Source organism: Sinorhizobium sp. NG07B (genome assembly GCF_002532005.1).
GTDB classification, from domain to species: Bacteria; Pseudomonadota; Alphaproteobacteria; order Rhizobiales; family Rhizobiaceae; genus Sinorhizobium; species Sinorhizobium fredii_C.
The window spans coordinates 627,603-683,980 of the sequence record NZ_NWTD01000003.1 but is presented as its reverse complement, the minus strand read 5'-3'; the positions used below and the strand labels follow the sequence as shown (position 1 = coordinate 683,980).

51 protein-coding genes and 1 pseudogene (1 of these 52 only partly in view) are annotated in these 56,378 nt (G+C 63.0%); 25 read left to right on the top strand and 27 right to left on the bottom strand.

Features of this window, described 5'->3' with window-relative positions:
- Positions 1-338: the start of an SDR family oxidoreductase gene (locus tag CO664_RS13070; protein WP_037419443.1), read on the bottom strand. Its footprint begins 415 nt before the window's first position; only the first 338 of its 753 coding nucleotides appear in the window; the start codon lies at positions 336-338; the stop codon falls past the left edge of the window.
- Positions 339-402: 64 nt separating this feature from the next.
- Positions 403-882 (bottom strand): carboxymuconolactone decarboxylase family protein, encoded by a 480-nt coding sequence (locus CO664_RS13065; RefSeq protein WP_097538999.1) that lies wholly within the window; start codon positions 880-882, stop codon positions 403-405.
- A gap of 128 nt (positions 883-1,010) precedes the next feature.
- On the opposite strand from CO664_RS13065, the gene CO664_RS13060 reads away from it, so the two are divergent.
- On the top strand, positions 1,011-1,910 hold the full coding sequence (locus CO664_RS13060; RefSeq protein ID WP_097538998.1) for a LysR family transcriptional regulator: 900 nt from the start codon (positions 1,011-1,013) through the stop codon (positions 1,908-1,910).
- A 135-nt stretch (positions 1,911-2,045) separates the two neighbouring features.
- Here CO664_RS13060 and CO664_RS13055 read toward each other — a convergent pair whose 3' ends face one another.
- From CO664_RS13055 to CO664_RS13025, 7 genes are all read right to left on the bottom strand, one after another.
- Positions 2,046-3,818 carry an adenylate/guanylate cyclase domain-containing protein gene (locus CO664_RS13055; RefSeq protein ID WP_097538997.1) on the bottom strand — a complete coding sequence of 591 codons (1,773 nt, stop codon included), beginning with the start codon at positions 3,816-3,818 and terminating at the stop codon, positions 2,046-2,048.
- A gap of 125 nt (positions 3,819-3,943) precedes the next feature.
- Complete coding sequence (ugpC, locus tag CO664_RS13050; RefSeq protein ID WP_097538996.1) at positions 3,944-5,023, bottom strand: sn-glycerol-3-phosphate ABC transporter ATP-binding protein UgpC; 1,080 nt, start codon at positions 5,021-5,023, stop codon at positions 3,944-3,946.
- Positions 5,024-5,043: 20 nt separating this feature from the next.
- On the bottom strand, positions 5,044-6,117 hold the full coding sequence (locus CO664_RS13045) for a Gfo/Idh/MocA family oxidoreductase (protein ID WP_097538995.1): 1,074 nt from the start codon (positions 6,115-6,117) through the stop codon (positions 5,044-5,046).
- A gap of 1 nt (position 6,118) precedes the next feature.
- Complete coding sequence (locus CO664_RS13040; RefSeq protein WP_097538994.1) at positions 6,119-7,135, bottom strand: Gfo/Idh/MocA family oxidoreductase; 1,017 nt, start codon at positions 7,133-7,135, stop codon at positions 6,119-6,121.
- A gap of 22 nt (positions 7,136-7,157) precedes the next feature.
- Entirely contained in the window at positions 7,158-8,045 is an 888-nt protein-coding gene (locus CO664_RS13035) for a carbohydrate ABC transporter permease (RefSeq protein ID WP_037419463.1), read from the bottom strand.
- Positions 8,038-8,994, bottom strand: a complete 957-nt coding sequence (locus CO664_RS13030) for a sugar ABC transporter permease (protein ID WP_097538993.1) — start codon at positions 8,992-8,994, stop codon at positions 8,038-8,040. Before CO664_RS13030 ends, CO664_RS13035 begins: the two co-directional genes overlap by 8 nt.
- Positions 8,995-8,999: 5 nt before the next feature.
- Positions 9,000-10,286, bottom strand: a complete 1,287-nt coding sequence (locus CO664_RS13025) for an ABC transporter substrate-binding protein (protein WP_097538992.1) — start codon at positions 10,284-10,286, stop codon at positions 9,000-9,002.
- Between the two features lie 211 nt (positions 10,287-10,497).
- Here CO664_RS13025 and CO664_RS13020 point away from each other — a divergent pair, with 211 nt between their 5' ends.
- The 9 genes from CO664_RS13020 to CO664_RS12980 all read left to right on the top strand — a co-directional run bounded on the left by CO664_RS13020 (position 10,498) and on the right by CO664_RS12980 (position 19,245).
- Positions 10,498-11,178: a TetR/AcrR family transcriptional regulator gene (locus tag CO664_RS13020; protein WP_097538991.1), complete on the top strand. Its 681-nt coding sequence runs from the start codon at positions 10,498-10,500 to the stop codon at positions 11,176-11,178.
- A 122-nt stretch (positions 11,179-11,300) separates the two neighbouring features.
- Entirely contained in the window at positions 11,301-12,449 is a 1,149-nt protein-coding gene (locus tag CO664_RS13015) for a Gfo/Idh/MocA family oxidoreductase (protein ID WP_097538990.1), read from the top strand.
- Between the two features lie 3 nt (positions 12,450-12,452).
- Positions 12,453-13,616, top strand: a complete 1,164-nt coding sequence (locus CO664_RS13010) for a dihydrodipicolinate synthase family protein (RefSeq protein WP_097538989.1) — start codon at positions 12,453-12,455, stop codon at positions 13,614-13,616.
- 7 nt (positions 13,617-13,623) lie between these two features.
- Entirely contained in the window at positions 13,624-15,039 is a 1,416-nt protein-coding gene (locus CO664_RS13005; RefSeq protein WP_097538988.1) for an enolase C-terminal domain-like protein, read from the top strand.
- A 20-nt stretch (positions 15,040-15,059) separates the two neighbouring features.
- On the top strand, positions 15,060-15,884 hold the full coding sequence (locus CO664_RS13000; RefSeq protein WP_097538987.1) for a sugar phosphate isomerase/epimerase family protein: 825 nt from the start codon (positions 15,060-15,062) through the stop codon (positions 15,882-15,884).
- Between the two features lie 160 nt (positions 15,885-16,044).
- Positions 16,045-17,349, top strand: a complete 1,305-nt coding sequence (locus CO664_RS12995; RefSeq protein ID WP_097538986.1) for a Gfo/Idh/MocA family oxidoreductase — start codon at positions 16,045-16,047, stop codon at positions 17,347-17,349.
- Positions 17,350-17,443: 94 nt separating this feature from the next.
- Entirely contained in the window at positions 17,444-18,217 is a 774-nt protein-coding gene (locus CO664_RS12990; protein WP_176536588.1) for an intradiol ring-cleavage dioxygenase, read from the top strand.
- Positions 18,218-18,368: 151 nt separating this feature from the next.
- A complete protein-coding gene (gene arsC, locus CO664_RS12985; protein ID WP_037419541.1) occupies positions 18,369-18,806 on the top strand; it encodes an arsenate reductase (glutaredoxin) in 438 nt (145 codons plus the stop codon).
- A gap of 139 nt (positions 18,807-18,945) precedes the next feature.
- Positions 18,946-19,245, top strand: coding sequence for a hypothetical protein (locus CO664_RS12980; RefSeq protein ID WP_234819760.1), 300 nt, complete (start codon positions 18,946-18,948; stop codon positions 19,243-19,245).
- 117 nt (positions 19,246-19,362) lie between these two features.
- Here the strand turns inward: CO664_RS12980 and CO664_RS12975 are convergent, their stop codons facing one another.
- From CO664_RS12975 to CO664_RS12960, 4 genes are all read right to left on the bottom strand, one after another.
- Positions 19,363-20,304, bottom strand: coding sequence for a glycoside hydrolase family 26 protein (locus CO664_RS12975; protein ID WP_097538984.1), 942 nt, complete (start codon positions 20,302-20,304; stop codon positions 19,363-19,365).
- A 92-nt stretch (positions 20,305-20,396) separates the two neighbouring features.
- On the bottom strand, positions 20,397-22,253 hold the full coding sequence (locus CO664_RS12970; protein ID WP_097538983.1) for a glycosyltransferase family 2 protein: 1,857 nt from the start codon (positions 22,251-22,253) through the stop codon (positions 20,397-20,399).
- The gene (gene galE, locus CO664_RS12965) at positions 22,250-23,236 is read right to left on the bottom strand and encodes a UDP-glucose 4-epimerase GalE (protein ID WP_037419550.1); all 987 of its coding nucleotides are present in this window, start codon (positions 23,234-23,236) and stop codon (positions 22,250-22,252) included. Before galE ends, CO664_RS12970 begins: the two co-directional genes overlap by 4 nt.
- Positions 23,236-24,279 (bottom strand): UDP-glucuronic acid decarboxylase family protein, encoded by a 1,044-nt coding sequence (locus tag CO664_RS12960; protein WP_097525915.1) that lies wholly within the window; start codon positions 24,277-24,279, stop codon positions 23,236-23,238. The genes galE and CO664_RS12960 overlap by 1 nt, the downstream gene beginning before the upstream one ends.
- A gap of 335 nt (positions 24,280-24,614) precedes the next feature.
- Between CO664_RS12960 and CO664_RS12955 the strand changes: the two genes are divergently transcribed.
- Positions 24,615-25,772: an AraC family transcriptional regulator gene (locus CO664_RS12955; protein ID WP_097538982.1), complete on the top strand. Its 1,158-nt coding sequence runs from the start codon at positions 24,615-24,617 to the stop codon at positions 25,770-25,772.
- Positions 25,773-25,831: 59 nt separating this feature from the next.
- On the opposite strand, the gene CO664_RS12950 is transcribed toward CO664_RS12955, so the two are convergent.
- The 6 genes from CO664_RS12950 to CO664_RS12925 all read right to left on the bottom strand — a co-directional run bounded on the left by CO664_RS12950 (position 25,832) and on the right by CO664_RS12925 (position 32,595).
- Positions 25,832-26,170, bottom strand: a complete 339-nt coding sequence (locus CO664_RS12950; RefSeq protein ID WP_097538981.1) for a hypothetical protein — start codon at positions 26,168-26,170, stop codon at positions 25,832-25,834.
- A 15-nt stretch (positions 26,171-26,185) separates the two neighbouring features.
- A complete protein-coding gene (locus CO664_RS12945; RefSeq protein WP_097538980.1) occupies positions 26,186-26,746 on the bottom strand; it encodes an ATP-binding protein in 561 nt (186 codons plus the stop codon).
- A 4-nt stretch (positions 26,747-26,750) separates the two neighbouring features.
- Positions 26,751-29,105, bottom strand: coding sequence for a SpoIIE family protein phosphatase (locus CO664_RS12940; RefSeq protein ID WP_097538979.1), 2,355 nt, complete (start codon positions 29,103-29,105; stop codon positions 26,751-26,753).
- A complete protein-coding gene (locus CO664_RS12935; protein ID WP_097525917.1) occupies positions 29,102-30,280 on the bottom strand; it encodes a class I SAM-dependent methyltransferase in 1,179 nt (392 codons plus the stop codon). Before CO664_RS12935 ends, CO664_RS12940 begins: the two co-directional genes overlap by 4 nt.
- The gene (locus CO664_RS12930) at positions 30,277-30,795 is read right to left on the bottom strand and encodes a ubiquinone biosynthesis methyltransferase UbiE (protein ID WP_097538978.1); all 519 of its coding nucleotides are present in this window, start codon (positions 30,793-30,795) and stop codon (positions 30,277-30,279) included. The genes CO664_RS12935 and CO664_RS12930 overlap by 4 nt, the downstream gene beginning before the upstream one ends.
- A 105-nt stretch (positions 30,796-30,900) precedes the next feature.
- On the bottom strand, positions 30,901-32,595 hold the full coding sequence (locus CO664_RS12925; protein WP_097538977.1) for an EAL domain-containing protein: 1,695 nt from the start codon (positions 32,593-32,595) through the stop codon (positions 30,901-30,903).
- Between the two features lie 418 nt (positions 32,596-33,013).
- Here CO664_RS12925 and CO664_RS12920 point away from each other — a divergent pair, with 418 nt between their 5' ends.
- The gene (locus tag CO664_RS12920) at positions 33,014-34,246 is read left to right on the top strand and encodes an efflux RND transporter periplasmic adaptor subunit (RefSeq protein WP_064254838.1); all 1,233 of its coding nucleotides are present in this window, start codon (positions 33,014-33,016) and stop codon (positions 34,244-34,246) included.
- Positions 34,228-36,222 carry a glycosyltransferase gene (locus CO664_RS12915; protein ID WP_097538976.1) on the top strand — a complete coding sequence of 665 codons (1,995 nt, stop codon included), beginning with the start codon at positions 34,228-34,230 and terminating at the stop codon, positions 36,220-36,222. Before CO664_RS12920 ends, CO664_RS12915 begins: the two co-directional genes overlap by 19 nt.
- Before the next feature lie 9 nt (positions 36,223-36,231).
- On the opposite strand, the gene CO664_RS12910 is transcribed toward CO664_RS12915, so the two are convergent.
- A complete protein-coding gene (locus CO664_RS12910; protein ID WP_097539196.1) occupies positions 36,232-36,435 on the bottom strand; it encodes a hypothetical protein in 204 nt (67 codons plus the stop codon).
- Positions 36,436-36,695: 260 nt separating this feature from the next.
- On the opposite strand from CO664_RS12910, the gene CO664_RS12905 reads away from it, so the two are divergent.
- Complete coding sequence (locus CO664_RS12905; RefSeq protein ID WP_097538975.1) at positions 36,696-37,745, top strand: LacI family DNA-binding transcriptional regulator; 1,050 nt, start codon at positions 36,696-36,698, stop codon at positions 37,743-37,745.
- Positions 37,746-37,748: 3 nt separating this feature from the next.
- Here the strand turns inward: CO664_RS12905 and CO664_RS12900 are convergent, their stop codons facing one another.
- The 6 genes from CO664_RS12900 to CO664_RS12875 form a co-directional block, all read right to left on the bottom strand.
- Positions 37,749-38,807, bottom strand: coding sequence for a carbohydrate ABC transporter permease (locus CO664_RS12900; RefSeq protein ID WP_037419584.1), 1,059 nt, complete (start codon positions 38,805-38,807; stop codon positions 37,749-37,751).
- A gap of 2 nt (positions 38,808-38,809) precedes the next feature.
- Positions 38,810-39,799 carry a sugar ABC transporter permease gene (locus CO664_RS12895; RefSeq protein ID WP_097538974.1) on the bottom strand — a complete coding sequence of 330 codons (990 nt, stop codon included), beginning with the start codon at positions 39,797-39,799 and terminating at the stop codon, positions 38,810-38,812.
- A gap of 2 nt (positions 39,800-39,801) precedes the next feature.
- Complete coding sequence (ugpC, locus tag CO664_RS12890) at positions 39,802-40,902, bottom strand: sn-glycerol-3-phosphate ABC transporter ATP-binding protein UgpC (RefSeq protein ID WP_176536586.1); 1,101 nt, start codon at positions 40,900-40,902, stop codon at positions 39,802-39,804.
- A 103-nt stretch (positions 40,903-41,005) separates the two neighbouring features.
- Positions 41,006-42,340, bottom strand: a complete 1,335-nt coding sequence (locus CO664_RS12885) for a glycoside hydrolase family 28 protein (RefSeq protein WP_097538972.1) — start codon at positions 42,338-42,340, stop codon at positions 41,006-41,008.
- Positions 42,334-43,428: a glycoside hydrolase family 88 protein gene (locus CO664_RS12880; protein WP_176536585.1), complete on the bottom strand. Its 1,095-nt coding sequence runs from the start codon at positions 43,426-43,428 to the stop codon at positions 42,334-42,336. Before CO664_RS12880 ends, CO664_RS12885 begins: the two co-directional genes overlap by 7 nt.
- Before the next feature lie 13 nt (positions 43,429-43,441).
- Positions 43,442-45,964 carry a hypothetical protein gene (locus CO664_RS12875; protein WP_097538970.1) on the bottom strand — a complete coding sequence of 841 codons (2,523 nt, stop codon included), beginning with the start codon at positions 45,962-45,964 and terminating at the stop codon, positions 43,442-43,444.
- Between the two features lie 194 nt (positions 45,965-46,158).
- Between CO664_RS12875 and CO664_RS12870 the strand changes: the two genes are divergently transcribed.
- From CO664_RS12870 to rpsU, 8 genes and pseudogenes are all read left to right on the top strand, one after another.
- Positions 46,159-47,436 carry an ABC transporter substrate-binding protein gene (locus CO664_RS12870; protein ID WP_097539195.1) on the top strand — a complete coding sequence of 426 codons (1,278 nt, stop codon included), beginning with the start codon at positions 46,159-46,161 and terminating at the stop codon, positions 47,434-47,436.
- A gap of 92 nt (positions 47,437-47,528) precedes the next feature.
- On the top strand, positions 47,529-48,377 hold the full coding sequence (gene kduI / locus CO664_RS12865) for a 5-dehydro-4-deoxy-D-glucuronate isomerase (RefSeq protein ID WP_097538969.1): 849 nt from the start codon (positions 47,529-47,531) through the stop codon (positions 48,375-48,377).
- An 81-nt stretch (positions 48,378-48,458) separates the two neighbouring features.
- Entirely contained in the window at positions 48,459-48,716 is a 258-nt protein-coding gene (locus tag CO664_RS12860; protein WP_337441820.1) for an SDR family NAD(P)-dependent oxidoreductase, read from the top strand.
- A pseudogene (locus CO664_RS31690) lies at positions 48,713-48,784 on the top strand (hypothetical protein); the annotation flags it as partial. The gene CO664_RS12860 and the pseudogene CO664_RS31690, both read left to right, overlap by 4 nt.
- Positions 48,785-49,040: 256 nt before the next feature.
- The gene (locus CO664_RS12855) at positions 49,041-50,474 is read left to right on the top strand and encodes an FAD/NAD(P)-binding protein (RefSeq protein WP_097538968.1); all 1,434 of its coding nucleotides are present in this window, start codon (positions 49,041-49,043) and stop codon (positions 50,472-50,474) included.
- Between the two features lie 261 nt (positions 50,475-50,735).
- A complete protein-coding gene (locus tag CO664_RS12845; RefSeq protein ID WP_037419601.1) occupies positions 50,736-50,945 on the top strand; it encodes a cold-shock protein in 210 nt (69 codons plus the stop codon).
- A 165-nt stretch (positions 50,946-51,110) separates the two neighbouring features.
- Positions 51,111-51,398, top strand: a complete 288-nt coding sequence (locus CO664_RS12840) for a hypothetical protein (RefSeq protein ID WP_037419605.1) — start codon at positions 51,111-51,113, stop codon at positions 51,396-51,398.
- Positions 51,399-51,518: 120 nt separating this feature from the next.
- Positions 51,519-51,755, top strand: coding sequence for a 30S ribosomal protein S21 (gene rpsU, locus CO664_RS12835; RefSeq protein ID WP_014331582.1), 237 nt, complete (start codon positions 51,519-51,521; stop codon positions 51,753-51,755).
- A 64-nt stretch (positions 51,756-51,819) separates the two neighbouring features.
- On the opposite strand, the gene CO664_RS12830 is transcribed toward rpsU, so the two are convergent.
- On the bottom strand, positions 51,820-54,006 hold the full coding sequence (locus CO664_RS12830; protein WP_037419611.1) for an amylo-alpha-1,6-glucosidase: 2,187 nt from the start codon (positions 54,004-54,006) through the stop codon (positions 51,820-51,822).
- 238 nt (positions 54,007-54,244) lie between these two features.
- Between CO664_RS12830 and CO664_RS12825 the strand changes: the two genes are divergently transcribed.
- Genes CO664_RS12825 through CO664_RS12815 form a run of 3 tightly spaced genes read left to right on the top strand, consistent with a single transcriptional unit; the run spans position 54,245 to position 56,230 of the window.
- On the top strand, positions 54,245-54,853 hold the full coding sequence (locus tag CO664_RS12825; RefSeq protein WP_097538967.1) for a nutrient deprivation-induced protein: 609 nt from the start codon (positions 54,245-54,247) through the stop codon (positions 54,851-54,853).
- Positions 54,846-55,265 (top strand): phage holin family protein, encoded by a 420-nt coding sequence (locus CO664_RS12820; RefSeq protein WP_037380277.1) that lies wholly within the window; start codon positions 54,846-54,848, stop codon positions 55,263-55,265. The genes CO664_RS12825 and CO664_RS12820 overlap by 8 nt, the downstream gene beginning before the upstream one ends.
- Positions 55,262-56,230 carry a DUF3618 domain-containing protein gene (locus CO664_RS12815; protein ID WP_097525930.1) on the top strand — a complete coding sequence of 323 codons (969 nt, stop codon included), beginning with the start codon at positions 55,262-55,264 and terminating at the stop codon, positions 56,228-56,230. The genes CO664_RS12820 and CO664_RS12815 overlap by 4 nt, the downstream gene beginning before the upstream one ends.
- Positions 56,231-56,378 lie beyond the last annotated feature (148 nt).

The following is a 56,378-nucleotide window of genomic DNA, read 5'->3' as shown; positions in this document are numbered from 1 at the left end:
GCAAGCTTGGCGCGGAAATAGCCGCTCTCCTGCAGGCGTTCCGTACCGACAACCGAAAGCGCGATGTGGTGCTTGACCCCGGCCGCTTTTTCCGCCGCAAGCAGATTGCGGCTAGACGTCTCGAAGAACTCCATCACCGCCTCGTCTTCGAAAGACGGCGAGTTTGCGAGGTCGATCACCACGTCGGTGCCCGCAAGCGCTTCGGCAAGTCCTTCGCCGGTGATGGTGTTGACGCCCGTGTTTGGAGAGGCGGCGATCACCTCATGACCCTGCTTGCGCAGGCGCTCGACTGTCTTCGAACCGATGAGGCCGGTTCCCCCTATGATGACGATTTTCATAAAAACACCTCCGTTGCGGCAGCATTCGCGCCGCGTGCTAGACGGGTCAGCGAAGGGCACAGAGTTAGTTCAGGCCGGCCTTGTCGAGACCGTAGAGCTTGTCGGCGGAACCGGGCACGTTCTTGAAGGAGATGCTGGCGCGATTCCATGCATTGATGACCATGATCGAGAACGTCAGGTCCGAGATTTCCTTCTCTGAAAGCTGGCCGCGCACCCGCTCATAGAGTTCGTCGGGGATGCCGCCTTCGGGCAGCCTCGTTACGGCTTCGGTCCAGGCAAGTGCGGCGCGCTCGCGGGGGATGAAAAGGTTCGACTCGCGCCAGATTGCAATGTGGTAAAGACGCAACTCGCTTTCGCCGTGAATTTTAGCTTCCTTCACATGCATGTCGAGGCAAAATCCGCAGCCGTTGATCTGCGATGCGCGGATATTGACGAGATCTCGGATCGTCTGATCGATGACGCTGTCTTTCAGGGTTATGCTGAGTTCCGAAAGCTTCTTGAAAAGCTCCGGCGATTGCTGGGCGTAGTTCAGGCGCTGGGGCATTGTTCTCTCCTCAATCAAGGATACCTGATATCCTTATGGATAGAGAATATCCGTAATATCTGGACAGTAAAGCCCTCGCCCCCTAAGCTGCCGACATAAGGCTTATGCGGGAAAGTATGGGGACGAGGATGGACATCGTATCCGCACTGCGAACCTTCCTCCGGGTCGCCGAGACTGGCTCGTTTTCCGCAGCCGCGGTCGACCTTAATCTGACGCAGCCGGCCGTCTCCCGGCAGGTATCGGCACTGGAAGCGCATTTGCACACCCGCCTTCTGCACCGCACGACAAGCGCAGTCGCCCTGACGGCCGAAGGCGAGCAGATCATTCCGATGGCGCTCAAGGTGGTCGAGGCGGTGGACGCGCTCGGCGACACCACCGGTGCCGATGGAACGATGGCTTCTGGCAAGGTACGGCTCACACTACCCGCGCCGCTCGGGCTTTATGTGAGCGACCGCCTCGCTAGCCTTATTGCCGGCCATCCCGGGCTCGCCGTCGAAATGATCTTCCGAGAGGAGCCGTCGGATCTGGTCGGGGAAGGGATTGATCTCGAGGTGCGCCTGGGGCCGGTCACGGACAGCAGCCTGGTGTGCCGCCGGATCGGCTGGACGACTGCCTTCCTCGTCGCAGCGCCCACCTACCTGGAAGGCCGAACGGGACCGCAATCGCCAGGCGATCTCACCGCCCATGAATGCATCTGCTACCGCCGGGCCGGCGACGGTCGTACCTGGTCGTTTTCCAACGGGGCGGACGAGATTGCCGTACGGATTGCACCTCGGTTGATCGCCAACAATGCAGTGGCCGTCCATCGCGCGACGCTGGCCGGCAGCGGCCTTGCGGTGCTTTCCCATATCCTCGCTTGCCCGGACATCGAGGCGGGCAGGTTGGTGAATGTGATGCCGGAGTTCCCACCGACTCGCCTGCCGATCAATGTCGTCTATCCATCGCGCCGCAACATGCCGCTGCGCGTCAGGACCGTCCTCGACTTCCTGATCGAGGCCGTCCGCCAAGATCCGTTGATGGTGTCCTGATTCGCCGGGTGAGTGCGGGCCTCCATCGCCCTGCGTCCAGGCCGAAGACGCGGCAGGGGGCAGGCCAAATGAACGGTGGGAGTGGCGCGCCACACCCACGTTTTCGTGGTCTTCGAGACAGGCTTCGACGGGGCTCTATTGCGCCGCGATGTCGTTCGCTGTCGGCAGGCCATCGTTCGCGCCCGCTTTGACAAGCCCTTCGCGAATGTGCTGCGTGTCGGCTTCCTGAGCGTAGTGCAAGGTGGCGAGGAAGGATTCGAGGCCAAAGTCGGGGGCGAGCGCCTGGACCTTTTTCATATGCGCAGACGCGGCAATGTCGTCGCCGAGCCAGCCGTAGCAGGCGGCAACGAAAGCGTGCTGCACGTGGTCCATTGCCGAAAGGTGCATGAATGCCTCGATTGCTTCGCCATATTGCCGGGCCGCGAAAAACGCCTTTCCGAGGTGGCTCCAGAACCGTTCCGGATGATGGGGATTGAGCCGCATTGCCTTGCGGATCCACTCGACCCCTTCTTCCGGTCGGCCGAGCCAGGTCAAGAGTTCGCCCTGCTGGACCACCACCAGATCGTAGTTGGGGTTGAGCGAGAGGGCGCGCTCCTGGTGATAGCGGGCCGCCGTCAACGCGTTGTTGTTGACGTTCACCGCCGCGAGGATGCGGTGCACGTCGGCGTCGTTGTCGTCAAGCGCCAGCGCGCGTTCGAGTTCGGCCACGATTTCGGTCCAGGTCGCGTCCTTGTCCTCGCACCAGCCGTAAACCCAGGCCTGTCCGAGAATGCAGGCCCGCCAGGCATGGGCATGCGCATAGCCGGGGTCGAGCTCGAGTGCCCTGTCTATCAGGGCTCGGGCCTGCTCATTATCCGCAATCGTGCCGCGGTGGTGCAGCACCTTGGCCGTAAGCGCGCATTCATAGGCAGCCATGTTCGCCGGCTTCGTGCGGGCGAGTTGATCTCGCTGGGCCGCCTCGACACGCCCGGGCAGCGTCGCGGCTATTGCCGCCGTCACCTCATCCTGGATGGCGAATATGTCGTCCAGTCTTCGGTCGTATTTGTCGGCCCAGACATGAGCATCGTTGATCGCGTCGATGAGCTGGACCGTCACGCGCACCCTGTCGCCGATCTTGCGGACGCTGCCTTCCACCAGATATTGCGCTCCAAGCTTCTCGGCCACCTCCCGCGCGTTCACAGGCTGGTTCTTGTAGACGAAGCTCGAGTTGCGGGAGATGACGAAAAGCTCGTGGCGGCGCGACAGCTCGGTGATGATGTCCTCCGTCAGACCGTCCGCGAAAAACTCCTGTTCGGGGTCGCCGCTCATATTGTCGAAGGGCAGCACGACGATCGCGGGCTTTGAGACCGCTCGCTTCGTATCCTTCTCTTCCGGCGGGGCCGGCAGGACGGAGCCCTCGATGCCGATCCGAAAGAGATGCACGGGACGAGTGATGTTCTTCAGCGTCTTCTCGCCCAGGTCATCGAGAGAGACTTCGAGGCGGTCGGCAATCTGCGTTGCCACCGCAGCGGTGACGCAGATGCCACCCACATCGGCGAGCTGTTCGATACGGGCGGCGATGTTCACGCCATCGCCGAAGATGTCGTCGTCGTCGAAGATGATATCACCGAGATTGATGCCGATCCTGAATTCGATCCGGCGATCCTGGGGCACGTCCGAATTGCGCCGCTTCATCCGCTGCTGGATTTCCACGGCGCATTTCACCGCGTCGGTCACGCTCTGGAATTCGACCAGCATGCCATCTCCCGTCGTTTTGATGATCCGGCCTTCGTTCTTGGCGATGGCGGGGTCGATCAATTCTATACGGTGCGTCCTGAGGCGGGCGATCGTTCCTGCTTCATCGGCTTCCATCAGCCGACTATAGCCTGCCATATCGGCCGCCAGGATTGCGGCTAGTCTCTGTTTCATCGAGTTGCCACCGATGATCTGCTCGGGGGGCGATTCTAGCGCAGCCCGGTGCGATCGGCTACCTTGAATTAGCGCCTTCTTAAGGTGCCCAGCGAAGAGCCGATCGCGAGTTGCCTGGTTGTCGCCTACATCGCCCTGCCGTCCAGGCCGAAGACGTGACAGCGGGCGGGATCGAAATAGACCGAAAGATTGGCGCCGCGCTCCACCTTTTGCTGACCTTCGAGCGCGATGGTCAGCTGCTGGCTGTCGGGAGTGATGCCGTAGAGCATGGTCTCGCCGCCGAGATTCTCGACAAGCTCGACATTGACGGCCGCAAGCGCGATGCCGCTGTCGCGGGCCGAGAGATGCTCGGGGCGGATGCCGAAAGTGACTTCCTGCCCTTCTGTTGCGCCGTTGAGGCGACGCGGCAGGCGGATCGTGCCGCCGCAGACTTCGATTGCCGTTTCGTTTTCGCTGACGCCGCCGATCCGCGCCTTGAGGAAATTCATTTTCGGGCTGCCGATGAAGCCGGCAACGAAGCGGTTGACCGGGTTGTTGTAGAGATCGAGCGGCGCGCCGACCTGCTCGATGCGGCCGGAATTCAGGACGACGATCTTGTCGGCCATGGTCATCGCTTCCACCTGGTCGTGGGTCACGTAGATCATCGTGTTGCCGAGATCGCGGTGGAGCCGGGAGATCTCGACGCGCATCTGGACGCGCAGTTCCGCATCGAGGTTGGAAAGCGGCTCGTCGAACAGGAAGATGCGCGGTTCCCGCACGATCGCCCGGCCGATGGCGACGCGCTGGCGCTGGCCGCCCGATAGCGCCTTCGGCTTGCGGTCGAGGAGCTTCTCGATCTGCAGGATCTCGGCGGCCCGGCGCACCTTCGGCTCGATGTCGGCCTTCCTGTAGCCCGCCGTTTCGAGGCCGAAGGCAAGATTCTTGTAGACCGACATATGCGGGTAGAGCGCATAGGACTGGAACACCATGGCGATGCCGCGCTTGGCCGGCGCCACCTCGTTCATCCGGTCGTTGTCGAGCATCAGCGTGCCGTCGGAAATCTCCTCGAGCCCGGCGATCATCCGAAGCAAGGTGGACTTGCCACAGCCGGACGGACCGACGAAAACGGCGAATTCGCCGGGATCGATGGTGAGGTCGATGCCGTGGATCACGTCGAGCGCGCCATAGCGTTTCTCGACCTTCTGAAGAACGACGCTGGTTGCCATTTCCAATTCCTCCCCTGCGCCTATCGCGTATTGGCGCGCCAATCGGCGTATTTCGGGCTGTCCGGGCCGATCGGCAGTGAAATCTCACGCCCGGTATCCGCCGACTGGTAGATCGCCGTCACCAGTTCCAGCGCCCGCCGAGCATCCTTCGTCGTCACCGGCAGCGGGGCCGCTCCGTTCAAATGGGCGTGGAAATGCGCCATCTGGGTGGTGAAGCGCGGCGACACCGGCTGCCAATTGCCGATCACCTCGTCTATCTGAGATTGGACCGCCTCATTGGCCGCGATGATCTTCCAGGGATCCTTGCCCGGCGTATAGGGTTCATGGCTGCTCTCGAAGGTGACATTCTCGAAATGCAGCCTGAGCCGGCTGATCTGCTCCTGCGACCCGAGCGTGCAGGACAGCGACACGAAGGCGCCGTTCCGCATCAGCAGGCTCGCCGAGGCGCAATCCTCGACCTCGATGTCGTTGACGCGGGTCGCGACTCGGCCGAACACCTTGGAGACCGGACCGAGGAGATGCAGCAGCATGTCATGCAAATGCAGCGCATGGGTGACCAGCACGCCGCCGAGCTCGGTCGCCCATTTGCCGCGCCAGGGGACGGAATAATATTCAGGCTTGCGCAGCCAGTACGTCTCGACCGAACCTACATAGGGTTTGCCGGCAATCCCGGCCTCGATGATACGCTTTGCCTTCTCGATGCCGTCGCCATAGCGATACTGGAAGATTGGCATCAGCACGCCCCGGGCGCGTTTTTCCGCTTCGATGATCTTGTCGACGCCGGCGAGCGAGCCGGTCAGCGGTTTCTCGCAGATGACGTGCTTGCCGGCGGCAAGCGCCGCGATCACCTGCTCGAGATGGATGCCGGGCGGCGTGCAGATGTCGACGATGTCGATCGTCTCATCGGCAAGCACGTCCTCGAAGGAGGTGGTGCGGCTCTCGATGCCGAATTCGTTGCCGAATTCGTTGAGGCGCTCTTCGTTGAGATCGCAGATCGCCTGGACGCGGAACTTGTCCGGATGCGGCAGGTAACCCTCGATCATGTGCAACCGGCCGATGCCGCAGCCGATGATGGCGACTGTCTTTACGCTCATGTCAGTTCTTTTCCCGGTTCTGTTCGGCGATCGCCTGGGCGCGAAGCGCAAGTTCCATGGCCTTGAAGCAGCGTTGCTGCGGCATGGCGGTTTCGGTTCGGTCGCGGATGTCGTCGAGCAGCTGGCGGCCGAAGGGAAGCTCGACTGCCGAGCAGTCGATGTGCTCCACACCATAGCGACCTGCGAGGAAGAGGTGGTTGCCGCCTTCGCGACCGGCGAGGTCGACAGTCTTGCGCACCTCGATCGTTCCGGTCGTGCCGACGATGAAGAGCCGGCCGTCGCCCCAGGTCGGCATGCCGTCCGGGGTCAGCCAGTTCACATGGATCATGCCGGTGGCCTCGGCGGTCGAAAGATGAATGTTGCCGGTATCCTGCAGCTCGGGCTCGTCGGGGACGCTTCGGCTGTCGACGCTCGCCGAAAGGATGGCCGCGTCGTCGGCGCCGGTGAAGAACAGGAACTGCTCGCACTGATGCGAGGCGATGTCGGTGAGGATGCCGCCATATTCTGAGCGGCGGAAGAACCAGTCCGGGCGCGTATCGCGCCGCAGCCGGTGCGGTCCGAGGCCGACGAGGTGCACGACATCGCCGATGGCGCCGGCGGCGACCAGCTCGCCGGCCTTGACCGTCGCCGGGCTTTCGAAATGCTCCGAATAGAGGATCGAGTAGATCCGTCCGGTCTCCGCCTGGACCCGGCGCACCTTGGCGAGCTGCTCGAGGCTCGTCATCCCCGGCTTGTCGGCCAGCACGTCCTTGCCGAGCTGCATGGCGCGGATCGCCAGTTCCGCCCGCTCGGCGGAGACCGCCGCCGTGGCGATGAGGCCGATGCTCTCATCCTCGAGGATTTGGGGGAGCGTCGCGATGCGCGGCGCATCCTTGTAGACGCCGGCAAATTCCGCCGCCAGCGCATCGTCCGGCTCGTGGAAGCCGACGAGGCGGGCGCCGGCGCGCAGCAGGCAATTCACCTGGCCGTAGATATGATTGTGGTTGAGGCCGACGGCGGCGAAACGCAATTCGATCATGATGGTCTTTGAACTCCGTCGGTCAGCGTTTCATGCCGGTGGTGGCGATGCCTTCGATCAGCAGGCGCTGGAAGAACAGGAAGAAGAAGAACACAGGCACCAGCGACAGCGTCGACATGGCGAAGAGGCCGCCCCAGTCGGAGGTGCTGCTCGAATCGACGAAGGTTCTTAAGCCCAGCTGGATGGTGTAGGTGTTCATGTCGTTCAGATAGATCAGCGGCCCGAAGAAATCGTCCCAGGTCCAGATGAAGGAGAAGATCGCGGCCGTCGCCAGTACGGGAAGCGACAGCGGCAGCATGATCTTCCAGTAGATGCGCCACGGCCCGCAGCCGTCCATCATCGCCGCCTCGTCGAGCTCGCGCGGAATGCCGCGGAAGAACTGCACCATCAGGAAGATGAAGAAGGCGTCGCTCGCCAGGAACTTCGGCACGACCAGCGGCAGGATGGTGTTGACCCAGCCGAGGTCTAGGAACAGCACATATTGCGGGATGAGGGTGACGTGATAGGGGATCATCATCGTCCCGAGCATCATCGCGAACCAGAAATTGCGGCCGGCAAAGCGCAGCCGCGCGAAGGCGTAGGCCGCAAGCGAGCAGGCGATGACATTGCCCATCACCGTCAGAACTGCGATCACCACGGAATTCCAGGTGAACCGTCCGAAGCTGACGTCGAGCCCGAACCAGCCGCGGACATAGGAGGCAAAATCCACCGACGAGGGCCAGAGCGTCGTCGAGGAGAAGATCTCGTCCTCCGGCCGGACCGATGCCGAGACCATCCACAAGAGCGGATAGAGCATGGCGAAGGAGGCGGCGATCAGTCCGGCATGGATGAGAACAGAACCGAGGGGGCTGCGGCGATTGGCCGTCGGCGGGGGGGGTGCGGTGATCGAGCTCATGGTCGCGTCAGTCATCGTAGTGCACCCAGTAACGAGAGGTCAGGAACGAGAAGGCCGTGAACAGTCCGATGATCAGCACGAGGATCCAGGCGAGCGCCGAGGCATAGCCCATGCGGAAGTTCCCGAAGGCCTCCTGATAGAGATAGAGCGTGTAGAACAGCGTCGAGTTGATCGGCCCGCCGGTGCCGCCGGAGATGATGAAGGCGGGGGTGAAGGCCTTGAAGGCCTCGATCGTCTGCACGACCGCGTTGAAGAAGATGACCGGGGTGAGCAGCGGCAGGGTGATCTTGTAGAACTGCCGGAACTTTGACGCTCCGTCGAGGCTTGCCGCCTCGTACATGTCGGTCGGGATCTGCCGCAGCCCGGCGAGGAAGATGATCATCGGCGAGCCGAACTGCCAGACGCTCAAGACGACGAGCGTCCAGATCGAATAGTCCGGATGCGAGATCCAGCTCGGGCCCTCGATGCCGAACTGGGCGAGCAGACTATTGATCAGGCCGTCGCCGGCAAAGAGCTGCCGCCAGAGCACGGCGATCGCCACGCTGCCGCCGAGCAGCGACGGCAGGTAGAAGATGGCGCGATAGACCGTGAGGCCCTTGACGCCGCGATCGAGAAGGATGGCGACCAAAAGCGCGAAGGCCAGCTTGAAGGGGACCGACAAGACCACATAGAGGAACGTCACCTTCAGCGAGGCCGCAAACTTCGGATCGGCCGTGGCGATGCGGACGTAATTGGCCGTCCCGACCCACTCCGGAGAGCGGATCAGGTCGAAACTGGTGAAGGAGAGATAGAGCGAGGCGACGGCAGGCCCGAGCGTCAGCCCGAAGAAGCCGACGAGCCACGGCAACAGGAACATGTAGCCGGCACCATGTCTTGTCAAGATGGCGGCGAAGCGGCCCTGTCCGGCGGGGCGCCCCCTGGCGCCCGCACCGACGGCTACGGCGGAATCCTGCACGGCAGCCATAGCCCTTACCCTCGCGACAGGATCTGCGTGACCTCGTTCACCAGCGTCTCGCCGCCCTGCTTCACATCGAGCTGGCCGAAGCCCACCTGTTCGGCGACGGTACGCAAGGCGAACTCGGCCTCGCCGGCGCCGCTGGGCGGAGGGGGTGGCAGGTCGCCGGCAAGTGCGCCGAGGCCGGAGACGTAGTCGAGCATGGCGCGTCCCAACTCGTCGAGTGTCGGCGCGAGCTTCTCACGCACGGCCGCCGACTCCGGTACGCCACGCTCGACGCCGAGGATTTCGGCGGCCTTGGGGTCGGTGACGAAGAAATTGACATACTTCGCGCCGAGCTCCGGGTCCTTCGTCTGAGCCGAGACCGAGAAGAACATCGACGGCTTGCGGTAGTGGCCGCCTTTGGCATCGTTGCCGATCAAGGGAAAGTTGCTGAGCGCCAGCTTGTCCTTGTTGATGCCCTGATAGGTGACGAACTGGTTGGAATGGGCATAGGAGGCGGCAGCCTTGCCGAGCGACAGCGGACTCGTCTCAGGGGTATACTGATCGAGCGCCTGGATATCCGGCGGCACGCAGGCCTTGGCTTCGCGCATGGCCGCCCACATGACGAACCAGTCGGCGGCGTCGTTCGCGTCATAGGCGATCTTGCCGTCGGCCGTGAAGAGCGCCTTCCCACGCTGGCGCAGCCAGTTTTCCAGGAGCGGTTCAACGCCGCTGCCGTCGGCGATACCGTAGAAGCCCTTGCGCTTGCCGGCCTTGGTGATCTCGGCGCCGATCCTTGCCAGATCGTCCCAGGTGGTCGCCGGGGTCGGTAGATCGATGCCGGCTTCCTCGAAGGCGACGGTGTTGACCATCATCGCCGCCGAATTGGCGCCGAGGCTGATGCCGTAGAGCTTGCCGTCGACGCTGCCGCCCTCGATCTGCACCTTGTCGAAATCCTCGACTTTCAGCACCGAGCCGAGATAATCGTTGAGGGGCGCCAGCGCGCCGCGGCGGGCGTATTCGACGATATAGCGATAGTCCATCTGGATGATATCCGGCGCGTTGCGGCCGGCGACTTGGGTCGCAAGCCGGGGCCAGTAATCGCTCCAGCCGAGGAACTCGCCGTTGATGGCGACGCCCGGGTTCTGTTCCTGAAAGAGCTGGTTGACCTTGTTGGTGCGGTCGGCGCGAGCCTGCGAGCCCCACCAGAGCATTCTGAGCCGCGCTTCCTGAGAAAGCGCGCTCGACGCCAGCATGGAATATGAAAGAAGTGCCGCCCCTCCGGCGAGCACGTTGCGTCTGGTCATGCGCATTGTCATCGGTTCCTCCTCCCTCAGGAACGCCTCACAACGTTCCGGTCCCTGGTTTCGTTACGCCGTCCTCTTGCAACAAATAACTAATTGGTTACAAGCTATGGACAAGCAATGAGCCTGTCAAGCAGTTGTGTGCGAAGGTATCATTATCTTGTAATATTTATTTACAATGTCGCACCGATCGCCACGGCTGGCAAGAGGTGCCGGAGGTGGCGGAATGGACAAGGGTCAGGCGGAAGGGAAGGCGAAAAAGGCAGGCAATGGCGGACGGGCGGAACGGGCCGGAAGTCGCGACCCGGAGCGCACGCGCGCCTCGATCCTCGCCGCCGCGACAGTGGAGTTCGCCGAGAACGGCATCGGCGGCGCCCGGGTCGATGCGATCGCTGAGCGGGCCGGCACCAACAAGCGCATGCTCTATCACTATTTCGGCGACAAGGAGCAACTCTACCTTGCCGTTCTGGAGGAGGCCTATATCGGCATCCGAACGGCCGAAAGATCCTTGAATCTGAGTGACTTGGCACCGGAGCAGGGAGTGGCGGAACTCGCCATGTTCACTTGGAAATACTTCCGCGAACACCCGGAATTCCTGAGCCTGCTCGGCACCGAGAACCTGCACGGCGCCCGCTGGCTGCGCCAGTCGACGCGGCTCAAGGAACTGCATTCGCATTTCATCGACAAGCTTGCCGAGTTGCTCGATCGCGGCAAGGCGAAGGGGCTGTTCCGCGTCGAGGCCGATCCGTTGAACGTCTATCTGACGATCGCCGCACTCGGCTATTTCTACCTCTCCAACCGGCACACGCTGACGACGATCTTCGGCCGCGACCTCATGGACGAGGCCAATCTCGAGGACTGGAGACGTCACATCGTCCAGGTGACTCTGGCCTCCATCCGCCGCTGAATCGCTGTCATGTCGTTTTTAATGTTGACAAGCGGGAATTTTCTCTGCCACAAAGTAACCGTTTAGTTACTCGACTGGGAGGGCTGGCTCACTCCCGCGAGGCCTGTCAGGGAGGAAACTGCATGCCACGTTTGGGGATAATTCTGCACGGTGTCACCGGCCGGATGGGCTACAACCAGCATCTGGTGCGCTCGATCCTGGCCATTCGCGATCAGGGCGGCATCACGCTCACATCCGGCGAACGGCTGGAGATCGAGCCGATCATCGTCGGGCGTAACCGCGACAAGATGGAACAACTGGCGAAGCGCCATAACATCGCCCGCTGGTCGACCGACCTCGACGCGGCGCTATCGGATCCGAACGACCGGATCTTCTTCGATGCCGGCACGACGCTGATGCGCGCCGAACTGATCGGCAGGGCGCTCGATGCGGGCAAGCATGTCTATTGCGAGAAGCCGATTTCCGATGATCTGAAAGTCGCCGTCAAACTGGCCCGCAAGGCGCGTGCCTCCGGGCTGAAGCATGGCGTGGTGCAGGACAAGCTGTTCCTGCCCGGCCTGCGCAAGCTGGCGCTGCTCAAGGAGTCCGGCTTCTTCGGCAAGATTCTCTCGGTGCGCGGCGAGTTCGGCTATTGGGTCTTCGAAGGCGATTGGGGCGTACCGGCCCAGCGGCCCTCCTGGAACTACCGCAAGGACGATGGCGGCGGCATTATTCTCGACATGCTCTGCCACTGGCGCTACGTGCTCGACAACCTGTTCGGCGAGGTCACGGCGGTATCCTGCCTTGGCGCCACCCACATCCCGAGCCGCGTCGACGAACAGGGCCGGATCTACGATTGCGACACCGACGATGCGGCCTATGCGACCTTTGAACTCGAAGGCGGGGTGATCGCGCAGATCAACTCCTCCTGGGCCGTGCGCGTGCGCCGCGACGATCTCGTCACCTTCCAGGTCGACGGGACGCACGGCTCGGCCGTCGCCGGGCTGACGAAGTGCTGGACCCAGCACCGCGTCAACACGCCGAAGCCGGTCTGGAACCCGGACCAGCCGCAGACCATCGATTTCTACAAGACCTGGGACGAGGTTCCGGACACGCAGATCTTCGACAACGGCTTCAAGGCGCAGTGGGAAATGTTCCTGCGCCATGTCGCCGAGGACGCCCCGTGGCCCTACGGTCTCGAGGCAGGCGCCAAGGGCGTGCAGCTCGCCGAGCTCGGGCTGAAGTCCTGGGAAGAGCGCCGCTGGCTCGATGTTCCGGAACTGGAGTTCTGAGCCATGGCGAGCATCGATCTTCCCCTCGAAGGCAGGCTCGTCCGCTACGAGCTCAGCGGCCGGCCGGTTCCGCTCAGGAAGCGGGATGCGGCGGCCTTCCCGCGCGTAGCCTTCGCGGCGGCACATGTCGTCGCCGATCCGCTCGCCGACAACGATCCGTGGCTCAATCCGGCAATCGATTGGGAGCGGACGCTCGCCTTCCGCCACCGGCTCTGGGACCTCGGCCTCGGGGTCGCCGAAGCGATGGACACCGCCCAGCGCGGCATGGGGCTTGGCTGGCCGGAGGCCCGCGAGCTCATCCGCCGGGCGCTTGCCGAAGCCCGCGGTCGGCCGGGTGCGCTTATTGCCTGCGGTGCCGGCACAGACCATCTGACGCCCGGCCCGGAGGTGACGATCGACGACATCCTCGAGGCCTATGAGAGCCAAATCGAGACGATCGAAGCCGAAGGCGGACGGATCATCCTGATGGCGAGCCGTGCGCTCGCCGCGGCCGCCAGGAGCCCGGACGACTATGTCCGTGTCTATGACCGGGTCCTCTCGCAGGTGAAGCAGCCGGTGATCATCCATTGGCTCGGCGAGATGTTCGACCCGGCGCTTCAAGGCTATTGGGGCAATGCGGACCACATGGAGGCGATGAAGACCTGCCTCAAGGTCATCGAGGCGCATGCGGAAAAGGTCGACGGCATCAAGATCTCGCTGCTTTCCAGGGAGAAGGAGATCGCCATGCGCCGGCAACTGCCGAAGGGCGCGCGCATGTATACCGGCGACGACTTCAACTATGCCGAACTGATCGCCGGCGACGACCAGGGCCATTCCGACGCGCTGCTCGGCATCTTCGACGCGATCGCGCCGGTGGCATCGGCCGCGCTGGAGGCTCTCGGCCACGGCCGGAACGGCGACTTCTTCGAACTGCTCGAGCCGACCGTGCCGCTGTCTCGGCATATCTTCAAGGCGCCGACGCGCTTCTACAAGACCGGGGTCGTGTTCCTCGCCTATCTGAACGGCTTGCAGGATCACTTCGCGATGATCGGCGGTCAGCAGAGTGCCCGCTCGCTTGCCCATCTTGCCGAACTCTTCCGGCTGGCGGACAGGGCAGGCGCTCTCGCCGATCCGGAACTGGCGCTCGCGCGCATGAAGCGCGTACTCGCCGTTCACGGCATTGACTGAGGCGGGCATGAGCGAAGTTCCTCGCATCAGGCTCGTCGAAGCGGAAGTCTTCGAGCGGCCGGTCGACTTCCGTTTTCCCTTCCGCTTCGGCGCGGCGCATGTCGAGAACGCGCCGCAGGTTTTCGTTCGGGTGCGGATCGAGGATGAACGCGGCCGCTTGGGCGCCGGCTGGTCGGCCGAGATGATGATGCCGAAATGGTTCGACAAGAACCCGGAATTGTCGCCCGGAGAGAATGTCGAGCAGCTCCGCATGTCGCTTCGCCTGGCGATTGGGGGGTTGCGGTCGCTGAAGGCTGATACGGCATTCGGCTTGCATGCCGCCGCGGAGGCGGACCATCACCGAAATGCGGCGCGGCACGGCCTGCCGGCGTTGGTCGCCTCCTATGGGCTGGCGCTTGTAGACCGCGCCATCATCGATGCAATGTGCCGCATGAACGGCGTCAGCGCCGCAGAGGCAGTCACGCGCAATCTGCTCGGGATATCCGACGCCACCGCGCCCGATCTCGCCGGTTTCGATTTGCCTCGCTTCCTGTCGCGCCTGGCGCCTTCGCCGACGCTGGCCGTCCGCCACACGATCGGCCTTGCGGACGCCTTGGGTACGGCCGACCTGGAACCCGGCCAGCGGCTCGAAGACGGGCTGCCGCAGACGCTCGACGAGGTGATCGCCGCCTATGGCCACCGCTGGTTCAAGATCAAGGTTTCCGGCCGTCCCGCCGAAGATTGCGAGCGGCTCGTCGCGATCGCCGCGGTGCTCGATCACAATGGTGAAGATTATCGCGTGACGCTCGACGGCAACGAGCAGTTCGAACGCGGCGAAATGGTCGCCGACCTTCTCGACCGGATCGAGAAGGAACCCCGCCTGAAAAGGCTGCGGGCATCCGTGCTGTTCTTCGAGCAACCGATCGCGCGCGCCGAGGCGCTGTCGAAACCGGTCGCGGCGATCGCCGAGCGCCTGCCGATCGAGATCGACGAGTCCGATGGCGATGTCGGATCCTTTCTGCGGGCCCGCGAGCTTGGCTATGCCGGCATCTCGTCAAAATCCTGCAAAGGCTTTTATCGCTCGCTGATCAATCGCGCCCGCGTCGAGAAATGGAATGGCCATGCCGGCAACAGCCGCTACTTCATGTCCGCCGAGGATCTGACGACGCAGGCCGGTCTTGGCCTTCAACAGGATCTCGTGCTGGCAGCGCTGATAGGCGCCGGGCATATCGAGCGCAACGGCCATCACTATGTCGACGGCATGGGGCGAGCGCCGGCAGCGGAGCAGGGCGCCTATCTTGCCGCTCATGGCGAGCTTTACGAAAGCGCCGCCCGACGGGCGCGTCTCGCCATCCGAAACGGCGAAATCACCTTCGCATCCGTCTTGAGGGCGGCCGGCCTCGGCTCCTCGGTCGAGCCGGACTGGGCGTCGATGACGGGCTGAGAAACCGGGAGGAGAACAGCATGCAGGTCGAGGGTCTTTCCATCAATCTGGCGACGATCCGTCAGCAATGCGGCTTCGCCGAGGCTGTGGATGTCTGCCTGAAGCACGGCATCACGGCAATCGCGCCCTGGCGCGACCAGGTAGCGGCGATCGGTCTTAACGAGGCCGCCCGCATCGTCCGTTCCAAGGGGCTGAAGCTGACCGGCCTCTGCCGCGGCGGCTTCTTTCCGGCGGCGGATGCCGCCGGCCGCGAGAAGGCGCTTGACGACAACAGGCGCGCCATCGACGAGGCGGCGGCGCTCGGTGCGGACTGCCTGGTCCTCGTCGTCGGCGGCCTTCCCGACGGATCGAAGGACATCGATCGAGCGCGACGGATGGTCGAGGAGGGCATCGCCGCCGTGCTGCCGCATGCGCGCGCCGCGGGCGTGCCGCTGGCGATCGAGCCGCTCCACCCGATGTATGCGGCCGACCGGGCCTGCGTGAACACGCTCGGCCAGGCGCTCGACATCTGCGAGACGCTGGGCGCGGGCGTCGGCGTCGCGATCGACGTCTACCATGTCTGGTGGGATCCCAATCTCGCCAACCAGATCGCCCGGGCCGGCCGAATGAAGGCGATCCTCGCGCATCACATCTGCGATTGGCTGGTGCCGACGAAGGACATGCTCACCGATCGCGGCATGATGGGCGACGGCGTCATCGACCTCAGGGAAATCCGCGGCATGATCGAGGCGGCGGGCTTCCTTGGAGCCCAGGAGGTCGAGATCTTCTCCGCCGACAACTGGTGGAAACGCCCGGCCGAGGAGGTGATCGCCACCTGCGTCGAACGCTTCAGAAGCTGCTGCTGAGAAGGTGAACTCGGATATGCATCTTACAAGTAGAAGGCGGACGTCCGGGTTTCTCGGTTGACTTTCGCCGATATCGGCCGCTAACATGTATTCTAAATTTACATGTTGTTCTTTCTGCCGCCGGTCGCGCGGTGCCACTCCAGACAGGATTGCGTGAGAGATGATGGATGACAAACGCCGTTTTGCGCTGGTCGGCACCGGTAACCGCGGCACCACCATGTGGGGCAAAGACCTTCTCGCCGGTTGGCGCGGGTTCGTCGATCTGGTTGCCATAGCCGATACCAATGCGCTGCGGGCGGAGCGTGCCCGCACGATGATCGCCAGCAATGCGCCGATCTATGGCGACGTCGACGCGATGCTGACTGAGACGCGGCCGGACCTGGTGATCGTCTGCACCCCGGACGACACCCATGACGACATCGTCGTCAAGGCGCTCGAATCCGGCGCCGACGTCATCACCGAGAAGCCGATGGCGACGACGGTCGAAAAAATCCGCCGCATTCTCGATGCGGAGAAGCGCACCGGGCAGCGTGTGGATGTCTCCTTCAACTACCGCTTTGCGCCGACGGCGGCGCGCATCAAGGAACTCATCAATGCTGGCGAAATCGGCCGCGTCACCTCGGTCGACTTCCATTGGTATCTCGATACCCGCCACGGGGCCGACTATTTCCGCCGCTGGCATGCCTATACGGACCGCTCCGGCAGCCTCTTCGTCCACAAGGCGACGCATCACTTCGATCTTTTGAACTGGTATCTCGACAGCGAGCCGGACACCGTCAGCGCCTTTGCCGAACTGCAGATGTATGGCCGAAAGGGGCCGTTCCGCGGCCCTCGCTGCAAGCTCTGTCCGCACAAGGCAAGCTGCGACTTCTATCTGGATATCAGTGCCGATCCGTTCCTTGATGCGCTTTACGAGCAGCCTTCGGAGATCGACGGCTATTTCCGCGACGGTTGCGTCTTCCGCGAGGATATCGACATTCCGGACACAATGGTCGCAAACATCCGCTACGGCAACGACGTCCATGTCTCCTATTCGCTGAACACCTTCCAGCCGATCGAGGGCCACCACATAGCCTTTAACGGAACGAGGGGCCGGATCGAGCTTCGCCAATACGAGGACCAGCCCTGGGAGACACCGCCGGAGGACGTTATACTGCTCGTCCGCAACTTCCCGAAGGGCCAGCCGCCCGTCGAGCGGGTCAACGTGCCGCATTCCTCGGGCGGCCACTATGGCGGCGACGACCGCATGCGCAATATGATCTTCAAGCCCGGCATCGCCGACCCGCTCGGACAACGAGCCGGTGCACGGGCAGGGGCGCTATCGGTTCTCTGCGGTATCGCCGCGCTGGAAAGCTCGCGCAGCGGGACACAGGTACGGCTGGCCGATCTTATGCCGGATCTCTTCGAGAAGCGGTCCGTTGCGCGGTTTGCGGCGCAATCCTCGGCCTCCGGCGGACGCCAATAACGTTGGGCTGGAGAGCTTCCGCTTCGTTTCGAGACCGGATTACGCTATCGGTCGGCTCGCACCTCGACCTCGTAAATGGAGCGCTCCGATGCCGATGAAACGAAGAACGATCATTCTCGGCGGCGGCGCCATTGTTGCGGGAGCCGGGATCGCCTTCATGGCCCGCAGCCGCGCTGGGGAGCCGATCTCGCTCCAGAGCTTTGATTGGCAGGCGTCGGACTTCCGGGCGGGCGGCACGGCGGGGATCAATGGTGCCTTACCGGAGCCGATCTTCCGGGCCGCGCCGCAATGCATCGCGACGCTCGCCCAGACGCTCGGCCCCTGCCACACAAACGACGTGCCAATCCGCAGCGATGTCACCGAGGGCGTGACGGGATTGCCGACCCGCATCAGCCTTCGCCTAGTCGAGGCGTCGATCTGCAAGCCGGTCGAGGGAGCGGATGTCGAGATCTGGCATGCGGATGCGCGCGGCGTCTATTCCGGCGAGGCGGCGGCGATGTGCAATGCCGACGATGCCGAGGCCAGAGCCACCGGCTTCCTGCGTGGCCGGCAGGTCAGCGATGCCAATGGCGTCGTCAGCTTCCTCACCGTTTATCCCGGCTGGTATCCGAGCCGTGCCGTCCATATTCATCTGCGCATTCTGCTCGGCGACCGCGAATTGCTCGTCAGCCAGCTTCTCTTCGACGACGCCTTGAGCAATCTCGTCTATCAGGGGCATCCGGACTATGCGGCGCGGCCGGTGCGCGCCACCATGAACGGCGGTGATACGGTGTTCGCCTCGAGCGATGCCGCTCGGTTCATCTTCGATTTCGAGAAGCTCGATACCGGCGTGCTGCAGGCAAGCTATACGATCGGCGTTGCGGCCTGATCCCGCTGCTCCACCCGCTGAAAGAAGCCCGCGAGCCAAGCTCGGCGAGATCGGGGCGACTGGAACGCTTTTGATCCTTGCTTTGTGCCTGTCGTTGTCCCAAAACGGCTGCACAGTTTGGCGACAAGCATTCGAAAAGGACCTGACGTCGATGAACGATCCCGTCGATATTGTCATCTACCACAATCCAGCCTGCGGCACATCGCGCAACACGCTGGCGATGATCCGCAATGCCGGCATCGAACCGCAGGTGATCGAATATCTGAAGACGCCGCCAAGCCGTGTCGAGCTTCAGCAGCTGATCGCACGCATGGGCATTTCGACGCGTGAGCTGTTGCGCGAGAAGGGGACACCCTATGTCGAGCTCGGCCTTTCGGATAGGAACCTGACCGACGACCAGCTTCTCGACGCGATGCTCGCGCATCCGATCCTGATCAATCGGCCGATTGTCGTTTCGCCGCTCGGGGTAAAACTGTGTCGCCCGTCGGAATCGGTGCTGGATATCCTGCCTAGCGGGCAGCAGGGCGCCTTCGCGAAGGAGGACGGCGAAGTCGTCGTCGATGCGAGCGGCCGCCGCGTCCAGCCATAAGAAGAGCGCTGCTCGCGCGGCGGGCTTTCTGGCCAGTTTTGCCGGGATCGCTCAAGTTGTAAGTATTTTCTGCACGGCGACTTAAAGCCTCGCCGGTACGGTGCTCCCATCTGATCGGAGGGGAGTGCGAGCCGTGAAAGTGCAAGGGAAGATTTCGTCCGGGTCATTCGGCAGCGGGAACTTGGTGCGTTGCGCGCTCGCCGTGCTTCTGGCCGCGACGCTCACTGGGTGCTCGACCACTGCGGACCAAAGCATCAAGACCGCCTCGCTGACGAAAGAGGTCGGCTATGCCGTGCCGGCCAAGAAGACTGCCAGGATCAAGCCTGTTATCGCAACCCAGCGGGCGGCCAAGGTTGTGCGCACCACCTATCTCGGCCGCGCCCCCTATATCTGCACGCCGAGCGGGTTCGGCAGAACGTCAAGCTGCTTCTTGAGATAGGGGCGGAGTTGCGCGCCGAGGCCGTGGGCTCATCTGCGGAGCCGGATTTTGCGCCGGCTCGGGAATGCGCAACTCCTACTGCATGTCTCCGGTGAGACGCGGACATGCAGATTCTAATCAATTGGATGTCTCTCGAACGACGCGCCAGTCCGGCCGGCCATAACCGTCCGGCCAGTCATAGATTTCACGATCGTTGAAGTAGACGACGGCGGTGAGCGCGGGGAATTCGGTGTGGCGCTTTGCCACGTTTTCGGCCCAGCCGTTGACATAGGAGGCATCGCCTTCATAGCCGAGTTCGGCAACGATGATCGGTTTGCCGTAGGTCTTGACGCGCTCGTAGCCCGGCGCCAGTCGCTCGACGAAGGTCTGATCGCGGCCGGTCTTGTCCTGATCGTATTTCTGATAGCCGAAGACCGAGAGGCCGATGACGTCGACGACGTCGTCACCGGGATAGAAGGCCTCGAGTCCCTCGTTGCCTTTGGGCGACCACATGAACTTCGCATCTTTCAAATGCTCGCGGCAGACCGTGACTATCCGGCGAAAGGCGGCGGCGAATTCCGTGCCCTGCCAGTGCGCCCAGGAGAACTGGTTGTCTGTCTCGTCCATTTCCTGGCCCCAGCGGATGATGAGCGGGCTTTTCAGCTTGGCAGCCGTTGAGCAGACCGCAGCCATGTTCTGGTCTCGCTCCCCGCCGAGAATGCTTTTGAGCAGCCCCTGCGACGACAGGCGCCATTTGGGCGACCAGGACCAGGGCTCGATGGTGATCATCAACGTACGTCCGCGCGCGTGGGCGTATTCATCGGCTATGTTCAAGGTTGTGAGATCGACGTCTTCCCAGGGCAGGAAGAGGTGTTCAATCCTGGAAGCCGACTGCTCCTCGAAGTCTCCATGCGGATCATAGGCACCGAAGGTGATCGAGTCTTGGGTGAAGATCGGCCGCTTGTCTATTGTTTCGGCTGCATTTCCGGCACGACCGCCGGGGGAGCTCGCCGCCAGCACGGCCCCTGAGAGCATGAGGCTGGCAAGGGCGAAGCCGATTGTCCTTGATGTCCTGTTCATCCTGTCGCTCCATCTGCGGTCTGTTTCATGGTCCTGGTTCGACGAGCCTTGTGAGGTCGAGCCGAACCGGCGAAGTCGAATTCGTCCTGTCATTACCTGGCCTCCGCATGCGGCTGATCGTCCGGGAGAAAGATCCACCGAGGTCGGAACACGGTCTTGCGCGAGGTCGCTCCGCCCGCACCCGCCACCGAGTAGCGCTCCTCGAAAAGGCGAAGGTGATCCGATCCCCAGGAGAGCGCCTCGAGGCTGTCCTTGCCGTGCTCGGCGGTTGCGATGCCGGGCAGGATGACGAGCGACAAGAGGCCCGCCGCCATCGCGGGACGATAGAAGCGCCGTGCCGAGGCGATCCTGTTTTCCCGCCCATGGCGGAGGACGATGACGATCAGGAGCAGGGTGTAGATCGCCGCATTCATGATCGCCAGCAGGTAAAAACCCTTGGCCTCGCCGACATCCCCGATGCACAGCACCGGAAGGACCGCCGCGAGCGAGAGGACGCCATAGGGTGCGAGAACACGCAGCGGTAGCGGGTCGACTTCCGACGTTGCCTTCGGGGTGACGCGGAAATCGACGAAGGATCCCGTGAGCCAGTCGCGAACGGCAGCCAGCGTGCCGGCCAGCGCCCAGGGCCAGCGGGCAAAGAGGAAGAGCATGCATTCCCAGCTCAGGATCTTCGCGTCGAAGGGCCGGAAGGTTCCGGTTGCCCGCCAGCGATGGGCCATCAGGATCAGGACGATCGAAAGCGGTGCGAAATGCGCCAGGAAATCGGGGTAGGTGACGGCGATGAGGCTTTCGCCGCGGGCAAGCGCGATGACCGGCATCGCGAACATAAGCGCCATGAAGAACGCAAAGAGCGGATACCAGAGCTGCGAGAACAGGAACTGGAACTTGAGCCGCAGCGGCAGCTTGCCAACGAGGCGCGGGGAATACTGCAGGAGCAGCATGACCAGGCTGCGCGACCACTGGAACTCCTGGGTGACCAGATCGGCGAAGGTGCGCGGCCCATCGCCGTGGGCGATCGCCTCGAGCGCATGCACGCCGCGCCAGCCGGCCGCATTCATCATCAGCGTCGTCGAATGGTCTTCGGCAAGCTCGGGGCCGAGGCCGCCGATCTGCTTGAGGGCGGCGGTGCGGACGGCGTAGTGCGAGCCGATGCAGAGCGGCGCCAAGCCGCCATTATAGCCGGCCTGCAGCGCCCCGTGCATGCTCGCCTCCGCATGGAGCCTGCCGCGCGCCGCCCAGCTTTCGGCGGCGTTCCTGTCGCAGATGCTCGGAGCCGAAACGTAGCCCACTTTCGGGTCGGCGAAGGGACGCAACATTTCGAAAAGGTAGCCGGGTTCCGGAACATGGTCGGCATCGAGCTGGGCGACGAAGTCGTAGCGGCCGTAGCCGTAATGATCGTAAAAAAATGTGAGATTGCCTTCCTTGCAGCGCGTGCGCCGCGGCCAGGCGGTGCGGTGGTAGTCGGCGCGGTCCTTGCGAGTCGAGACGAACACGCCTTGCCTTCGGCACCAGTCGAGTGTTTCTGGCGAAGGGTCCTCGTCGGCAAGCCAGGTGTCGTGCGGCACATCCTGGGCAAGCATTGCCCTGAGAGTCTCGGCCACAACGGCAAAGGGTTCGGAGGGCGCTTTGGTGACGACCATGGCGACGCGGCTTTCGACCGGCAGCCGCAGCAGGCCGTTCGGCTTCCTCGCGCGATAGAAAATCGCGATGAAGTAGCCCGGCAGAAGGGTGATCCAGGCGAGGGTCGCCGTCGCCATGAGGCTCCCGACGATGTCCCAGTGGTGGCGCGGCTCCAGCCACCAGGCCCACAGATAGGCGAGCGCGGCAAGCCACATCGCCGCCCCGAGAAGGTATTCGGCCCGGCGATATCCGGTCAGCACTGGCACGAGCAGTGGTTCGTCGACCGTGTCCTCAGCGGCCATGCCGCCAGTCTTGACGTGGCGGGTCATTGACGCGCCTCGAGTCCGAAGAACGGGGCGGCGGTCCGCACAATGGTCTTTAGGTCGGAATAGCGCGGCGAGAAGCCCAGCACTTCGCGGGCGAGCTTCGAATCGGCGTAGAGAACCGGCGGATCGCCGGCCCGACGGGGACGGATCGCCACCGGCACGTTTTTTCCGGTAACCTCGCCGATCGCGCTCAGCACTTCCCGGACCGAGAAGCCGCGGCCGGATCCGAGATTGACGGCGAGGCTCCTGCCGCCCCCGGCAAGATGCCGATAGGCGAGCACATGCGCCCTGGCGAGGTCGGCGACGTGGATGTAGTCGCGCACGCAGGTCCCGTCGGTCGTCTCGTAATCATCACCGAAGACCTCGAGCTGGCCGATTCGGCCGGCCGCCGCCATCAGCGCCCTCGGTATGAGATGCGTCTCCGGATCGTGCCACTCGCCGAGATCGCCTTCCGGATCGGCGCCGCAGGCGTTGAAATAGCGCAGCGCCACGTAGGAGAGGCCAAAGGCGCCAGCGTAGTCCGACAGCATGTGCTCGGCGATAAGCTTCGTCCGGCCATAGGGATTGATCGGTCGCTGCGGCGTCGCCTCGTCGATCGGCAGCACGGCTGGCACGCCATAGGTGGCGCAACTCGACGAGAAGATCAGGTTGCCAAGCCCCGTCCGCCGGCAGGCGTCGAGCAGCGACAAGGTTCCGCAGACATTGTTGTGGTAGTATTTCGCCGGATCGGCGACAGATTCGCCGACATAGGCGGAAGCGGCGAAATGGATCACCGCATCGGGCGCATAGCGCTCGATGATCTCGATGAGATGGGCCGAGTCGAGGATATCTCCCTCGATGAACGGTCCCCAGCGCACCGACGAGCGGTTGCCGGTCGTCAGATTGTCATAGGTGACGGGCTCGAAACCCTCAAGCCGAAGCAGCTTCGCCGTATGGCTGCCAATATAGCCGGCGCCGCCGGTTACGAGGATGCGGGGGATATCCATCAGGCAACCTCCATGAGTTCGTTCGCCTGGGCGAGGAGTGCATCGAAATGGCTGATCGTGTGAACGAGGCCCGCTGCAAGTTCCACCTTGGGGCGCCAGCCGAGTTCCCGTTCGGCAAGCGAAATATCCGGCCGTCGTTGGCGGGGGTCGTCGACCGGCAAGGGTCGGTGGACGATCTTCGACCGCGAGCCGGTGAGTTCGATCACCTGTTCGGCGAGCGCGGCGATCGTGAATTCGCTGGGATTGCCGAAATTGATCGGACCGGTGAGCGATGTCGGCGAGGCCATCATGCGAATGAAGCCGTCGATTAGATCGTCAACGAAACAGAAGGAGCGGGTCTGCGAGCCATCGCCGAAGATCGTTATGTCTTCGCCCTTGAGTGCCTGGACGATGAAGTTCGACACGACGCGGCCGTCATCCGGGCGCATCCGCGGACCATAGGTGTTGAAGATGCGGACCACCTTGATCTCGACCTGACGGGTTTTGTGGAAGTCAAAGAATAGGGTTTCGGCGCAGCGCTTACCTTCGTCGTAACAGGAGCGCGGGCCGAAGGGATTGACGTTGCCCCAGTAGCCCTCCACCTGGGGGTGAACTTGCGGATCGCCATAGACTTCCGATGTCGAGGCCTGAAGGATGCGCGCGCCGTTGCGGGCCGCAAGCTCGAGCATGTTGAGGCTGCCGAGCACGCAGGTCTTCGTCGTATGGATGGGATCGGCCTGATAGTGCGGCGGCGAGGCCGGGCAGGCAAGATTGTAGATTTCGTCGACTTCAACATCGATCGGCTCGATGATGTCGTGGTCGACGAGACTGAAACCGTTGAAGCGCGTCAGAGATTCGATGTTCCGGCGCAAACCGGTCGAGAAATTGTCGGCGCAGATTACCTCGTGCCCTGCCTCGAGAAGCAGTTCGCAAAGATGTGACCCGAGGAAACCTGCGCCGCCAGTTACCAGAATCCGTCGCCGGATAGCCGGACTACGCAATACTTTATCCTGTTCGTCAAATTTATCTGAATTTCCACTGATTACATTTTCAAAATATTCCATACGTGTCCCCAAAAACCAATAAACTAACCTTTATAATAATTTCACTCGGACAGTATGATTTGGTAATTTAAATTATATACAAGCAATATGGTTTCACCGCTTTTACTCAATACTTAGCGATGACTATGAATGTATGATTACAACCGCTCGGGGCGATTGTCATTATCCTGCAATCCCGATAGTTATCGGGCCGTGCATTTCTACTAAAAATGGCGTAGAACTGGGTTCTGCTAAGTGCTGGGTGGGCCCTGCACGACGCCATACGACGATGCGGCCGTGTAGGTAACTACCCTCAAGACGTGTAATCGCCTGCATTCGAGGGCGGGAGAGTCTGTATGCGTGATCGTCCCACGGGGCCGGGCTCGGAAGAGGATGAAGCTGTCGCGCCTGCAACGCAGCCGCAGCCGGAACGCCGCCGTTGGCCGCGCGACGCTCCCATTGAAGCGTCGCGCTCCGCAGCGTCGCCGGCATTGACGCCTCTGCATTTCTCGACTCGAAACCTGCGGTCGGACGAGCAGTTTCAGGCCTGGCGAGCCCACATGGCGCCCTTGGTCGAGGTCAGATTGCCGGACAATATTCCGCCCGAGGACGGGTTTGTCGCGGAACAGACCGCATGGCATTGCGGCAATCTGCTCATCGTCCAACAGCGCGCGCCGGGGCACAGCTACCTCCGCCCGCAGGCGATGTTGCGCGCCAGCCCGATCGACCACTGGTATGTGGAACTGCTTCGCAGCGGCATGACCTGGACGGAGGTTGACCGCCGCGTTGCCGAGAACGGGCCCGGCAGGCTGGTGTTCCGCTCGCTCGGCTACCCGTTCCGCGGCCGGGCGACGGCGGCGGAATCCGTTCTTCTCTTCATGCCCTACGAGCTATTCGCCGACGATGCCGCCGTGTTCGGCGAAACCAACAATCTGGTCTTGTCGGGCAACCTCGCCGATCTGTTGATCAACTACATCAACGGCATCGAGCCGCGCCTCGATCGCTTGACGGCGGAGGAGATACCGCGGATCGTCCACACGGTGCACGACATGGTCGTCGCCTGCGTCGCTTCGTCGGCGAGACCCGATGCCGGCGGGTTGCAGACCAACAAGGGAATGATGGAGCGGGCCCACCGCTATATTCATCTCAACCTGCACTCCGCCGAGCTTACGCCGGATGCAATTGCCCGGGCGATCGGCGTCTCGCGCACCCGGCTCTACCAGCTCTTCGAAGCGAGCGGTGGCGTTCTCAACTATATCCGCAGGCGCCGGCTGCAGCAGGCGCATGCAGCACTCAGCGATCCGGCCGACAGCCGGCCGATCGCCGAGATTGCCCAGGCCGCCGGATTCGACGTTGCCGCCAATTTCACCCGCGCCTTCAGCCACGAATTCGGGGTGAGCCCGCGTGAAGTCAGAAAGGCCGCGGCGACCGAGCGCCCCGTCGCGCCGACGGCGCCGGCCGGGCGACACCGCGGATCGACGATCGGCGACTGGCTGAAGGCGCTCGGCAACTGACAGGATATCGAAGGGTGAGTTCGAGCTGGCCCGGGCGTGATGCGATCCTCCTGCCCGGGTCAGCCGAGCCGGAGGTCAATGCCGGGGTGTAGCTTCTTGAGGTTCGGCAGCGACTTCGACTGCCAGGGGAACTCCGCGCTTCCGCGCACGGTGAACTGGATGTTCGGCCGCTTGCGGGCCTCGATCGTCAGCTTGGCAAGCAGATTGATGCCGGACGAGTTGAGAAACTGCAAGCCGGTGACGTCGACCGTCAGGCGGTCCGGCTCGGTTTCGAGAATGTTCATCACCAAGGAATATATAGGGGCATAAGCCTCCGTGCTCGGCAGCCGCATGGTGCCGTCGAAGTATATGTCCTTGCCCTCCGACCAAACGCGATACTCTTCTTCCTTGATTTCCATGTTTTTCGTTGCCCATCAATTCGAGGGTTCGGGGACTGTGATGGATGCATAGGTCTCCAGCGGGATACGGCTCTCCTTCTCGCCGGCTCCGAAGACCCAGGCGAAATGAGCGCCATAATCGCTCATGAGCGTCAGAAGGCCAAGGCCCGAGCCGCTGGGGCTACCCCCGGATGCATTCTCTTCAATCCGTTTGATCAGAAGCTCGCCCGGATCTCCCGTGGTGATCTCGGACAGCAGGTGCTGAAAGCGCTGCGCCGTGTCCTTGTCGACGAAATTGGAGACCTTGGCGCGAAAGGCATTTGAGGCGACCGCGGCCTCGACGACGATTTCTCCCGCGGCCCGGAACTTCACCGCGTTCTCGATGAGCTCGTTCGTCAGATAGCCGACATTGTGGCGCACTTCCTTGTAGAGGTTGCGAGATGTCCGATAGCGCAAGGCGACGAATTCGGCGACGAAATCCGAAGTCATAGCGCAGTGCTTCCAGCTCAAGTCGAGCGGGCCTTCGAACAGGCGAAGCGTTGTCACGTTTTCGCCCGTACCGATGGCGAGGTCTGCCATTCCATATAAGGTCGTCATCCGCTTACCTGTGTCTCATCACTACGACTGTTATATCATCGTGGATCTTCTGTGTGCCGATGTGCGCCATCAGATCCTCGATAATTCCCGCTTTGACGTCCTCGGCGCTCTGGCCGTGGCGGCAACGCGCGCTCTCGCAAAGCCGCTCGATGCCGAAGAGCTCTCCGTTCAGTCCCTCGGCCTCGGTCACGCCATCGGTGTGAAGAATGATCATGTCGCCCTGTGAAAAGGCGATCTCCTGCGTCGCCACGAAGGGCGAAATATCGGGCTCGAGGCCGATCGGCAGGCCGAGATCGAGCGTGTCGATTCGCTCGACGCTGCCGGTGTTGCGCACCACGATGAGTTCCTCATGCTGGCCCGATAGCATCAGGCTCTTGCCGTCGTAGTCCAGGAAGGCAAGCGAGAGGTGCTTGTTGGCGTTGGTTCTGACGATGTTCTTGTAGAGGGCGCGGTTCACCCGATTGAGGAATAGCGCCGGATCCATGTCGCCGGCCTCCTGCAAAGCCCGCGCCACTGATTGAACCATCAGCATCAGCACGCCGCTTTCCAGGCCGTGGCCGGTCACGTCGCCGATGCCGATCTTCAGCCGCTCTCCGTCCCTCAGGACATCGTAGTAGTCGCCACCCACTTCGTCGGCAGGGCGCATATAGGCGGCAATTTCCAGGCCGGAAATCTCCTCGAGCTCGCCAGCCCTCGGCAGCACCATCAACTGGATGCGGCGGGCGACGTCGAGTTCGGCGCTCAGGCGCACGTTCTCGCTCCGCAATTGCTCATTCAGCGCCGAGATCTGCAGGTTCGCCTCTTCGATTTCTTTCGTCCGGTCCTCGACGAGCTGCTCCAGGTTCTCGGTGTGGTAGCTGATCTGCTCGGCCATGCGGTTGAAGGCGGCACCCGCTTCGCCGACCTCGTCGCGCGTCGGAATATCGACCCTGACGGAATAGTCCTTGGTCTGGATGCGCCGGGCCGCGTCGGCGAGCGCGCTGACGCCGCCGGTGATGCGCTTCGATATGGCGAACACCGCCGAGGTGACGAAGAGCAGCGACACGAGCAGCGCCAGGACCTGATAGATCAGGATCCGGTTGGTCGCTTCGGTGATGCCGGCCTGGGCGGCGAAGAGCGAGGCGTAGATCTCTCGCTCGGGCACGACAATGCCAAGCAGCATGGATTCGCGCCGGACGGGGCCGGAAGACCAGAGATTGGTAGGCTGCAGCTGTTTCAGGACGACGAGATAGGGCACCTTCTCGCCGTTCTCGTCGAGCAGGACGTGCTGCAGCAAGCCATCCTGGTTCAGCGGCAGTTTGGCGATCGCGGCTTGCGCACTGTTGCGCAACGAGCGATCGAGACCGGTCACCCCCTGGCTGCTGGTGTCGCTCGACGACTGAAGGCCGATCACCTTTTCGCCGACCGGATTGATGGCGACGACATTGCCGTCCGACATGGTGAGGAAGCCGAAGCCGTTGTCGGCGACCCGGACACTCTCGACGATCTCCGCCAACTGGTCGAGGGTGATATCGGCGCCGGCGGCACCCGCGACCTGGTCGCGACCGCGCGACCACAGCGGCTGGAAGAAGCTGACGATCAGCTTTCCGGTGATCGCATCCGTATAGGGCGCCGTCTGGGTGATGTCGCTGTTCACCGGACGCGATGCGGGATTCTGCGCCCATTGCTCCCACGATTCGTAGAGGCCCGGGAAGAAAAACGGCCAGAACTCGGCCTGGTTATGGCCCGGATACAGCCGGTCAAAGGTCTGGGCCTGTTCCGTATAGGGAGCCGTGCGGAAGATCGGCCGCTCCTTCGGGCCGATATAATACATCTGCAGCTTCGATTGACCGTTGGCCAATAGGCTCGGAGCGACCAGGTCGAGGACGGCGCTGTTTTCGATATCCGTCTGCACCTCAGGCAGGGGAACGTGGTTGGCGTCGAGCAGATATCCCCAGACGCTGACGACCGATAGCGGCCCCGGCAGGTTCTGCGCCCATCCGCCCTTCGCATCATAGGTGACGGTCACGGCGCCGGGGGCGCCGCGCGACATAGCTTCGCCGATCTGTGACTTTCTGACGGGGCGGTCGATCTGCGCCTGTAGCACGCCGGCGAGCGTGCCGACGTCGGAATGAACCTGGTTAAGAAGCAGGTTGACGCGTGCGGCAGTCGTTTCCGCATAGGAACGAATATAGTCCTGATTGGCCTTCTCCAGGCCCTGGCCGACCTCGGTCGTCGCATCGCGCGACAGGCGCTGCACGTTGAAGAGCGCAAGTCCCCCGGTGACGAGCAGGTCGAACAGCACAGCGCCGCCGACCACGAGGATGAATTTGGCGCGGAACGAACGCAAACCGAAGCGGCTGATTTTGAACTGGTTCATAGCGGCTTGCGCCCTGATGCTGCCCAGATCGGCCAGCCAGCGTAGCCCTTGGGATGGAGGGCCGCAAAGATGTGGTCTCGGAAGCCCTGGCGGAAGCGCTCGATGAACTCCGGAGGATCGCCGCGCTTCACGGCCATCTCGCCGGCATAGACGTTCTCCCAAGCGGTGATGATGTCGGCGAAGTCCTGCGGGTCGCCGTCCTGGTTGGTGACCATGAAGGACTCGACGAGAATGTCGTCGAAGCCGGCATCGGCGAGATAGCGGCGGCTCTTCGGTCCGAGCTCCACGTCCATCTCGAAATGGGCGAACAGCTTGGCGACCTCGTTATAGGTCCACTGGATGCTCTGCGCCCGCGGTTCGCCGAGGCAGTGCGAATTCTTCTCATTGGTGATGTAGACGCGTCCGCCCGGCTTGCAGATTCGGTAGAGCTCCTTCAGCAGGAGGTCCGGTTGATTGAAGATCTGCAGCGAATGGCGACAGGTCACCAGGTCGAACTGGTTGTCCTCGAGCAGCATTTCGGACGCGTCGCCATAGGAATATTCGATATCCGAGATGCCGAAATTCGACGCCACGTCGCGGGCATAGGCGAGGCTTGCCTTCGAGTGGTCGAGTGCCACGATACGTGCCGGCTGGAACTCCTTGCGCACCAGCACCGCGAAGTCGCCGATGCCGCAGCAGATGTCGGCCATGGTGATCCCCGGGCGCATGCCGTGCCGCGGCAGGATCTTGCGCTCGTGGCGCCACGTCATCTTGGTTTGCGTGCGCAGGATCGGAATGAAGCTGGTGTCTTCGACGAAGGCCTGGCCCGGATAGAATTTCGAATCATAGACCTCGACGCTGATCTGCGGCTCGATCTTGCCGAGATGGCGGAACATCCGTTCGGTCCAGCCGACGACGCTCGAGGTGACGACGACGAAGCGGATGTCCGAGCGCGTGCGGCAGGCGTCCAGAACCACGCGCGAAAAGGCGTGGAAGGCCGTATTGTTCATCTGCGCGAGGCGCTTCACATTGATGTAAAGGACGCCGCGGGCCTCTTCGATGGCGTTCCTGAACATCGAAATGCTTTGAGCAATCTCGTCGACCGAGCGCGGCCGGACGACGCCGGCAAAGGAGAACTCCTGGCTGTTGGCATCGAATTCTGCCTGGAAGGGCGCTGCGAGCATTGCCGTACTCAACTGACAATTCCTTCAAGGGGGAGATCCACAACGATGGTAATCGACGGCGGGTCCTGTTCCTCGAGACGAATCTCGGCATCGAAATTGATCGCCAGGTCCAGGAGCACCACCTCCCGGCTTGGTGCGAGATCGGTTGAAAGAGCGTCCAGATAACGGGCGTATGCGTCGTTCGCGTTAGTTCTGGCGACCGCCTCGCGGAAGAACTGCCGCTGGCCCGGCGGGCACGGAAAGGAGAGTTTCACACGCTCCTTCGGGCCTTGCCGATAGACTGCGCAGCCGATGCGGCCCTCCGGCGAGCCGCCGCGAAACGACACTTCCAGGAGTTCGTTGAGCGCGGAGGAGAAGAAGTTCGAATGTCGCAGCGGGTCGGTACGGTTGTGGCTGATCATCCGTGCCATGTAGGTCGACAACTGATCGCAATGGTGCCAATCGGACAGGAAGGTCCCCATCTCCATCTCGAACTGAAGCAGGGGCTCGAACTTCGTTTCCGTTGGCTGCCTGTGGGCTGCGTTCATGCTGCTTTCTCCGACTGCATGAGCGAATCCTGATTCGCTCACTCTCCCATGACTATAACGGACGGGCGTCGATCGCCAGAATACTCCAGGTTGCGTCGAGCCCCGTCAGGTCCTGAGAGCGCCTGCCAGGGGGATCGCCCCCGACTTGCGCAGGAAATCGCCGATAGCCGCTGCAGGGAGCGGGAAGCCGAGGAAATAGCCCTGCAGCCGGTCGCAGCCCTCCTTCTGAAGCCAGGCGGCCTGGCCTTCCGTCTCCACGCCCTCGGCCGTCACATCCATGCCAAGGCCGTGGGCCAGCGCGATAATCGAGCGGACGATCGTCTGGCTCTTCTCATCGTGCTCAAGATCCTTGATGAAATACTGGTCGATCTTGATCGTGTCGAAGGGGAAGTTCTTCAGATAGCTCAGCGAGGAGTAGTAGGTGCCGAAATCATCGAGAGAAATCTGAACGCCAAGCAGACTCAAGGTGTTGAGCGTATCGAGATTGTTGATGGTGCGCTCGAGCAGCACCGACTCGGTGATTTCCAGTTCGAGGCGGTCGGCGCGGATTCCGGTCAGATCGAGGATCTGGGCGACGCGATCGGTGAGGCCCTCGTGGAGGAATTCCGCCGGCGACAGGTTGACCGCGACGGTGAAATAGGATGGCCAGGTCATGGCGGCCCGGCAGGCCTGCTCCAGCATCCACTGGCCGATCTCGCTCATCAGGCCATCGGCTTCCGCCATTGGAATGAAGACGCTCGGCGGGATGATGCCGACCAGCGGATGCCGCCACCGCAAAAGCGCCTCGAAGCCGACGACTGAGGCGCGCGGCTTCACGAAAGGCTGGAATTCGATGAAGAATTGCCCCTCCTGGAGGGCAGTCCGCAGACTGCGACGCAGCATTTCGCGTTGCTCGAGCACGATCAGCATCGATCGTGTGAATGTCCTTGCCCGCCCGCGACCATCCTTCTTCGCCGCATAGAGCGCGATGTCGGCGGCTTTCATCAGCTGTTCGATTTCGTTTCCGTCCGCTGGGGCGATGGCGATGCCGACGCTTGCTCCGACGAACAGGCTGATGCCGTCGACGGCGAACGGATCCTTGAAAGCGTTGACGATCGCTTCGGCGAGGCGCTCGGCCTCCCTCGGCTGCTCCAGCTTCCACTGAATGACGGCGAACTCGTCGCCGGCCAGCCGGTAGGCAAGCTCTCGTTCCCCGAGCACGCCCTTGATCCGTTCGGCCGCCATCTTGAGAACCGTGTCGCCAGCGCCGTGCCCGAGCGTGTCATTGATCGGTTTGAAGTCGTCGAGATCGATCTGCATGAGCGCCAGCTTCGCGCCGGTCGGCACCGGCAGAGCGGCCCGCAGCTGATCGCTGAACTGCCGGCGGTTGGGCAATCCGGTCAGAACGTCATGGGTCGCCTGGTGGAGCAGGAGTGCGCGGTCGCTTTCGCTCTGGCTGGATGTCTCACGGCAGGTGGTGTCGCTTTTTGCTTCCGAGACACCGATGCCGCGGTCGGTGCGAAAGACGACCAGGGTGCGGTGGACGCGGCCTTTGGCATCGGTGATCTCGATGCTGCGCGGAATTCCATTTGCCACGACGAAATCGACCGCGGCCTTGGGCCGCGGCGCCAGCAGCTCGGGGTAGACATGCCACAGGGTTGCCTCGACCAGCGAGTCGACCGAGGAGGCGTTGCGTTGCGGCATCGAGCAATCGAGGAGCTGGAAGCTATCGTCGTAGAAGGAGATGAGCTCGTCGGTATGGGCTAGGAAGTCGCTCTCGATGGAAGATGAGGCAGACTTCGTCGCATCCGCGTCAGGCATGCTGGCCTCCGATCCCTCTCCACTGCGCTCGCGTAAATGGTGCCGCTCTAGTGGCCGGCGATGATGTTGCCTTGACCGAACGCAATCCTGTCACTCGATGCAACCCTTCGTTCAGAAATTATCGCGGCCATTTTCCTGGTCAATGCCGCGCGCGCGTCGAGCAACCGTTTTCTGAACGTACTTGCGCCAGAGACACCGTTCAAAAAGCCAAGGGTCTTGCGACGCTAAACATTGGTTTTTTTATGATCTCCCTACCGAAACCTGCAATTTTTAGGGTTGTTCAACGCTGAATGACACTAAATTCTAACGTGCAGCATGGAGGGAATCGTGCAGGCGAGGTGTGCCTAAGGCAACCGATGGACCGTTCCGGCTGCGTCAGCGTGGAAACCCGGTCCTGATATGAATAAGGGCGGCCAAGGTGATCCTGAACCATCGTGTTACGCGTATTTCGGTCGGCATTCTACTCCTGGCCGTCGCCATTGCCGTTCTGCTGCCGGACCTGACCGGCTATACCAGCCTCGACGGTACGGTCAACGCCCGCTTCGCGATCATCAACTCGCCTATCGATGGCGAGATTTCCAAGCCGCCGCCGCGAATCGGCACGCCCGTGACAGAAGGCGAAACCCTTGCGGTCATTCGCAACGATCGCGTTAACCGCGCGATTCTTGCCTCGCTTCGCGCCGAGCATGGCACGGCCGTCGAGCGCGTCGCGGCGCTGCGCCGTGAGCGCGACGAACTCGCCCTGCTGCGCGACGAGCTTGGCCAGCGTATGGGTGTCTTTCAGAGTGCGACGATTGCCAGCCTTGAGCGCGAGCTAGCAATTCTGCAGAAGCGCGTTGAGGTATCGCGTGCTCAGGACGTGGTGGCGAAAGTCGACCTCGATCGTCGCCAGGAGCTGGAATCGAAGGGGATCTTCACGCGCAAGATGGTGGAGGCGGCCGAGGCAGCCGGCGCTGCAACGGGGGGCGAGGTCGAGATCAGCAACCTGACTGTCGACTTGCTTCAGCAACGCCTCGAAGCTGTGCGACAGGGCATTTTCGTGATGGGAGACGGCCAGAACGACGTGCCTTATTCCAGGCAGCGTCAGGATGAGGTGATCGTTCGCATCAACGATCTCGATACCCGCATTGCCGAAAATGAGACGCGGGCCAGTCAGGCGGCGCAGCAGCTGACTGAGGAGGAGAAGCGCGTCCGCAGCCTTGAGTCGGCCACGATTCCTTCGCCGTTCGGCGGCGTCGTCTGGAGCAGGAACGTTGTCAGCGGTTCCAACGTCGTTCTGAACAATGAAATGATGCGCATCCTCGACTGCCGCGAATTGTTCGTCGATATTCTCGTCCCCGAGGTCGACTACGATGAGATCTATCCCGGCCGCGAAGCTGAGGTCCGCTTGTTCGGTCGCGGAGACGTCTTCAAAGGCAAGGTACAGGCCGTCAAGGGCAGTTCCGCGGTTGTCGAAAAAGACTCGCTCGCCGCCAACGAGCCGGAAACCGAGGAGCGCAGTGCACGAATCCGCGTCGCGCTGGCGCCGTCTGCGCTCAACGCCGACTTTGCTAATTTCTGCCAGGTGGGACGAACGGCGCAGGTGCGCTTTTCCAAACGCAACATCCGTCTGACGCGGTGGTTTGAAAGCCTGTGGTTCAATCTCTTCTAGCACTCGCGCCGACCTTGCTGGTCATCGCCTTCTTCCTGCTCGGACCATCCAATTGGTCGCGTCATCAAAGCTGGGCGCGGGCGACTGCCTGTGCGTTCGTCGCGGCCGTGGCACTACGCTACATAGTCTGGCGTTTCACCGAAACGGTTCTCCCCTATCCGAACGACGGCGCCAATTTCTATTGGGTCTGGTTCGTGTTCATCGTCGAGCTGCTCGCCTTTTCCGAGGTCGTGCTGTTCCTCATCCTGATGAGTCGCTACATCGACCGCAGCGTCGAGGTGGATGAGCTTGCGCGGTCGTTCTTCGCGCGGCCGGAGAGCGAGTTGCCAAGCGTCGACATCTTCATTCCCACCTACAACGAACCGCTCGACGTGCTGGAACGAACGATCGTCGGGGCGCTGGCGCTTGACTATCCGAAAGACAAGCTCGCGGTCTATGTGCTCGACGACGGGCGGCGCGATTGGCTCAGGACCTTTTGCGAGGGGCGCGGCGCCATTCACGTGACACGCACCGACAACGCTCATGCCAAGGCCGGCAACATGAACAATGGCTTGCGGGTCAGCTCCGGAGACTTCATTGCCGTCTTTGACGCGGACTTCGTCCCCTATCGCCGTTTTCTGCGCCGGACCTTGCCGTTCTTTTTGGACGAGACAATCGGCATCGTGCAGACGCCGCAGCATTTCTTCAACGTCGATCCGGTACAATCGAACCTCGGTCTCGAGAGTATATGGCCGGATGAACAGCGGCTGTTCTTCGATGAGATTGCGCCGAGCCGGGACGGCTGGGACGTGAGTTTCTGCTGTGGTTCCTGCTCGATCGCGCGTCGCACGGCGGTCGATATGATCGGCGGCTTCCCGACCGAGTCGATCACCGAAGATCTGCTGACGACGCTCTCGATGCTCAACAAGGGCTACAAGACCCGCTACCTGAACGAACGGCTGTCGATGGGCCTGGCGGCTGAGAACCTCACTGGCTACTTCGTCCAGCGCGAACGCTGGTGCCAGGGCGGAATCCAAACGCTCTACCTGCATAACGGTCCCTTGCGTGGGCCGGGCCTCTCGCTCTTCCAGCGCATCATGTTCCTGCCGATGTCCTGGCTGGTGCAATATCTGGTCCGTTTCGCCGTGCTTCTCGTCCCGATCGTCTATCTCTGGTCAGGCGCCCTGCCGCTCTATTTCACCAATGTTGCCGACTATGTTTCGAACCAGATACCGCTGCTGACCGCCTATTTCCTGCTGATGCTCTGGCTGGCGCCGACCCGCTACCTACCGCTGGTCTCCACCGCCGTCGGCACATTCGCCACCTTTCGCATGCTGCCGACGGTGCTTTCGAGTCTGGTGCGGCCGTTCGGCAAGCCTTTCAAGGTGACCCCGAAGGGCAGCGGCAACGAGGCAAACCAGTTCGATGCCTATACCTTTACCTGGATCGCAGCCTTCATCGTCGTCACGGCGGCAGGGCTGCTGATCAACATCGTTCCGGAGACGGCACATATCGAGGGGTCCTTTTCGACAATCGCAGCGCTCTGGTCGGGCCTCAACGTCGTGGTCCTCGTCATTGCCTCGCTGATTTGCTTCGAGAAGCCGCGCCGTCTTCTCCAGGCGTTCAAGCTCGATGAGGCCGCGGATGTCGACGGCAGCGCCGGGCGCCTGGTGAGCCTTTCGCTCGATAAGGCAGTTGTAGCGGTTCCCACCGAAACAAGGTTCAAGTCGACCCGCGTTACGTTGAACCTCGAAGGTTTCGCGCCGCTTCAGGCGGAGCTCAAACAGGTGACCCAGCGGCGCGGCGACATCAGCCGTTCCGGTGACCAGCGGCGCTATTACCTGCATCTCCACTTCGATCTGCGTGGCTTCGAGCGCGACAAGATGATCATCAAGCTCTATACCGGCAACTATTCCCAGGAGGTTCCGGATATCGACAAGGTGGCAGTTTCCGTAAACCTGATGCTGCGCGCCTTCGGCAGAACGCGCACGGCTTAGGCACAGGACCTAGCTCGCCGCCATGCCACGGCGCTGCCGCCTTTCTTCCAACTCCAATGAAAGCTGCAGGCCGCGCTTGAGCGTGGGCAGCGGGAGCCCCAACTGGATCCGCCCGAATGCCTGTCTTCGCCGCTCCTGATCACGCTCCCGCTGGCGGCGGACCGCGGCAACCGCAGCCATTGCGCGCTCGATGACTTCTTCCGCATGGGTCATGGAAGCCTCCGGTTTGTTCATGGTATGTTCTCATTTGCGGATAGGCGTGTCAAGGGAGTTTCGCTCAAGTCCGACGTCGTTGCGGGAAGGTAACGTCGATAAAACATTGGCGATGCCTCGGGACCCGGCAGCCGATCCCTTTGAACGTCAAGGCTTTAAGGCTTGCGGGATGGCGCGCTGGTATGGTTTGAGTGGGCTGCCCGCGGCGCCCTGCATCGGGGACCGTGCACAGCACCGCAGCAGCGGAACGGGATCGGATCGTGGAACGGAAAACCAATCTCAAGGACGTGGCGCGCGAGGCGGGGGTCTCGCTTAGCACGGCCTCGCACGCGCTGAACGGCACGGCGCCGCTGACCGTCGAGGTGCGCGAACGGGTGCTCGAATCCGCGCGCAGGCTCGGATATCTCGAGAGCCGGCGAAAAAAGGCGACGATCGCCACAGTGCGTGTCGTCCTGCTCGCCCTGACGAGCGACGCGGCGCCGCAGAGCGACCTCAACATGGTGAGCTGGACGATCCTCAACGGTGTGCGGCGCGAATGCGAGCGGCGCGGAATCCGCATCGTCCCCTTCGTCAGCGCCAACACCCGCCTCGATCCCGCCGAGGTGCGCACCGCGGCGGAGGAGGAGAATGTCGACGGCATCCTGGTGCTCAATGATGACAGGCCGGAGCTCATCCGGGCGCTTTCGACGCTTGCCAAGCCGATGGTCATCCTCAACGGCGAGGATCCGTCGATGCTGGTCGATACCGTCACGGTCGAAAACCGGTTCGGAGCGCGGCTCGGCACCGAGCATCTGCTCTCGCTCGGCCACCGCCGCATCCTGCACCTGACATGGCAGGGCCGCACGACGATCCGCCGGCGCTATGACGGCTATGTCGATGCGCATCTGGTTGCCGGCCTGCCGGCCCCGGAGAACATGGTCGTGGTCGCCGAGAGCTATGTGCCGCGCCACGGCGAGCAGGTGATCCGCGCTCTCCTGCAAGCGGATGGCAAACTCAGGGGCGCCACGGCGGTCTTCTGCGCTGCCGACAACCTGGCGCTCGGCTGCCTGGACGCGCTCGCCGGGGCCGGTATCCGGGTGCCGGAGGATATGTCGGTGCTCGGCTTCGACGACATCGTGCCGGGCGAGTTCAGCGCGCCGCCGCTCAGCACCATCCAGATGCCGGCCGATCGCCTGGGCGCCGCGGCGCTTTCGCTGCTCGAGCAAAGATTGATCGCCAACGATCCGTTGCGCCCGGCGCATCGGCTCGAACTCGGTTGCCGGCTGATCCTGAGGGGCAGCATCGCGCCGCCCCCGAGATCGGCGAAATAGTCCCTATTTCATGCCGGTTCCGGCGATGCCGGTGGTGATGTAGCGCTGCAGGAAGAGGAACACCAGCGTCACAGGTATGAGGCTCAGGAAGGTCATGGCGAGGATATAGTGCCATTGCACCGAGAACTCGCCCTGGAAGGCGTTGAGCCCGACCTGGAGGGTGAAGTTCTCGCGGCTGCTCAAGACGATCAGGGGCCAGAGGAAGTCGTTCCACCGCCAGAGCACCGAGAAGATCGCCAGAACCGCGAGCGCTGGGGCCGTCAGCGGCAGGACGATGCGCCAGAAGATTCGGAACTCGCTTGCCGCATCGACCCGCGCCGCCTCGATCAGCTCGTCCGGAATAGTCAGCATATATTGCCGGAGCAGGAAAACCCCGGTCGGCGAGGCGACCGTCGGGATGATGACGCCCCAAAGATTGTCGACGAGGCCGACGCCGACGATGACGAGATAGGCCGGCACCATCACCACGGTGAGCGGGATCATCAGCGTCGAGATGATCAGCACGAAGATCGCCTTGTCGCCGCGGAAGCGATATTTCGAGAGCGCGAAGGCGGCGAGTGCATTGACGATCAGCGTCAGGAGCGTCGCGACGAAGGTGACGAAGACCGAATTCTTGAGGAAGGTCAGGAAGTTGAAGCGGGTCAGCGGATCCGTATAGTTCTCCGTCGCGACCGTCAGCCGCTGCACCGGTGAAATGCTCCTCGTATCGACGCTGACGGGATCACCCGGATTGTCAGGATCGACCATCTGCGCCTTGAGGCCGATGCGGCGGACCATCGCCATTTCCCGGACCTCGCCGTCGACCGTGACGTTCCAGAGGCTCAAGGGCTTGTCGAACCCCTGAACCTCCACCTGCACGGCGGCGCGCGGCAGCAGTGTCGGCGGAAAGCGAGTGATTTCCGCCTCGGGCTTGAGCGACGACATGCCCGCCCAGAGCACCGGCACGAGCACGGCGAGCGTCCCGCCGATCAGCCACAGCCAGGAGAGAATGTCGGTAATGTCGATCCGGCCGGCGCGCCGGGTGCGGGTGAAAAAGCCGATGGCACTGACATTGGCGGACATGATCAGGACTCCACGTTCTTCCCGAGGCGCAACTGCACCAGGGTGAGCACCAGAAGCACCAGCCCCATGAGGACGGAGGCAGCCGAGGCAAGGCCGTAGAGCCTCAGGTCGCCGGCAAACGCCATCTGGTAGATGTATTGGACGATGAACGTGTTCGCCGTGCCCGGGCCGCCGCCATTGGTCAGCACCCAGGCCTCGTCGAAGATCTGCACCGAACGGATCATCAGCAGGATCAGCACGACGAGCAGGTTCGGGCCGAGGAGCGGCAGCGTGATGCGGAACAGGGTGCGCGACGGCGTCGCGGCGTCGATTGCCGCTGCCTCGTAGAGATCCTTGGGGATCGCCTGGAGGCCGGCGAGCAGGATCAGCGTATAGAAGCCCATGTGGAACCAGACCGAGACGACGACGACGAAGAAGCGCGACCAGCCGACGTCGAGGAGGAAGATTTCCGGCGGTACGCCGAGCATCTGCAGGAAGGCGTTGAGCAGCCCGTTGCGATCCAGGAACCACTTCCAGATCAGCCCGATGACCACGGGCGACAAGAGAACTGGATAGAAGAACATTGCCCGGAAGAAGCCGCGCGCCGCTATCGCCCGGTTGAGGATCAGTGCGGTGACGAGGGCGACCAGAAGGGTGGCGGCGACATTGAAGCCGACGAACCAGAGCGTGTTCCAGATCGCCGTCCAGAAGAGCGATTCCTCGCAGCTTCCCGGCACCAGATAGCTGTCGCAGGTCAGCAGCTTGCGGAAATTGTCGAGGCCGACGAAGGGCCGGTTGGAGATCAGCAGATCGGCACCGCCGGTGAAGGCGTAGCCGATGGCGATGGCGATCGGCAGAAAGGTGAAGATTCCGAAGAGCACCAGGTTCGGCGCAAGGAAGAGATAGGGCATCCGCGCCTTGCCGATCACGCGCTCGACGGCGTTGATCGGTGCCTCGAAGAGCGCCATGACGAGGTCGAGCCCGCGGTCGGCGAGTCCTGCTGCTCTCGCCATGGTCAGGCCCTCCCGCTGATGCGGCCGAGGGCGAGCTCGCTTGCCGGATCGAAGACATGCAGGCGGCCATCCTGCGGCATGATCTTCAGAACGGCACCTTGCGGCGGGGCGAAGTGGCCGGGCCGGTGGACGATGACCTGCTCCGACTGTCCCTGGAGGTTGCCGTAGACATAGGTCTCCGTGCCGAGGCTCTCGTGATATTGCACCTCGAAAGGCAGGCCTTCGCTGTCGGAAAGGGTGAAATGCGCCGGCCGGATACCGGCAAGGACATCGTGCCCAGCTGTGACGGTGGCGGGCTCCACATCGCTCTTGAGCAGGGTCGGGTAGCCGACGTCGATGGCGACGCTGCGATCGTCGCCGATCACGATCCGGCCCTTCAAGATATTCATGCGCGGCGAGCCGAGGAAGCCGGCGACGAAGAGATTGCGCGGATGATCGAAGAGCTCGAGCGGTGATCCGACCTGCTCGATGCGTCCGGCCCGAAGCACGACGATCTTGTCGGCCATGGTCATCGCCTCGACCTGGTCGTGGGTGACATAGATCATTGTCGTCTGCATGTCGCGATGCAGCTTGGTGATTTCGGCGCGCGTCTGGACGCGCAGCGCCGCATCGAGATTGGAGAGCGGCTCGTCGAAGAGAAAGATGTCCGGTTCGCGGACGATCGCCCGGCCGATCGCGACGCGCTGGCGCTGCCCGCCCGAAAGCTGCTTCGGCCGGCGCTCGAGATAGGGTTCGATCGCCAGCATGCGGGCCGCCTCGGCGATCCGCGCGTCGATCTCGGTCCGTTTGAACTTCAGGTTCTCGAGGCCGAAGGCGAGATTCTTGCGCACGCTCATATGCGGATAGAGTGCGTAGGACTGGAAGACCATGGCGATCTTTCGTTCGGCCGGCGAGAGCGCCCCGACATCGCGGCCGCCGATCGCGATCGCGCCGGAGGTGACGTCCTCAAGACCGGCGATGATGCGCAGCAGGGTCGACTTGCCGCAGCCCGACGGGCCGACGAAGACGACGAATTCGCCATCGTCGATCTGAAGGTTCACGTCGTGCAGGACGTGAACGGTGCCGAACGCCTTGTTGAGGTTCGTAAGCTTGAGATCTCCCATCGCCTGCTCCCGGTAGATCGCCATGCTTCGGGTCGCTTCGCCCCGAAATCATGGATGTGATCGAGTCTGATAAATTCGAGCGGGATGCGGACATCCCGCTCGGTCATCTCGTCTCTTCGACGATATCCTGTGCATTCCAGCCTTCCGGCAGACGCACAGGACGCTTCACCGCCACGTCCTCCGCGACCAGCCCGTCGACGCCTTTTAGAAAGATCGCGGGCATGCCGCCCGGGTAGTCGAGGACCCCGATGATCCGGCCGTCGGCGCCGCGCGTCCAGGCATTGGCCCGCCCCGCCGCCTCGGCACTTGGAGCGATGTCCGCAAAGGTTGGCCGCAGGTCGTAGCGCAGGCCGGTGCCGAGCCGTCCGGGCTGCTGCGCAAGCGTGATCCGGTTGAGCTCGACATTGCGGATGCCGGCGTCGGAGGTGGAAACGAGGTTGATCGCTCCCTCCATTCGGCCGCTGATCTCTTCGACAAGAAGGTTTTCGACGGTACCGGCCCGGCGCTCCGGGCGCCGGTCGACCACCGTCACCGTCAGGGCTTCGCCCGAGCCCCAGAAACCGTCGAGGGTTTCGTGGCAATCGACCCCGATCCGCGAAAAACGGATGTTTCGCATGTGGCCACCGTCGCGCGAGAACAGGCCGAGGCCGCGATTGGACTCGCTGACAGTGCAGTCCTCGAAGGCGATATTGCAGAAATCGCCGAAGGACTCTGTCCCGAGCTTGAGCGCGCAGCTCAGGCTTGAGACGGTGCAGCGGCGGACCGTCACGTCCTCGCAGGTCCCGATCGCCTTGCCGTCCGGCCCGGCACTCGTCTTCAGGCAGATGCCGTCGTCGGCGGTGGAAATGATGCAACCCTCGATCAGCACGCGACGGCAGGCGTCGAGAACGATGCCGTCGGTGTTCGGTAGCCGCCGGTCGTTGGTGATCGTGACGGCGCGGATGACGACGTCGTCGCAATCGGCGAGGTGCAGGGTCCACATCGGCGAGCCGGTGACCTGGAACCCGTCGAGGCAGACGGCCCGGCATCCCTCGAAGACCACCACGCGGGGCCGGAACTCAGCCGGAATGAAGGTCCCGACATCCGGGTCGTCGCCGGTGATGAAATGCTCGCCGCCCGCCTCGATCCTTCCCGGACCGGTGATCCGCACATTCTCGGCGTTGCGTGCGACAATCATGCCCCTGTCGGATTTTTCGGCGATGACGCGAACGGCCGTATCGCGATAGGCGTGGTAGTCAGGAATGGGCCGCAGCAGGACGCCTTCCGCCAGATGCAGTTCGACGCCGCTCTTCAGGAGCAGCCCGCCCGCCACGTGCTCGCCGGCGAGCAGCGACACGCGGCCGCCGCCGCAAGCGGCGACCTGATCGATTGCCGTCTGGATCTCGGCGGTCGCATCCCGGCCGGTCGCGTCGATGCTGAGCAGCTGCGGCGTCACGATTTGGTATCCTCCTCGAGAAGCACGTCGATCAAGAGCAGCATGGTCAACGCCTGGCCGTAGGGGGTCGGCAGGTTGGGGATGCGCCGGTAGAAGTCGAGGTCGTGGCCCATCGGCGTTCCATCGGAGACGCCCTGGACGACGCCTTCCGCGTCGATCTGGCCGAGCACCGCCATCAGGGCGCGATCGGCGTGGACGCGGTCTTCCTGCCGCAGGATGCCGGCTTCGATGCCGCGCAGGAGGCCATAGGCTATGCCGGCGGTGGCGGAGGTCTCGACAGGCGAGGTCGGGTCGTTCACAAGCGTATGGAACATGCCGTCGTCACGTTGATGACGCTTCAGCGCACGGACCTGGCTGGCGAGCACGTTTGAGAGGAAGCGCTTGTCGCTGTGGTTCAGCGAGGGCACGAGCTCGAAAAGCTCGGGGATCGCCACGGTGATCCAGGCATTCCCGCGCGCCCAGAAGGCTTTGGCGAAGTTGTGCCGGCCGTTGAAGGTCCAGCCGTGATACCAGAGGCCGGTGATCGGGTCGGAGAGATAGCGGGTGTGAACCATGAACTGGTAGACCGCCTCGTCGATCCAGTCGCGGCGGTCGCAGATCACCCCGGCGCGGGCGAGGAACAGGCAGGCCATGAACAGCGTGTCGTCCCAGAGTTCGCCGTCGTTCAGCCGCTCCTTGACGACGTGCTGGAAGCCGCCATCCTCGGTCTTGGGCAGCTTGTGCACCAGCCAGTCGGCCCAGTCCTCGACGAGGGCGCGGAAATCTGGCCGGTCGACATGCTCGGTCAGGATGACCAGCGGCAGCATCGGCGCCGAACTGTTGATCTGGCGCGGCGGCAGGCCGCGTTCGATCTGCCAGGCATACCAGCCGACGAGATCGTCGATCGCCTTGCGATCACCGGTGGCGATTGCGCGGCGCAGGAAGCCGTAGAGACCGACGCCGACCTCCCAGTCCCACTCGTCGAACTGGATGCCGCCGGCATGATCCGCGCCGACGAGGCCTTCCTTGATGCCCTTGAGGCGGCTGAAGGCGGAGGCGACCTTGTCGATCTTCGTCTTGAGCATCGATCGCTCGATATTGATCTTATTCATCTGCATGGTCCACTCATGAATAGAAGAGACGGTCCGCCCGACCGGCGGGACCCGCACTGTCGAAGGTGATCTCGGGCTGCGGCTGCGCGTGGCCGAAGGTCAGGGGCTTCCCGCCGAGCGAGAAGGCGCCGTCATGGGAAAGCCGCAACGCCGGCCGATCCGGAGGCGCGACCGAAAGCAGGCGCCGATCGGCGTCGAAGCTCACCTCGGTCAAGTGAATGCGCTTGCGAAATCGCTCGAGATCAGTGCCGCTGCCGCAGCCGATGGCGCCGATCCAGCCGCAGAGGCGTCCCTCGGAGCGGAGCTCGCGCCCGGCCGTGGCGCCCTTGGTAAGCATGGTGAGGCCGTTGGTGGCGTAAAGAGCGGCGAAGCCGGCGCCCGAGCGGACGATCAGCCAGTTGTCCTCGATGAGGATCTCATCGAAACCGTCCCGTCCGAGATAGGCGTGCGTCCAGCCGTTGCGATGATCCTCCGTGTCGAAGATCATCAGCGCCAGGTCGCGGTGCTGGGCGACGCGCGGAAGAATGCCGCTGCCTGCCCAGTAGGAGGGCCGCTGCGTGCCCCAGGGATCGTCCTCGCCCGGGTGGTTCACCCAGAGCCGCGCCATCGGGTGGCCCGCCAGGCGGATGTCCATCACGTGCTGCTGGTGTCCCTTTTGGCCGGTCTTGTGGTCGACGACCGTCGATAGCTGCGCCGCCTCGTTCTTGAAGAGAACGAGCTTGCCGGCATCGAGCCCCTGCGCGTAGCGGGCCTCGATGGCTCGGCCGGGCTCCAGCCGCGCCAGCCGGTCGAGACGGGTCGGCGGGACATAGGCGGATGAGCAGAACATCGGCAGCGACGCGACGCCGCCGTTCAGCCATCCCTCGCCGAAGGCGACCGCGGCGAAAGGCGCGAGCTCGGTCAGCGGTCCGGCCCGCAGTTCCTTGTCGTAGGCGCGGCCCTGCGAGCCCGCGGGCACGCCGGCAAGAGTATGCAGCGCGATCATCTCGAAGATCAGGTCGAGCTGGCGCCGGGCGCGGCCGGCGAGTTCCGGCTCGGCCCAATGTTCGAGCGCCAAAAGGCCGATGAAGTCGATCGGGTAATAGGCCGCCGAGTTCCATTCCGCGAGCCCATGCGCCTCGACGCTGTCGAACCAGCGATGAAGGCGTGCCTTGGCGAGCGCCGCCTGCTCACGTCCGCTCCGCCCCGAGGCCGCGAAGACGGCGTCCGGCAGGAAGTCTCCGGCGAGCAACTGGCTCGTATGGAAGCACAGCACATGGTTCTCGCTCCAGAACCACATCACGTCATTGCCGGGCTCGTCCACCCAGTAGCGGTAGGCGAGGACCGATGTCCGGATTCTCTGGACGGTCTGAGGTCCAAGGTGCTCCCCGTAGGCGCGGACCAGCCAGAGCAGCGGCACCAGGACGAAGTCGGAACAATCCTCGCGTCGGTCGATCGACTGCAGCGTCACCGCGATGAGGCGGTCGATCGTTGTCCTGTCGTCGCTGCCGGAGGCGACCATGGCAAGCGCCCGGCCGATGCGTTCCGCCCCGTGGCGGGCACTGAAATCGAGTGCCGCCCGCTTTCGCTCGGTGATGCTGCCCGCCAGTGTGGCTGGCGAAAGCCGACCGAGGAAGGCGGCATCGATGACCCGGGTGACGGTGCCGGCGCCGGATCCGATCGTCAGCCGCACGCTGTGATAGCCATCGGGAATGCCGAGGGGTTCGGGAATGGAGAGCCGCGTCTCTGCTGCGCCGAGCGTCGTGGCGGCGCGCGTCAGGATCGCTCGATCGTGGCCATGGCTCACGACTTCGACGAGGAGGGGAAGGTCGGTTCCGGACGGGGCGTCGAAGACGAGTTCGAGCGCCGACCCGACGAAGACGTCGCGGCTGGGCCGGACGTCGCGCACAAGGGCGGCGAGGCGGTTGACCTCATCGCTGTCGAGAGGAACCGGCAGGACGACCGTCAGCGGCGCCTCATCCAGAAGCTCGAGCTCGAAGAACCAGATCGTGTCCCGTTCGGCGAGATCCTCCGCGTGAAGCAGGATTTCGTTGTCGCCCGGTTGAAGGTCGAGCGTTACGTCGGTCGTGCTCTCGACATTGCGCCGGAACGGTTCGAAGCGCACCTGCTCCGCGCCGTTCACCCAGATGCGCAGGCCGCCGCAGGTGCGGAGCCTCAGATGGAGCCGGCGCGGGGCATCGGTCCGGAACGTGCCCTTCAGCCACCGGCGGATATGGGTCGGCACATGCCAGAAGCCGGTGAATTCGACGTGGCGGTTCGAGCCCGGCAGGTTCAGATGCGCTGCCGGCCAGTCGCGCTCCGGTTCGATCGTCCGGCCGACCATCTCGGCCCAGAAAGCCTTGCGGCAGGGCAGGTCGCCGACATCGACGAAACCGTTGATGAAGCGGTAATTGACGCGATCCTCCGCCGGCGCCGCGGTGCCGGGGAAGCCATCGCTGATCAGCTCGGAGACGATCCAGGCGGTGATCGTCTCGCCCTTTCGGACCTCATAGGTCGGGTCGAGAGACGGCGCTTGCGTGGCGGAACTGTCCTTCATAGACCGCCTCCCGTCGATCGTATGAAAATTTTTTCACAAGTGGCGTTCTGACCAATTAGGACGTCCCGCCTGCGATATGCCCGGCAAAGAAACAGCTTGACCTTTGCGCTGTCAAGTCGCAAAAAGGTGAAAATCGAATTTGGCAGAGGAGTTCCGGTTCGATTTATGAAAATATTTTCATAGGGAGGATGAGCATGTCGAGACTCTTATCGGGCGTCAGCGCCTTTGTAATCGCCGGCTTCGTCGGCGTGGCTTCGGCTCAGGCCGAACCCAAGACGATCACATTCCTGTTTACCGATGACGATCAGGGCTACGTCCAGCGCATGGCCGAGCTCAGCAGGGAATTCGAGAGCACCCATCCGGATGTGAAGGTCAATTTCGTCTCGTCCGGCTACGACGCCGTGGCCAAGCAGTTGCCGGTACAGCTTGCGGTCGGTGAGGGCCCCGATCTCGCCAAGATCACCGATTGGCAGCTCGCTCCCTATTACCTGGACATGCGCCCCTACATGAAGGATCCGGAAGCTTACGCCAAGCTTCACGGCGCAAGCCTCGAACAACTGCGCCTGCCGAACATCAACGAGCCGAATTCCATCAACGGCTACGTGGCGTCGCAGACGCTCAACCTGCCCTTCGTCAACAAGACGCTGTTCGAGCAGGCCGGCGAGCCCCTGCCGGGGCCGAAGGCGACGCTCAAGGAGATCGTCGAAGCCTCGGCGCGGGTCGCGAAGGCAACGGGCGTGCAGGTTCCCTTCACCATGGACCGCTCCGGCCACCGCTTCTCGGGTGCCGCCTTCTCCTACGGTTCGACCTACGTGAAGGACGGCAAGTTCAACTTCCCGGACGAAGCAGCCAAGAAATATATCGCCGACGTCTATTCCTGGACCGAGAACAGCAGCTTTCCCAAGGAAATGTGGGGCGCGGCCGGCGGATCGCAGTACAAGAACATGGGTGACGAGTTCGTCAACGGCAACGTGGTGACCTATCTCGCCGGCAACTGGATGGTCAATCCGTTCCAGACCAAGATCGGCGACGCCTTCGATTGGACGGCGATCAATGCGCCTTGCGGCGAGGCCGGATGCTACGCCATGCCCGGCGCCACCGCGATCGTCGGCTTCAAGCGCACCAAGCACCCGGAAGCGGTGGCCGAGTTCATCGAGTTCCTCGGCTCCGAGAAGATCCAGCGGGAAATCGCCGAAAATTACGTGATCCTCACCGGCGCCGACATCAAGGACCCGCAGTACAAGCTTTCGAGCGAGAACGCCAAATCCGCCATGGCGGTGTTCCTCGACAACAAGAAGAACGTACCGCAGGCGGCGCGCGACTTCGAGCGCCAGAAGGGCGGATCGGCGCTCTACCAGCAGATCGTGCAACGCATGAGCCAGCTGATCGTCGGCGAATTGTCGCTCGATGAGACCTACAAGGTGCTGGAGGACGACGTGCGCAAAATAAACGAAGCGCGCGCCACCCAGTAAGCGCCACTCCCATAAGCCTCCCAGGCTGGACGGCGTGCCCGCTCCGTGGGCGCGTCGTCTCTCGCGCTCGAAGCAAAACGAAGAGGAACCTCATGCAGTCGTCGATAACTGTTCGCCACGCGGTTCACTACTCGCAGTCGGAAGCCATGACCGGGAGCGAGTTGCGGCAGAACTTCATGATCGAGGAACTGTTTACGCCCGGGCGCGCGACCGCGGTCTACACCCATTACGACCGGCTGCTCCTCATCGGCGTGATGCCGGACAGGCAAGCGATCGGCTTCGGCGAGGACTTGGCACGCGTCGTCGGCGGAGAATTCCTGCTTGAGCGGCGCGAGTTGGGGCTGATCAATATCGGCGGTCCGGGGATCGTCCGGGCGGACGGAGCGGTCTTCGAGATCGGCTTCCAGGACGCGCTCTATCTCGGCATGGGGACCCGAGACGTCTCTTTCGAAAGCGCCGATCCTTCGGCGCCCGCCAAGTTCTATATCAACAGCGCCCCCGCCCATGCCGCCTTTCCGGCCCGGCCTATCCGCAAGTCGGAAGCGATTGAGCTCAATCTCGGCGACGGCAAGACCTCGAACAAGCGAACGCTCTTCCAATATATTCATCCGGATGTCGTGCCGAGCTGCCAATTGCTGATGGGCATGACGCGGCTCGAGCCGGGCAGCGTCTGGAACACCATGCCGGCGCATACGCATGACCGGCGCATGGAGGCCTATCTCTATTTCGAGGTGCCGCAGGACGCCTTCGTGGTTCATCTCATGGGACGGCCGGAAGCGACCGGCCACCTCATCGTCAGAAACGAACAGGTGGTCGTCTCGCCGCCCTGGTCCGTCCACTGCGGCGCCGGCACCTCGGCCTACGCCTTCATCTGGAGCATGGCGGGCGACAACAAGTCGTTCAAGGACATGGATTTCGTGCCGATGGGGGAGATCCGATGACCGCCGCCGCCGGCCCTTTCGACCTCATCGGAAAGCGGGCACTGGTCACCGGCGCACACTGGCCTGGGGCAGGGCCTCGCTGTGGCGCTCGCTTCCGCCGGCACCGACGTCATCGGGCTGGGATCGCAGGAGATGCCCGAGACCCGGAGTAAGGTGGAGGCGCTGGGTCGGCGGTTTGAGGAGGTCGTCTACGATCTGCGCAATCCGCGCGGTATATCGGAGATGTTTGCCAGTCTTGTCGAAGGCGGACGAACGGTCGATATCCTGATCAACAATGCCGGGCAGATTCGCGGTCCGACTTCACCGAATTCACCGAAGAGGACTGGGACGACGTTCTGAACATCAATCTGAAGAGTGGCTTCGTGCTCTCCCAGGCGGTCGTCCGGCATATGCTCGAACGCGGCGTCAAGGGGCGCATCGTCAACATCGCCTCCCTCTTGTCCTTCCAGTGCTTGCCGTCGACGGCGGCTGGCTCGCCCGCTAGCTCGGAAGGCACCAGTTGCCCCGCTTCGGCGACCGCCTGCCCCATCTTCCTTTCGATCGCGTCCCATGCGAGGCTTCGGCTGGGATCGCCGCGGGCGGTGCAATTTCCGTTGCGGCCGGCGGCGCTAGCTTCCACCCGTTCCCCGACCGCCCCTCGGGCGTTATTTGCGGGAGTGCAGCATGCGGACACTCGAGCCTTTGCCGGTCGTCGCGATCATCGGAGGCGGTTTCAGCGGTGCCGCCGTTGCGCTGCATCTCACGCGCTCTCTGGGCGTGGAGCGAGCGGCGCGGATCGTCGTCTTCGAACGCCGCGCCAGGCTCGGCTCCGGCCTTGCCTATGACACGGCAGAGCCCGCGCATCGCATCAATGTGCCGGCCTTCAAGATGAGCCTTTATCCGGACGAGCCGGAAAGCTTCGCTGACTACGTCGTCCGAGCCGATACGGTCGCGACCGATCCGGGCTCCAATAGTCCCGACGGCATAGCCTATCCGCGGCGGTCAGTGTTCGGCGACTATGTCGCGGCCGAACTCGCCCCTTGTCTCGCCAGCGGGGCGATCGAGCACAGGCGCAAGCGCGTACTTGAAGTGAAGCGATCTGCAGGCCAGTGGACGATCCTTGCGGAGGATGGGGAGGCACTCGTCGCCGGCATTGCCGTTCTTGCCGTCACGCATCCGGCGCCGGCGCTGCCAAAGGCTCTGCTGCCGCTTTCGTCTTCCCCCAAGCTGGTTGCGGATTCAACGCGCGCCGATGCGCTGGACGGCATCGCGTCGGCAGATCGCGTGCTGATCGTCGGCAATGGTCTGACAGCGGCGGATGTGGTCGCCGCGCTTGCCGAGAGAGGCCACGGCGGGTCGATCGTTTCCATTTCGCGGCGCGGCCTGCGGTCTCGCGGCCACCCGGCGATCGCGCAAGAACCGTTTGGCGACTTCGTCTCCGATCCGGCCAGCCGCGCATCGGAGCTTCTTCGCCGTATTCGCCGAACGCTGCGGGACGCCCGGCAACAGGGCCTGAGCTGGCATCCGGTCATCGACGCGGTGCGGGCGCAGGGCCAGCAGATCTGGCAGGCCTTGCCGCTCGTCGAGCGCCGCCGCATTGCGCGGCTGGCGCGATCCTATTGGGACGTGCATCGGTTTCGCATAGCGCCGCAGGTCGAAACCGTTCTGGACAGGGCGATCGAGGAAGGCCGACTGGAAATTGTTGCTGCCTCCATCGCATCGGCGGCGATCGAGGACGGGGAGATCCGGGTCGATCTCCGGCAGCGCGGCCGCGACGCGCCGCGACGGATCGTCGTCGATGCGATCGTGGTAACCACCGGCCCCGCCCATGGAGAGATCCTGAAGTCTCAGCCCTTTCTGGCGGGACTTGAGAGGGACGGCGTGCTCGCTCCTTGCGAAACCGGTCTCGGGATTGCATGCGATCTTCGTTCTCGCGCCGTTGGCGCGGACGGCCGGGTGCAGCCGAACCTCTTCATCGCCGGACCGCTGGCGCGCGGCACCTTCGGCGAATTGATGGGTCTTCCCCAGGTGACGGAGCATGCGGTTTTCGTCGCCCGAGAAATCCAGGCGCTGCTCACGATGAACGAAGCGAACGGCTTCACCCCGTCTCCGGCCTGAGAATTCTCCCACCGACTCGGAGAAAATATTATTTTGATTAAAAACAGCGGCTTGATCGTAATTTCGGGCGTGCGCAGACGCCTTTCACGGTGAAATTTGGTTTTGCCATTGCATATCTCGAAGCAGCATCTATATATACCCCGTCGAACATTGCTTGTGACCTTTGTCTACGCGCTGATGCGCTTCGCCAGATTTCCTTTCAAATATCGATCAAATCGGGCGAATACTCGCCCGTAATCTCTACCATGAAAGGAAATCGTTATGAGTTCAGGCACCGTAAAGTGGTTTAACAGCACCAAGGGCTTTGGCTTCATCCAGCCCGACGACGGCTCCACGGACGTGTTCGTCCATATCTCCGCCGTCGAGCGGGCCGGGCTGCGCTCGCTGGCCGAGGGCCAGAAGGTGACCTACGACATCGTCCGCGACAACAGGTCCGGCAAGAGCTCGGCAGACAATCTGCGAGCTGCTTAAATTGTCATTCGCCTCCGCTGACCACGGATGTACTGGCAGGGAGCGTTTGAATGACAGGGCGCCGTTGCGCGTCTGAAAAGATGCGCGGCGTTCAAGAGGAGGTCGGGGTAATGCCCGGCCTTTTTTGCTTGTGCCACCTAAAGGGCACAGACGAAGGAGATGGCCATGAGCCGGAACACCTACAATGTTGGCGATACGGTCGTGCTGAAGTCCGACCTGATGCGGATGTTGGCGGCCGACAGGACCTGCCGTATCGTCGGCATCCTGCCTGCAGCCGAACACGGAGAAGCACAGTATCGCGTCCGGCTCGGGACCGAGACCTTTGAACGTCGAATTTTCGAACACGATATCGATCCTGCGGAAAGCGCCCTGCCGGTCAGTGAACGCGTTCCGGCGGCAACGGTCAGTGGCAGTCCTTGGCTTAAGCCGTTGAGCATCAGGACCGCCAAGTGAATAAGGGCTGGAGCGCGCACGCGCCTCTTATCCCCCCGCAAGGAAGCACTCGGAATTTCCCGCCCTCTGGTTCTGATCGAAGGAACCATGTAGCAACTCATCAAACGGAAAGGATGTATTTTGCAGGTACTTGTCAGAGACAATAACGTCGACCAGGCTCTCCGCGTTCTCAAGAAGAAGATGCAACGCGAAGGCGTCTTCCGCGAAATGAAGATGCGCAGCGCCTATGAAAAGCCCTCCGAAAAACGTGCTCGCGAAAAGGCCGAGGCCGTTCGCCGCACCCGCAAGCTTGCGCGCAAGAAACTGCAGCGCGAAGGCCTTCTGCCCTCGCCGAAAAGAGTGGCGCGCACGCGCTGAGCATGTCTGTGCGGGTCAGGGGCGAGAGCGTCCGCTCTATTTGCCCTCCCGCGCAGCCCTTCCGTCAGGCGACTGTCACGACGCGTACATGTCCGCGGCGCTCTAGCACGTCGATGACGACGCTGGTGCCGGAGTGGTTTGCCGCCACGTCGACGGAGCCGGAGCCGATTTGCAGGTTCCGGATCTCGAGCTCCTCGATGAAGCCGGGCAAATAGGGCGTATCGAAGGTGATCTGCATCTGCTTCGTAAAGAATTCTATTCCGAGGCACGACTGAAGCAGCGATAGCGGCGCTGCCGCCGCCCAGGCCTGGGGAATGCAGGCGACCGGGTAGAAGGTCGGGCCCTGGGCGCGCTGGCGCGGAAAACCGCAAAAGAGCTCCGGTAGACGCCGCAGATCGATATAGGTCGAGGCTGCAAACAGTCCCTCGAAGATCCGCGCCGCCTGCAGACGAAAGCCGTAGCGCGCCAGACCGAGCGCGATCAAGGCATTGTCGTGCGGCCATACCGAACCGTTGTGGTAACTCATCGGGTTGTAGCGGCTTTCGGTGACCGGGATGGTTCGTATCCCCCAGCCCGAAAACGAGGCGCCCGACATCAGCGTCTTTGCGACAACTTCGGCTCGCTCGGGAATCGCAAGTCCGGTGAGCAGGGCATGCCCTGCATTTGAGGAGCGGACCCGGCAGGGCTGCTTGTCGCCGTCAAGCGCCAGCACATAGGTGCCGAGTTCCGCATCGAAGAAGATCGCGTCGAAGCGATGCCGCAAGTCATCGGCGCGGCGCGAGAACTCGACCGCCCGGTCCTCGTGGCCGAGAACCCTGAGCATCCTCGATGCCGCCTCCCAGGCGCCATAGACGTAGGCCTGCACTTCCGCGATGGCGATCGGCCCCCTGGCGAGCGTACCGTCGGCGTGGAAGACGGAGTCGTGGCTGTCCTTCCAGCCCTGGTTGGCGAGCCCTTCCTCGGTCCGGCGACCGTATTCGACGAAGCCGTCGCCGTCGCGATCGCCGTGGACATCGATCCATTTCAACGCGGCCTCGATATTCGGCCAGATCGTCCGGATCGTCGAAACGTCGCCGGTGCGTTGCAAGTACTGCCCGGCCAGCATCACGAAAAGCGGCGTCGAGTCGACGCTGCCGTAATAGCGGCGGAATGGAACTTCCCGCAATTCGGCCATCTCGCCGAAGCGCACCTCGTGCAGGATCTTGCCGGGTTCGGCATCCGACAGGGGATCGAAATCGGTCGCCTGGTTGGCGGCGAGATGCGCAAGCACGCCGCGGGCGATCTCCGGATCGAGCCACAGGGTTTCGATCGCGGCAATGATCGCGTCGCGGCCGAAAACCGTGCTGAACCAGGGGATCCCCGCATAGGGGTAAGGTCCTTCATTGGTCTCGGTGATGAGCATGTAGAGGTCGGATATGCTGCGGCGCACGACCTCGTTGAAGACCTCGTTCGAACTGACGATCGCCGCCGCCCGCCCCGAAGAGGTGCGCAACGCACGACGCGCATCCCGGAGCGCAAAGAAGAACGACCTGTGACCGATGGTGATCGCCGGCTCCCGCTGGCAATTGACCTCAAGGAAAAGCGTTCGGCTTTGACCGGGTGCAAGACCGATCTCGAAAACGGCTTCGGTTGCAGAAAGGCGCGAGGGCGGCGGATCGAAGCCAAGCCGGGTCGTCCGCTTCTGAGCGTCCAGTCCGGTATAGGAAAGATGCACCTCGCTGGCCTTTGCCGTCGGCGGATGCATCTGGCCGCGCTTTTTGCGCTGCTTGCCGCGCACCTCGAACAAATCCGCGAAATCGGCTGCAAAGGCCAGCCTGATTTCTATCTGATGCGGCCTCTCATGAAAATTGCGCACCAGGATCCGTTCATAGCAGGTGCCGTTCCAGAGAAAGCGGGACCGCCTGAGATGGATCGAATCATGGGGAAGCGCCAGTGCGCCGCTCTCGTCCAGGAAGTCAGGATTGGTCAGGTCGCAGGTCAGCGTCGCGTTGTCGTCTCTCAAGGTGGAGGAGAGGAGCAAGGGTCGAGCGCCGTTGATGGTCACGGCGAGATGGGAGAGATGCCGTGTGTCGCGATGGAACAACCCTTCGGGGCTGCCGGAGCCCGAATAGGCGTCGCCGTTGTGGTCGAAGACGGCGAAGGTATCGCCGTGCTTCAAGGTGTTCGGACGTCGTTCCTGCAGGGAGGTGGCTGCAGCAACCGCATATTCGGGCGGCTCGGTGACCGGAGAGTCGACGTTCTCAGGGGACATGGCGCTTCCCTTGGCACGCACCGCGGGGCGCCCCGCGAAGATGTCCGTTTTAACAACACCCTGCTGATTTTGTTCCCAGTTTGAGGAAATAAGTGGGCAGCGTATGGACAATTGCGCAGGAGCCAACCGGCGTTGACGAGGCACGGCTTGGCAACCTCACCCGCCTCCATGGAACAAGGCTGCAAGTGGCTGGTTTGAATGACATAACCAGTCGCGTTCCACGACGGGAGGAGCCAAGATGAGCAATGACACGAGCGGACGCAACCTCGGGGGCCAGCCCGGTTCCCCCGCAACGACGCCGGACCGTGCGGGCAACCAGCCGGAAGCCGGAACAAGGGAAGGCGAAGGCGGCATGGACCGTTCCCTGCAGCAAGCCGTCCGCGAGGACCTCGACGAACTTCGGCAATTTGCCGATGAGCGGACGGAAGAAGCCAAGGAAGCCGTCAGCCGCGCTGCGGAGGACGAGAAGAATGTGGCCGCACGCCAGCTTGGCGGCATCGCCACGGCGCTTGAGAAAGTCGGCGGCGAACTCGAACAGTCGGATCAACGCGCGCTCGGCCGCTATGCCAAGCAGATGGGCAGTTCGCTGCAAGACTTGGCACGCGACATCGAGGGCCGCGAGCTCGGCGAAATTGCCGCCATGGCGGAGGATTTCGGCCGGAAGCAGCCGCTGGCCTTCCTGGGCATGGCAGCCATTGCCGGGTTGGCCGCCAGCCGTTTCCTGACGGCCTCGGCTCATCGCCGCAGCAGGCGGAGCGTTTCCCAACCGTCCTCGCCAACGCCATCGGGAAGCAGCCGACCAAGTGAAGGCGGGTGGAATTTTACGGAGGATCGGCGCAATGCTTAACCATCGGGACGACCGCCCCCTATCGGAACTGATGACCGGGCTGGTGGCGGATATATCGGGACTTTTCCGCAAGGAAATCGATCTCGCCAAGGCGGAGGCGTCGGAGAATGTCAACCGGGCGATAGGCAGCCTGGAGACGCTTCTAATCGGCCTGATCTTCGCCATCGGTGCCATTGGCGTGCTGTTGAGCGCGGCCGTCCAGGGACTGGCCGCCTTTCTCATCGCGCGGGGCATGATCGAGCCGAACGCCGACGCCCTTTCGGCCGTCATCATAGGCGTCGTAGTCGCGCTTCTCGCCTGGGCGATGATCTCGCGCAGTCTCTCGAACTTGCGCGGCAACAGCCTCAAGTTCGATAAGACGGCCAGCTCCCTGCAGCGCGACCTGGACGTCGTGAAGGAGAGAGTGCAATGAACGACTATTCCCACACGCACTCGGCTGCCGAACTGCAGCGCGAGATCGAGGCCGATCGCCAGCGGATCGAGGAAAAGCTCCACGCCATCCAGGAACGGATGTCGCCGGGCCAACTGATGGACGAGATGCTTGAATATGCCAAATCGAGCGGCGGCGCCGAATATATGGGCAATCTCGGCGCCGCGCTCAAGGCGAATCCCATTCCGGTCGCATTGATGGGAGTAAGCCTCGCCTGGCTCCTCGCCAATCCGGGCTCACGCGCGCCGAAATACCCGGATAACACCGCGGACGAGTATCCGCTCGCCACCGTGACCGGCCCGGTGAAACGCACCGGCCCGATCGAGGAGAGCTTCGGCGAGCGCTACAGCCACTTCGCGGACGAAAGCGGCAATCGCTTCCGGGCGATGACGGATGCCGCCGGGCGCCGCGCCGGCCACTTCATCGACCAGAGCGGCAAGATCTATCGCGGTTTTGCCGACGCAGCCGGCCAGCAGATCGAGGATATAAGGGACGAGACCGGTGCCCTGTTCGACGAGGCCTCCGGTTGGGCGTCGAGAACCTGGCGGCAGGTGAGCGCTTCGGCGAGCCGCATGTCCGAGAGCCTTGCGGACACCGGCCGGTCGCTCGCGGGAAGCGTGCAGTCGGCGGGAAGGTCGCTGGAAGACCAGGGCGCGCGATTGAATGCCGCGATCCTCCAGCATTTCCGCGATCAGCCGCTGGTCGGCGGCGCGCTCGCCTTTGCGGTCGGTGCGGCAATCGGCGCGACGCTCCCGCACACGGAGGCCGAAGACGAGGCCATGGGCGAGGCGGCGGACGAAATGCGCAGCAACCTCGCCGCAAAGGCAAATGCCGCAGTTGGCGAGGCGATCGGCACGGCACAGGAGGTGTTGGACAAGACGAGCAATGCCGCCTTGGAAGCCCACGACGCCGCCAGGGACCGTGTCCGCGAAACGCTTCGGGAGTGACGGCTCGCCTGCGGTGGCCTGATCGACGAGTGCCGCGATAAGCCGCTCCAATCGACTGGCGACAGTTTCCGCTGTCGCCCCTTGACCATGCTCACCTCGCCGGCATCGAAGTTCTCGCCACCCCACCCCTCATAGTCTGATCCTCCCA

Bases quoted from the DNA above. Each gene is read 5' to 3' on its own strand.
- CO664_RS12820 (WP_037380277.1), top strand. From the start codon at position 54,846: ATGCTTAACCATCGGGACGACCGCCCCCTATCGGAACTGATGACCGGG.
- CO664_RS12870 (WP_097539195.1), top strand. From the start codon at position 46,159: ATGTCGAGACTCTTATCGGGCGTCAGCGCCTTTGTAATCGCCGGCTTC.
- galE (WP_037419550.1), bottom strand. From the start codon at position 23,236: ATGGATATCCCCCGCATCCTCGTAACCGGCGGCGCCGGCTATATTGGC.
- CO664_RS12910 (WP_097539196.1), bottom strand. From the start codon at position 36,435: ATGACCCATGCGGAAGAAGTCATCGAGCGCGCAATGGCTGCGGTTGCC.
- CO664_RS13025 (WP_097538992.1), bottom strand. From the start codon at position 10,286: ATGACAATGCGCATGACCAGACGCAACGTGCTCGCCGGAGGGGCGGCA.
- CO664_RS12825 (WP_097538967.1), top strand. From the start codon at position 54,245: ATGAGCAATGACACGAGCGGACGCAACCTCGGGGGCCAGCCCGGTTCC.
- CO664_RS12830 (WP_037419611.1), bottom strand. From the start codon at position 54,006: ATGTCCCCTGAGAACGTCGACTCTCCGGTCACCGAGCCGCCCGAATAT.
- CO664_RS12930 (WP_097538978.1), bottom strand. From the start codon at position 30,795: ATGAACGCAGCCCACAGGCAGCCAACGGAAACGAAGTTCGAGCCCCTG.
- CO664_RS13030 (WP_097538993.1), bottom strand. From the start codon at position 8,994: ATGGCTGCCGTGCAGGATTCCGCCGTAGCCGTCGGTGCGGGCGCCAGG.
- ugpC (WP_097538996.1), bottom strand. From the start codon at position 5,023: ATGGCAACCAGCGTCGTTCTTCAGAAGGTCGAGAAACGCTATGGCGCG.
- CO664_RS12960 (WP_097525915.1), bottom strand. From the start codon at position 24,279: ATGGAATATTTTGAAAATGTAATCAGTGGAAATTCAGATAAATTTGAC.
- arsC (WP_037419541.1), top strand. From the start codon at position 18,369: ATGAACGATCCCGTCGATATTGTCATCTACCACAATCCAGCCTGCGGC.
- kduI (WP_097538969.1), top strand. From the start codon at position 47,529: ATGCAGTCGTCGATAACTGTTCGCCACGCGGTTCACTACTCGCAGTCG.
- CO664_RS13055 (WP_097538997.1), bottom strand. From the start codon at position 3,818: ATGAAACAGAGACTAGCCGCAATCCTGGCGGCCGATATGGCAGGCTAT.
- CO664_RS12940 (WP_097538979.1), bottom strand. From the start codon at position 29,105: ATGAACCAGTTCAAAATCAGCCGCTTCGGTTTGCGTTCGTTCCGCGCC.
- CO664_RS13015 (WP_097538990.1), top strand. From the start codon at position 11,301: ATGCCACGTTTGGGGATAATTCTGCACGGTGTCACCGGCCGGATGGGC.
- CO664_RS12855 (WP_097538968.1), top strand. From the start codon at position 49,041: ATGCGGACACTCGAGCCTTTGCCGGTCGTCGCGATCATCGGAGGCGGT.
- CO664_RS12995 (WP_097538986.1), top strand. From the start codon at position 16,045: ATGATGGATGACAAACGCCGTTTTGCGCTGGTCGGCACCGGTAACCGC.
- CO664_RS12950 (WP_097538981.1), bottom strand. From the start codon at position 26,170: ATGGAAATCAAGGAAGAAGAGTATCGCGTTTGGTCGGAGGGCAAGGAC.
- CO664_RS12845 (WP_037419601.1), top strand. From the start codon at position 50,736: ATGAGTTCAGGCACCGTAAAGTGGTTTAACAGCACCAAGGGCTTTGGC.
- ugpC (WP_176536586.1), bottom strand. From the start codon at position 40,902: ATGGGAGATCTCAAGCTTACGAACCTCAACAAGGCGTTCGGCACCGTT.
- CO664_RS13000 (WP_097538987.1), top strand. From the start codon at position 15,060: ATGCAGGTCGAGGGTCTTTCCATCAATCTGGCGACGATCCGTCAGCAA.
- CO664_RS12815 (WP_097525930.1), top strand. From the start codon at position 55,262: ATGAACGACTATTCCCACACGCACTCGGCTGCCGAACTGCAGCGCGAG.
- CO664_RS12840 (WP_037419605.1), top strand. From the start codon at position 51,111: ATGAGCCGGAACACCTACAATGTTGGCGATACGGTCGTGCTGAAGTCC.
- CO664_RS12955 (WP_097538982.1), top strand. From the start codon at position 24,615: ATGCGTGATCGTCCCACGGGGCCGGGCTCGGAAGAGGATGAAGCTGTC.
- CO664_RS12970 (WP_097538983.1), bottom strand. From the start codon at position 22,253: ATGACCCGCCACGTCAAGACTGGCGGCATGGCCGCTGAGGACACGGTC.
- CO664_RS13060 (WP_097538998.1), top strand. From the start codon at position 1,011: ATGGACATCGTATCCGCACTGCGAACCTTCCTCCGGGTCGCCGAGACT.
- CO664_RS13010 (WP_097538989.1), top strand. From the start codon at position 12,453: ATGGCGAGCATCGATCTTCCCCTCGAAGGCAGGCTCGTCCGCTACGAG.
- CO664_RS13040 (WP_097538994.1), bottom strand. From the start codon at position 7,135: ATGATCGAATTGCGTTTCGCCGCCGTCGGCCTCAACCACAATCATATC.
- CO664_RS12945 (WP_097538980.1), bottom strand. From the start codon at position 26,746: ATGACGACCTTATATGGAATGGCAGACCTCGCCATCGGTACGGGCGAA.
- CO664_RS12925 (WP_097538977.1), bottom strand. From the start codon at position 32,595: ATGCCTGACGCGGATGCGACGAAGTCTGCCTCATCTTCCATCGAGAGC.
- CO664_RS12975 (WP_097538984.1), bottom strand. From the start codon at position 20,304: ATGAACAGGACATCAAGGACAATCGGCTTCGCCCTTGCCAGCCTCATG.
- CO664_RS12900 (WP_037419584.1), bottom strand. From the start codon at position 38,807: ATGTCCGCCAATGTCAGTGCCATCGGCTTTTTCACCCGCACCCGGCGC.
- CO664_RS13020 (WP_097538991.1), top strand. From the start codon at position 10,498: ATGGACAAGGGTCAGGCGGAAGGGAAGGCGAAAAAGGCAGGCAATGGC.
- CO664_RS12880 (WP_176536585.1), bottom strand. From the start codon at position 43,428: ATGAATAAGATCAATATCGAGCGATCGATGCTCAAGACGAAGATCGAC.
- CO664_RS13045 (WP_097538995.1), bottom strand. From the start codon at position 6,117: ATGAGCGTAAAGACAGTCGCCATCATCGGCTGCGGCATCGGCCGGTTG.
- CO664_RS13065 (WP_097538999.1), bottom strand. From the start codon at position 882: ATGCCCCAGCGCCTGAACTACGCCCAGCAATCGCCGGAGCTTTTCAAG.
- CO664_RS13005 (WP_097538988.1), top strand. From the start codon at position 13,624: ATGAGCGAAGTTCCTCGCATCAGGCTCGTCGAAGCGGAAGTCTTCGAG.
- CO664_RS12875 (WP_097538970.1), bottom strand. From the start codon at position 45,964: ATGAAGGACAGTTCCGCCACGCAAGCGCCGTCTCTCGACCCGACCTAT.
- CO664_RS13035 (WP_037419463.1), bottom strand. From the start codon at position 8,045: ATGACTGACGCGACCATGAGCTCGATCACCGCACCCCCCCCGCCGACG.
- CO664_RS12990 (WP_176536588.1), top strand. From the start codon at position 17,444: ATGAAACGAAGAACGATCATTCTCGGCGGCGGCGCCATTGTTGCGGGA.
- CO664_RS12895 (WP_097538974.1), bottom strand. From the start codon at position 39,799: ATGGCGAGAGCAGCAGGACTCGCCGACCGCGGGCTCGACCTCGTCATG.